General features: G+C 62.6%; 47 protein-coding genes and 2 pseudogenes (2 of these 49 only partly in view). 23 read left to right on the top strand and 26 right to left on the bottom strand.

Annotated elements, in window-relative coordinates; translation table 11 throughout:
• Positions 1-16 carry the beginning of a LysR substrate-binding domain-containing protein gene (locus REH34_RS17940; protein WP_311968649.1) on the bottom strand. It extends 872 nt beyond the left edge of the window, so 16 of the gene's 888 nt are visible here — the first part of the coding sequence; its start codon is at positions 14-16; its stop codon lies off the left edge, out of view.
• 120 nt (positions 17-136) lie between these two features.
• Between REH34_RS17940 and REH34_RS17935 the strand changes: the two genes are divergently transcribed.
• Positions 137-1,414, top strand: coding sequence for an MFS transporter (locus REH34_RS17935; protein WP_311968648.1), 1,278 nt, complete (start codon positions 137-139; stop codon positions 1,412-1,414).
• A gap of 99 nt (positions 1,415-1,513) precedes the next feature.
• Here REH34_RS17935 and hemE read toward each other — a convergent pair whose 3' ends face one another.
• The 11 genes from hemE to REH34_RS17880 form a co-directional block, all read right to left on the bottom strand.
• Complete coding sequence (hemE, locus tag REH34_RS17930) at positions 1,514-2,578, bottom strand: uroporphyrinogen decarboxylase (protein ID WP_311968647.1); 1,065 nt, start codon at positions 2,576-2,578, stop codon at positions 1,514-1,516.
• A 189-nt stretch (positions 2,579-2,767) separates the two neighbouring features.
• A complete protein-coding gene (locus REH34_RS17925; protein ID WP_311968646.1) occupies positions 2,768-4,186 on the bottom strand; it encodes an FAD-dependent oxidoreductase in 1,419 nt (472 codons plus the stop codon).
• Between the two features lie 134 nt (positions 4,187-4,320).
• Positions 4,321-8,769, bottom strand: coding sequence for a glutamate synthase large subunit (gltB, locus tag REH34_RS17920; RefSeq protein WP_311968645.1), 4,449 nt, complete (start codon positions 8,767-8,769; stop codon positions 4,321-4,323).
• Positions 8,770-9,142: 373 nt separating this feature from the next.
• Positions 9,143-10,768 carry an AAA family ATPase gene (locus tag REH34_RS17915; protein WP_311968644.1) on the bottom strand — a complete coding sequence of 542 codons (1,626 nt, stop codon included), beginning with the start codon at positions 10,766-10,768 and terminating at the stop codon, positions 9,143-9,145.
• A gap of 16 nt (positions 10,769-10,784) precedes the next feature.
• Positions 10,785-11,882, bottom strand: coding sequence for a 3-dehydroquinate synthase (gene aroB, locus REH34_RS17910; RefSeq protein WP_311968643.1), 1,098 nt, complete (start codon positions 11,880-11,882; stop codon positions 10,785-10,787).
• 60 nt (positions 11,883-11,942) lie between these two features.
• A complete protein-coding gene (gene aroK, locus REH34_RS17905) occupies positions 11,943-12,461 on the bottom strand; it encodes a shikimate kinase AroK (RefSeq protein ID WP_311968642.1) in 519 nt (172 codons plus the stop codon).
• A gap of 4 nt (positions 12,462-12,465) precedes the next feature.
• Positions 12,466-14,565, bottom strand: a complete 2,100-nt coding sequence (locus tag REH34_RS17900) for a type IV pilus secretin PilQ family protein (protein ID WP_311968641.1) — start codon at positions 14,563-14,565, stop codon at positions 12,466-12,468.
• A 36-nt stretch (positions 14,566-14,601) separates the two neighbouring features.
• The gene (gene pilP, locus REH34_RS17895) at positions 14,602-15,129 is read right to left on the bottom strand and encodes a type 4a pilus biogenesis lipoprotein PilP (RefSeq protein WP_226504200.1); all 528 of its coding nucleotides are present in this window, start codon (positions 15,127-15,129) and stop codon (positions 14,602-14,604) included.
• The gene (gene pilO, locus REH34_RS17890; RefSeq protein ID WP_226504199.1) at positions 15,126-15,749 is read right to left on the bottom strand and encodes a type 4a pilus biogenesis protein PilO; all 624 of its coding nucleotides are present in this window, start codon (positions 15,747-15,749) and stop codon (positions 15,126-15,128) included. Before pilO ends, pilP begins: the two co-directional genes overlap by 4 nt.
• Positions 15,746-16,315: a PilN domain-containing protein gene (locus tag REH34_RS17885; protein ID WP_226504198.1), complete on the bottom strand. Its 570-nt coding sequence runs from the start codon at positions 16,313-16,315 to the stop codon at positions 15,746-15,748. The genes pilO and REH34_RS17885 overlap by 4 nt, the downstream gene beginning before the upstream one ends.
• A complete protein-coding gene (locus REH34_RS17880; protein WP_226504197.1) occupies positions 16,315-17,382 on the bottom strand; it encodes a pilus assembly protein PilM in 1,068 nt (355 codons plus the stop codon). The genes REH34_RS17885 and REH34_RS17880 overlap by 1 nt, the downstream gene beginning before the upstream one ends.
• 185 nt (positions 17,383-17,567) lie before the next feature.
• Between REH34_RS17880 and REH34_RS17875 the strand changes: the two genes are divergently transcribed.
• Positions 17,568-20,042: a penicillin-binding protein 1A gene (locus REH34_RS17875; protein WP_409373334.1), complete on the top strand. Its 2,475-nt coding sequence runs from the start codon at positions 17,568-17,570 to the stop codon at positions 20,040-20,042.
• A gap of 471 nt (positions 20,043-20,513) precedes the next feature.
• Here the strand turns inward: REH34_RS17875 and REH34_RS17870 are convergent, their stop codons facing one another.
• On the bottom strand, positions 20,514-21,782 hold the full coding sequence (locus REH34_RS17870) for a malic enzyme-like NAD(P)-binding protein (RefSeq protein ID WP_226504195.1): 1,269 nt from the start codon (positions 21,780-21,782) through the stop codon (positions 20,514-20,516).
• A gap of 314 nt (positions 21,783-22,096) precedes the next feature.
• On the bottom strand, positions 22,097-22,318 hold the full coding sequence (gene rpmE / locus REH34_RS17865) for a 50S ribosomal protein L31 (protein ID WP_226504194.1): 222 nt from the start codon (positions 22,316-22,318) through the stop codon (positions 22,097-22,099).
• A gap of 285 nt (positions 22,319-22,603) precedes the next feature.
• On the opposite strand from rpmE, the gene REH34_RS17860 reads away from it, so the two are divergent.
• The 10 genes from REH34_RS17860 (at position 22,604) to REH34_RS17815 (ending at position 35,827) form a co-directional block, all read left to right on the top strand.
• The gene (locus tag REH34_RS17860; RefSeq protein WP_226504193.1) at positions 22,604-24,823 is read left to right on the top strand and encodes a primosomal protein N'; all 2,220 of its coding nucleotides are present in this window, start codon (positions 22,604-22,606) and stop codon (positions 24,821-24,823) included.
• Positions 24,824-25,096: 273 nt separating this feature from the next.
• On the top strand, positions 25,097-26,833 hold the full coding sequence (gene argS, locus REH34_RS17855) for an arginine--tRNA ligase (RefSeq protein WP_311968639.1): 1,737 nt from the start codon (positions 25,097-25,099) through the stop codon (positions 26,831-26,833).
• 1 nt (position 26,834) lies between these two features.
• Complete coding sequence (locus tag REH34_RS17850; protein WP_226504191.1) at positions 26,835-27,521, top strand: SPOR domain-containing protein; 687 nt, start codon at positions 26,835-26,837, stop codon at positions 27,519-27,521.
• Positions 27,522-27,733: 212 nt separating this feature from the next.
• Positions 27,734-28,264: an ATP-dependent protease subunit HslV gene (gene hslV / locus REH34_RS17845; protein ID WP_226504190.1), complete on the top strand. Its 531-nt coding sequence runs from the start codon at positions 27,734-27,736 to the stop codon at positions 28,262-28,264.
• Between the two features lie 62 nt (positions 28,265-28,326).
• On the top strand, positions 28,327-29,661 hold the full coding sequence (hslU, locus tag REH34_RS17840) for an ATP-dependent protease ATPase subunit HslU (protein ID WP_311968638.1): 1,335 nt from the start codon (positions 28,327-28,329) through the stop codon (positions 29,659-29,661).
• A 74-nt stretch (positions 29,662-29,735) separates the two neighbouring features.
• Positions 29,736-30,113, top strand: a complete 378-nt coding sequence (locus REH34_RS17835) for a gamma-butyrobetaine hydroxylase-like domain-containing protein (RefSeq protein ID WP_226504188.1) — start codon at positions 29,736-29,738, stop codon at positions 30,111-30,113.
• Positions 30,114-30,348: 235 nt separating this feature from the next.
• The gene (gene phaC, locus REH34_RS17830; RefSeq protein ID WP_226504187.1) at positions 30,349-32,028 is read left to right on the top strand and encodes a class II poly(R)-hydroxyalkanoic acid synthase; all 1,680 of its coding nucleotides are present in this window, start codon (positions 30,349-30,351) and stop codon (positions 32,026-32,028) included.
• Positions 32,029-32,080: 52 nt separating this feature from the next.
• Positions 32,081-32,926 carry a poly(3-hydroxyalkanoate) depolymerase gene (gene phaZ / locus REH34_RS17825; protein ID WP_226504186.1) on the top strand — a complete coding sequence of 282 codons (846 nt, stop codon included), beginning with the start codon at positions 32,081-32,083 and terminating at the stop codon, positions 32,924-32,926.
• A 60-nt stretch (positions 32,927-32,986) separates the two neighbouring features.
• Positions 32,987-34,669, top strand: a complete 1,683-nt coding sequence (phaC, locus tag REH34_RS17820; protein WP_311968637.1) for a class II poly(R)-hydroxyalkanoic acid synthase — start codon at positions 32,987-32,989, stop codon at positions 34,667-34,669.
• 546 nt (positions 34,670-35,215) lie between these two features.
• Entirely contained in the window at positions 35,216-35,827 is a 612-nt protein-coding gene (locus tag REH34_RS17815; RefSeq protein ID WP_226504184.1) for a TetR/AcrR family transcriptional regulator, read from the top strand.
• Positions 35,828-36,016: 189 nt separating this feature from the next.
• Here REH34_RS17815 and REH34_RS17810 read toward each other — a convergent pair whose 3' ends face one another.
• From REH34_RS17810 to REH34_RS17800, 3 genes are all read right to left on the bottom strand, one after another.
• Positions 36,017-36,994: a phasin family protein gene (locus tag REH34_RS17810; RefSeq protein ID WP_311968636.1), complete on the bottom strand. Its 978-nt coding sequence runs from the start codon at positions 36,992-36,994 to the stop codon at positions 36,017-36,019.
• An 11-nt stretch (positions 36,995-37,005) separates the two neighbouring features.
• Complete coding sequence (locus REH34_RS17805; protein WP_311972112.1) at positions 37,006-37,452, bottom strand: phasin family protein; 447 nt, start codon at positions 37,450-37,452, stop codon at positions 37,006-37,008.
• A gap of 184 nt (positions 37,453-37,636) precedes the next feature.
• Positions 37,637-37,912: a polyhydroxyalkanoic acid system family protein gene (locus REH34_RS17800; protein WP_311968635.1), complete on the bottom strand. Its 276-nt coding sequence runs from the start codon at positions 37,910-37,912 to the stop codon at positions 37,637-37,639.
• Between the two features lie 137 nt (positions 37,913-38,049).
• Between REH34_RS17800 and ubiE the strand changes: the two genes are divergently transcribed.
• The 11 genes and pseudogenes from ubiE (at position 38,050) to REH34_RS30240 (ending at position 46,166) form a co-directional block, all read left to right on the top strand.
• On the top strand, positions 38,050-38,820 hold the full coding sequence (gene ubiE, locus REH34_RS17795; protein WP_226504181.1) for a bifunctional demethylmenaquinone methyltransferase/2-methoxy-6-polyprenyl-1,4-benzoquinol methylase UbiE: 771 nt from the start codon (positions 38,050-38,052) through the stop codon (positions 38,818-38,820).
• A complete protein-coding gene (locus REH34_RS17790) occupies positions 38,820-39,443 on the top strand; it encodes an SCP2 domain-containing protein (protein WP_226504180.1) in 624 nt (207 codons plus the stop codon). Before ubiE ends, REH34_RS17790 begins: the two co-directional genes overlap by 1 nt.
• A complete protein-coding gene (gene ubiB, locus REH34_RS17785) occupies positions 39,440-41,047 on the top strand; it encodes a ubiquinone biosynthesis regulatory protein kinase UbiB (protein WP_226504179.1) in 1,608 nt (535 codons plus the stop codon). Before REH34_RS17790 ends, ubiB begins: the two co-directional genes overlap by 4 nt.
• Before the next feature lie 51 nt (positions 41,048-41,098).
• Entirely contained in the window at positions 41,099-41,500 is a 402-nt protein-coding gene (gene hisI / locus REH34_RS17780) for a phosphoribosyl-AMP cyclohydrolase (protein ID WP_226504178.1), read from the top strand.
• Positions 41,493-41,828 (top strand): phosphoribosyl-ATP diphosphatase, encoded by a 336-nt coding sequence (locus tag REH34_RS17775; protein WP_226504177.1) that lies wholly within the window; start codon positions 41,493-41,495, stop codon positions 41,826-41,828. The genes hisI and REH34_RS17775 overlap by 8 nt, the downstream gene beginning before the upstream one ends.
• Before the next feature lie 24 nt (positions 41,829-41,852).
• A complete protein-coding gene (locus REH34_RS17770) occupies positions 41,853-42,119 on the top strand; it encodes a twin-arginine translocase TatA/TatE family subunit (protein WP_226504176.1) in 267 nt (88 codons plus the stop codon).
• A gap of 3 nt (positions 42,120-42,122) precedes the next feature.
• Positions 42,123-42,512, top strand: a pseudogene (tatB, locus tag REH34_RS17765) (Sec-independent protein translocase protein TatB); the annotation flags it as partial.
• 134 nt (positions 42,513-42,646) lie between these two features.
• The gene (gene tatC / locus REH34_RS17760; protein WP_226504174.1) at positions 42,647-43,438 is read left to right on the top strand and encodes a twin-arginine translocase subunit TatC; all 792 of its coding nucleotides are present in this window, start codon (positions 42,647-42,649) and stop codon (positions 43,436-43,438) included.
• Entirely contained in the window at positions 43,435-44,142 is a 708-nt protein-coding gene (locus REH34_RS17755) for a 16S rRNA (uracil(1498)-N(3))-methyltransferase (protein ID WP_311968633.1), read from the top strand. Before tatC ends, REH34_RS17755 begins: the two co-directional genes overlap by 4 nt.
• 107 nt (positions 44,143-44,249) lie before the next feature.
• Positions 44,250-45,308, top strand: a pseudogene (locus tag REH34_RS30245) (methyl-accepting chemotaxis protein); the annotation flags it as partial.
• A complete protein-coding gene (locus tag REH34_RS30240) occupies positions 45,294-46,166 on the top strand; it encodes a methyl-accepting chemotaxis protein (RefSeq protein WP_409373333.1) in 873 nt (290 codons plus the stop codon). The pseudogene REH34_RS30245 and the gene REH34_RS30240, both read left to right, overlap by 15 nt.
• 104 nt (positions 46,167-46,270) lie before the next feature.
• Here the strand turns inward: REH34_RS30240 and mdoH are convergent, their stop codons facing one another.
• From mdoH to hutU, 9 genes are all read right to left on the bottom strand, one after another.
• Complete coding sequence (gene mdoH / locus REH34_RS17745; RefSeq protein ID WP_226504171.1) at positions 46,271-48,841, bottom strand: glucans biosynthesis glucosyltransferase MdoH; 2,571 nt, start codon at positions 48,839-48,841, stop codon at positions 46,271-46,273.
• On the bottom strand, positions 48,834-50,753 hold the full coding sequence (locus tag REH34_RS17740) for a glucan biosynthesis protein G (RefSeq protein WP_311968631.1): 1,920 nt from the start codon (positions 50,751-50,753) through the stop codon (positions 48,834-48,836). The genes mdoH and REH34_RS17740 overlap by 8 nt, the downstream gene beginning before the upstream one ends.
• A 264-nt stretch (positions 50,754-51,017) precedes the next feature.
• Complete coding sequence (gene dtd / locus REH34_RS17735; RefSeq protein WP_311968630.1) at positions 51,018-51,455, bottom strand: D-aminoacyl-tRNA deacylase; 438 nt, start codon at positions 51,453-51,455, stop codon at positions 51,018-51,020.
• The gene (gene pip / locus REH34_RS17730; RefSeq protein WP_226504169.1) at positions 51,452-52,423 is read right to left on the bottom strand and encodes a prolyl aminopeptidase; all 972 of its coding nucleotides are present in this window, start codon (positions 52,421-52,423) and stop codon (positions 51,452-51,454) included. The genes dtd and pip overlap by 4 nt, the downstream gene beginning before the upstream one ends.
• 112 nt (positions 52,424-52,535) lie before the next feature.
• Positions 52,536-53,336 (bottom strand): N-formylglutamate deformylase, encoded by an 801-nt coding sequence (gene hutG / locus REH34_RS17725; RefSeq protein WP_311968629.1) that lies wholly within the window; start codon positions 53,334-53,336, stop codon positions 52,536-52,538.
• Positions 53,337-53,349: 13 nt separating this feature from the next.
• Positions 53,350-54,558, bottom strand: a complete 1,209-nt coding sequence (hutI, locus tag REH34_RS17720) for an imidazolonepropionase (protein WP_311968628.1) — start codon at positions 54,556-54,558, stop codon at positions 53,350-53,352.
• A 12-nt stretch (positions 54,559-54,570) separates the two neighbouring features.
• Positions 54,571-55,392, bottom strand: coding sequence for a glycine betaine/L-proline ABC transporter ATP-binding protein (locus REH34_RS17715; protein ID WP_311968627.1), 822 nt, complete (start codon positions 55,390-55,392; stop codon positions 54,571-54,573).
• Positions 55,389-56,240 (bottom strand): proline/glycine betaine ABC transporter permease, encoded by an 852-nt coding sequence (locus REH34_RS17710; RefSeq protein WP_226504165.1) that lies wholly within the window; start codon positions 56,238-56,240, stop codon positions 55,389-55,391. Before REH34_RS17710 ends, REH34_RS17715 begins: the two co-directional genes overlap by 4 nt.
• Before the next feature lie 176 nt (positions 56,241-56,416).
• Positions 56,417-57,671, bottom strand: the 3' portion of a protein-coding gene (hutU, locus tag REH34_RS17705) for a urocanate hydratase (RefSeq protein ID WP_311968626.1). Its footprint extends 428 nt past the window's final position; the window shows 1,255 of its 1,683 coding nt (coding positions 429-1,683); the start codon falls outside the window, past its right edge — the gene reads right to left on this strand; its stop codon occupies positions 56,417-56,419.

The raw sequence follows: 57,671 nt of genomic DNA, 5'->3' as shown, positions 1-57,671 counted from the left end.
GATGACGTAATTCCATGACAGCCCTATTGAGTCGTTAAACCTATCAAACAGGTCGAACAATATATTGGAAAGAATCATTAGCAGCCTATATGATTTTTTCAAACGCCGGCCCAGGCTACCCCTCCCAGAGGTACACGTGAAAACTGCTGTCGCTGCATCCCTCCACGAAATCCCCTCCAGTCCCCTCGAAAATATTGCCGAACAGCTGGCCGAGACCTATATCGAAAAAGGCACGCCGCTGTTCCTGCGCACCGTATTGGCTTTGTTCGCGGGCGGCTTCGCGACCTTTGCCCTGCTGTATTGCGTGCAGCCGATGATGCCGATCCTGTCCCGCGAGTATTCGATCAACGCCGCGCAAAGCAGCCTGGTGCTGTCCATTTCCACCGGCATGCTAGCGATCGGCTTGTTGGTCACGGGGCCGATTTCCGACAGCATCGGCCGCAAGCCGGTGATGGTCGCGGCGCTGTTCAGCGCCGCCCTGTGCACCATTGCCAGCGCCTTCATGCCTAGCTGGGAGGGCGTGCTGGTAATGCGCGCGCTGATCGGCTTGTCCCTGAGCGGGCTGGCGGCGGTGGGCATGACCTACCTGAGCGAAGAGATCCACCCGGAACACATCGGCCTGGCCATGGGCCTTTATATCGGCGGCAACGCTATCGGCGGCATGAGCGGGCGGTTGATTACCGGGGTATTGATCGATTATGTGAGCTGGCACACGGCGATGATGGTGGTGGGCGTGCTGGCGCTGGGCGCCGCGACCCTGTTCGTCAAGTTCCTGCCCCCGTCGCGCAACTTTCGCTCGCGCAAGCTCAACCCGCGCGGCCTGCTTGATGGTTTCACGATGCATTTTCGCGATGCCGGCCTGCCGCTGTTGTTCATTGAAGGGTTCCTGTTGATGGGCGCCTTCGTGACCCTGTTCAACTACATCGGCTACCGCTTGCTAGCGGCGCCCTACCTCATGAGCCAGGCGCTGGTGGGCATGCTCTCGGTGGTGTACCTGTCCGGCATCTACAGCTCGGCGAAGATCGGCGCACTGGCCGACCGCCATGGCCGGCGCAAGGTGTTCTGGATGTCACTGGTGCTGATGTTCGCGGGCCTGCTGCTGACCTTGTTCACGCCGATCGCGCTGATCATTGTCGGCATGCTGATGTTCTGCTTCGGCTTCTTCGGCGCCCACTCGGTCGCCAGCAGCTGGATCGGCCGCCGGGCGATCAAGGCCAAGGGCCAGGCGTCGTCGCTGTATCTGTTCTGCTATTACGTGGGGTCGAGTGTGGCCGGCACCTTGGGTGGCGTGGCCTGGCACTATGCGGGCTGGAACGGCATCGGCGCGTTTATCGGGGCGTTGCTGGTGATTGCGTTGGCGGTGGCGGCGAAACTGGCGAAGTTGCAGCCGTTGGCGGGGAATGTGAAGACTTAGCTCACCCTGTAGCGAAGAGGCTTGCACCCGAAAATTTCCGCCTCCCTCACATCTGGGGGGAGGTCGAAAGTTTTCAGGGGCAAGCCCCCTCGCTATATTTTACTGGTGGTACTGCGCCGAGAACTCGTGCACCGCGCGAATAAACGCGCCGGCGTGCTCGGGATCGACTTCGGGAGTGATGCCGTGGCCCAGGTTGAACACATGCCCGGTGCCATGGCCGTAGCTGCCCAGGATACGGGCCACCTCGGCACGGATCGCTTCGGGCTTGGCGTACAACACGGTCGGGTCCATGTTGCCTTGCAGGGCCACCTTGCTGCCGACGCGTCGGCGGGCTTCACCGATATCGCAGGTCCAGTCCAGGCCCAGCGCGTCCGCGCCGGCATCGGCAATGCTCTCGAGCCACAGGCCGCCGTTCTTGGTGAACAGAATCACCGGCACCTTGCGACCATCGTGCTCGCGGATTAGGCCGCTGACGATCTTTTTCATGTAGGCCAGTGAAAACTCCTGGTAGGCCGCAGCCGACAGGTTGCCGCCCCAGGTGTCGAAGATCTGCACCGCCTGGGCACCGGCCTGGATCTGGCCGTTGAGATAGGCCGTGACCGACTGCGCGAGCTTGTCGAGCAGCAGGTGCATGGCCTGGGGGTTGTCGTAGAGCATGGCCTTGGTCTTGCGAAAGTCCTTGGACGAGCCGCCCTCGACCATGTAGGTGGCCAGCGTCCAAGGGCTGCCGGAAAAGCCGATCAGCGGCACGCGGCCGTTGAGTTCGCGGCGGATGGTGCTCACGGCGTCCATCACATAGCCCAGGTCCTTGTGCGGATCAGGGATCGGCAGTGCCTCGATGTCGGCCATCGTGCTGACCACTTTCTTGAAGCGCGGGCCTTCACCGGTCTCGAAATACAGGCCTTGGCCCATGGCATCGGGGATGGTGAGGATGTCAGAAAACAGGATGGCGGCGTCCAGCGGGTAGCGTTCGAGCGGCTGCATCGTGACTTCGCAGGCGAATTCAGGATTCATGCACAGGCTCATGAAATCCCCGGCCTTGGCCCGGCTGGCACGGTACTCGGGCAGATAACGGCCCGCCTGGCGCATCATCCACACAGGGGTGACATCGACCGGCTGCTTGAGCAGGGCGCGCAGGAAACGGTCATTCTTCAGGGCAGTCATGGCAACATCCGGCAGAAAAGTGCGGGCATTTTCTCAGACCGGGACGCAAAAGGCACGGCGAGAGCCGTGCCTTTTATCTATCGGGGCGATTATGTGCAGTCAGTACCGGCCTCTTCGCGGGCAGGCCTTGCTCCTACAGGCGTACACCTGTGGGAGCAAGGCTTGCCCGCGAAAGGATCGACGCGGGCTTCAGACCTCGAGGTAATCCAGGATCCCTTCGGCGGCATTGCGGCCTTCGAAGATCGCCGTCACCACCAGGTCGGAGCCGCGCACCATGTCGCCGCCCGCGAAGATCTTCGGGTTGCTGGTCTGGTGCTTGAACTTGGACTGCTCGGGCGCGATCACTCGGCCCTGGCTGTCGGTCTGGATGCTGTGCTGCTCGAACCACGAAGCCGGGCTCGGGCGGAAACCGAAGGCGATGACCACGGCGTCGGCCGGAATGATCTCTTCAGAGCCCGGGATTGGCTCGGGGCTGCGGCGGCCACGGGCATCCGGCTCGCCGAGACGGGTCTCGACCACCTTCACGCCTTCGACCTTGTCTTCACCGACAATGGCGATCGGCTGGCGGTTATAGAGGAACTTCACGCCTTCTTCCTTGGCGTTCTTCACCTCTTTGCGCGAGCCGGGCATGTTCGCTTCGTCGCGACGATAGGCGCAAGTCACCGCCTTCGCGCCTTGGCGAATGGAGGTGCGGTTGCAGTCCATCGCCGTGTCACCGCCGCCGAGTACCACGACCTTTTTGCCTTTCATGTCGACGAAATCTTCCGGCGACTTTTCAAAGCCCAGGTTGCGATTGACGTTGGCGATCAGAAAGTCGAGCGCATCGTGCACGCCCGGCAGGTCTTCGCCCGGGAAACCACCCTTCATGTAGGTGTAGGTGCCCATGCCCATGAACACGGCATCGTACTCTTCGAGCAGTTGCTCGACGGTGATGTCCTTGCCCACTTCGATGTTCAGGCGGAACTCGATGCCCATGCCGGTGAAGACTTCGCGACGATGGCTCAGCACGCTCTTTTCCAGCTTGAACTCGGGGATGCCGAAGGTCAGCAGACCGCCGATCTCAGGGTTCTTGTCGAACACCACCGGGGTCACTCCGCCGCGCACCAGCACATCGGCGCAGCCCAGGCCCGCAGGCCCGGCGCCGATGATGGCGACGCGCTTGCCGGTCGGTTTGACCTTGGACATGTCCGGGCGCCAGCCCATGGCGAACGCCGTGTCAGTGATGTACTTCTCGACCGAACCAATGGTCACCGCACCAAAACCGTCGTTGAGGGTGCAAGCGCCCTCGCACAGACGATCCTGCGGGCACACCCGGCCGCAGACTTCCGGCAGGGTGTTGGTCTGGTGCGACAGCTCGGCGGCGGCGAGGATGTTGCCCTCGGCCACCAGCTTGAGCCAGTTGGGAATGAAGTTGTGCACAGGGCACTTCCACTCGCAATACGGGTTACCGCAGCCCAGGCAGCGGTGGGCCTGGTCAGCGGACTGCTGGGGTTTGAAGGGTTCGTAGATCTCCACGAACTCCTTCTTGCGTTGACGCAACAGTTTCTTCTTCGGATCTTTGCGCCCGACCTCGATGAACTGGAAGTCATTACTCAGACGTTCAGCCATGTTTCAAACCTCTAGAAGCAGCTGCGAGCTGCAAGCCTCAAGCTGCAAGCCTGAAGCGATCAAATTTATCCCCGACACCGCGTACCGCCGTGGCTTGCAGCTTGAAGCTTGACGCTTGAAGCTGCCGCCAGGCATCACTGCGGATTCGCGCGGGTACTCGACAGCAAGGATTTGAGATTGGCGGCCTTGGGCTTGACCAGCCAGAAGCGGCGCAGGTAATCGTCGAGGTTCTCCCAGACGTTGCGGCCCCACTCGCTATCGGTTTCTTCAACGTATTCGGCCAGCACTTTCTCAAGGTGAGTGCGATAGGCTTCCATCGCTTCGCCGCTGATGCGCTGGATTTCCACCAGCTCGTGGTTGACCTTGTCGACGAAGGTGTTGTCCAGGTCGAGCACGTAGGCGAAACCGCCGGTCATGCCCGAACCGAAGTTGTACCCGGTCTTGCCGAGCACACAGACGAAGCCGCCGGTCATGTATTCGCAGCAGTGGTCGCCAGTGCCTTCGACGATGGTGTGCGCACCAGAGTTGCGTACCGCAAAGCGCTCACCTGCGGTGCCGGCGGCGAACAGCTTGCCGCCCGTGGCGCCGTACAGGCAGGTGTTGCCGATGATGGCGCTGTCCTGGGTCTTGAACGGGCTGCCCTTGGGCGGCACGATCACCAGCTTGCCGGCCGTCATGCCCTTGCCGACGTAGTCGTTGGCGTCGCCTTCGAGGTACATGTTCAGGCCGCCGGCGTTCCACACCCCGAAGCTCTGCCCGGCAGTGCCCTTGAAGCGGAAGGTGATCGGCGCCTTGTTCATGCCCTGGTTGCCGTGCAGCTTGGCGATTTCGCCGGAAATCCGCGCGCCGATCGAACGGTCGCAGTTGCAGATGTCCAGTTCGTACTCGCCACCCGTGGAGTTGGTGATCGCACTGATCGCCATGCCGACCATCTTCTCGGCCAGCAGGCCCTTGTCGAACGGCGGGTTGCGATCGACCTGGCTGAACTGCGGTTTGTCGGCAGGGATGAGATCGCTGCCCAGCAGTGGCGTCAGGTCGAGATGCCGCTGCTTGGACGATTCGCCCGGCAGGATGTCGAGCAGATCGGTACGGCCGATCAACTCTTCGAGCGAGCGCACGCCCAGGCGCGCCAGCCACTCACGGGTTTCTTCGGCGACGTAGGTGAAGAAGTTGATGACCATGTCGACGGTGCCGATGTAGTGGTCTTTGCGCAGCTTCTCGTTCTGGGTCGCAACGCCCGTGGCGCAGTTGTTCAGGTGGCAGATACGCAGGTATTTGCACCCCAGGGCGATCATCGGCGCGGTACCGAAGCCGAAGCTTTCGGCGCCGAGGATCGCCGCCTTGATGACGTCGAGGCCGGTTTTCAGGCCACCGTCGGTCTGCACCCGGACCTTGCCGCGCAGGTCGTTGCCGCGCAGGGTCTGGTGAGTTTCGGCAAGACCCAGCTCCCACGGCGAACCGGCGTACTTGATCGAGCTCAGTGGCGATGCACCGGTACCGCCGTCGTAGCCGGAGATGGTGATCAGGTCGGCATAGGCCTTGGCCACACCGGCGGCGATGGTGCCGACGCCCGCTTCCGCAACCAGCTTGACCGAGACCAGCGCTGCCGGGTTGACCTGCTTGAGGTCGAAAATCAGCTGCGACAAGTCTTCGATCGAATAGATGTCGTGGTGTGGCGGCGGGGAAATCAGCGTCACGCCGGGCACGGCATAGCGCAGCTTGGCGATCAGGCCGTTGACCTTGCCGCCTGGCAGTTGCCCGCCCTCGCCTGGCTTGGCGCCTTGGGCGACCTTGATCTGCAGCACTTCGGCGTTGACCAGGTATTCCGGGGTCACACCAAAGCGGCCGGTGGCCACCTGCTTGATCTTGGAGCTGCGGATAGTCCCGTAGCGGGCCGGGTCTTCCCCGCCCTCGCCAGAGTTGGAACGCGCGCCCATGCGGTTCATGGCTTCAGCCAGGGCTTCGTGAGCCTCCGGCGACAGCGCGCCCAGCGAGATACCGGCCGAGTCGAAGCGCTTGAGGATGGCCTCCAGCGGTTCGATCTGATCCATGGCCAACGGCTGGTCGAGTTCGCGCACCTTGAGCAAGTCACGGATCATCGACACCGGGCGGTTGTCCACCAGCGCGGTGTATTCCTTGAACTTGGCGTAGTCGCCCTGCTGCACGGCGGCTTGCAGGGTGCTGACCACATCCGGGTTGTAGGCGTGGTATTCACCGCCGTAGACGAACTTCAACAGGCCACCTTGCTGGATCGGCTTGCGCACGCTCCAGGCTTCGGCGGCCAGGGCTTTCTGCTCGGCTTCGAGATCGACGAAACGCGCGCCCTTGATGCGGCTCGGCACGCCACGGAAGCTCAGGTCGCAGACTTCCTCGGACAGGCCGATGGCTTCGAAGAGCTGCGCACCGCGGTACGAAGCGATGGTCGAGATACCCATCTTCGAGAGGATCTTGAGCAGGCCCTTGGTGATGCCTTTGCGGTAATTCTTGAAGACTTCGTACAGATCGCCCAGCACTTCGCCGGTGCGGATCAGGTCGCCCAGCACCTCGTAGGCCAGGAACGGATAGACCGCCGAAGCGCCGAAACCGATCAGCACGGCAAAGTGGTGCGGATCACGCGCGGTGGCGGTCTCGACCAGGATGTTGCTGTCGCAGCGCAGGCCTTTTTCGGTCAGGCGATGGTGCACGGCGCCAGTGGCCAGCGCGGCGTGGATCGGCAGCCTGCCCGGGCCGATATGGCGGTCGGTCAGCACCAGCTGGGTGATCCCGGAGCGCGCGGCTTCTTCAGCCTGATCGGCGACGTTGCGGATGGCCGCTTCGAGCCCCATGGACTCGTCGTAGTTGAGATCGATGATCTGCCGGGCGAAGCCTGGGCGATCGAGGTTCATCAACGAGCGCCACTTGGCCGGGGAAATGACCGGCGAGCTGAGGATCACGCGCGAAGCGTGCTCTGGCGATTCCTGGAAGATGTTGCGCTCGGCACCGAGGCAGATCTCCAGCGACATGACGATGGCTTCACGCAGCGGGTCGATCGGCGGGTTGGTGACCTGCGCGAACTGCTGGCGAAAGTAATCGTAAGGCGTGCGAACGCGCTGGGACAGCACCGCCATTGGCGTGTCGTCGCCCATCGAGCCCACCGCCTCGTAGCCCTGCTCACCCAGCGGGCGCAAGATCTGATCGCGCTCCTCGAAGGTGACCTGGTACATCTTCATGTACTGCTTGAGCTGGTCGCTGTTATAGAAAGCCGAACCGTGGTCGTTGTCTTCCATGGTCGACTGGATGCGCAGGGCGTTCTTGCGCAGCCAGTGCTTGTACGGATGACGCGACTTGAGGCGGTTGTCGATGGCGTCGGTATCGAGGATCTGGCCGGTTTCGGTATCCACGGCGAAGATCTGCCCAGGGCCGACGCGGCCTTTGGCGATGACGTCTTCCGGCTTGTAGTTCCACACGCCGATTTCCGACGCGAGGGTGATGTAGCCGTTCTTGGTGGTGACCCAGCGCGCCGGGCGCAGGCCGTTACGGTCGAGCAGGCAGACCGCGTGACGACCTTCGGTCATCACCACGCCTGCCGGACCGTCCCACGGCTCCATGTGCATGGAGTTGTATTCGTAGAAGGCGCGCAGGTCCGAGTCCATGGTCTCGACGTTCTGCCACGCAGGCGGGATGATCATCCGCACGCCGCGGAACAGGTCGATGCCGCCGGTGACCATCAGTTCGAGCATGTTGTCCATGCTCGAGGAATCCGAGCCCACGCGGTTGACCAGCGGGCCGAGTTCTTCGAGGTCGGGCATCAGTTCGTTGGCGAACTTGGTACGACGCGCCAGCGCCCAGTTGCGGTTGCCGGTGATGGTGTTGATCTCGCCGTTGTGGGCGAGGAAGCGGAACGGCTGAGCCAGCGGCCATTTCGGCAGGGTGTTGGTGGAGAAGCGCTGGTGGAACACGCAGATTGCGGTGCGCAGGCGCTCGTCACCCAGGTCCGGGAAGAAGGCTTCCAGGTCCGCGGGCATCATCAGGCCTTTATAGATGATGGTCTTGTGCGAAAAGCTGCAGATGTAGTGGTCGCTGTCGGCGGCGTTGGCCACCGAGGAACGACGACGGGCGCCGAACAGCTTGAGGGCCATTTCCTGGTCGCTCAGGCCTTCGCCACCGATGAACACCTGCTCGATCTTCGGCAGGCGCTCCAGAGCCAGGCGGCCGAGCACGCTGGTGTCGATCGGCACCTGACGCCAACCGATCAGTTGCAGGCCGGCCTTGAGGATCTCGCGGTTCATGTTCTCGCGAGCGGCCTCGGCCTTGGCGTCATCCTGGTTGAGGAACACCATGCCCACGGCATATTGCTTGGGCAAGTCGACGCCAAAGTGCTCCTGGGCCTTGGTGCGCAGGAACAGATCAGGCTTCTGGATCAACAGACCACAACCGTCGCCGGTCTTGCCGTCGGCGTTGATACCGCCACGGTGGGTCATGCAGGTCAGCGCTTCAATGGCTGTCTGCAACAGGTGATGACTGGGCTCGCCCGTCATGTGGGCGATCAGGCCAAAACCACAGTTATCCTTGAATTCATCGGGACGGTACAGACCTGTTTTCATAGACACTTTCTCACCAGGCTGCCTCTCACCGAGGCAATTTTCTTTTCAATTCAATCAGTTACCGTCCACGCCCGACGTTCGCAGGCTTTGTAGAGGCAAAAGGGAGGTCATTGTACACAGCGATACGGTCTCTCACAAATTTGCGACGAAACCGTGAATATCAATGTCGTGTTTCTGAACGTTTTTTATAGATTTGTGTGTTACGAGCTTTTTGCGAGTCTGCCGGTAATTGCCGGCAGACGCAATGCCCTCAGCGGCGACCCAGAGCCTTGGAACGCTGCGGACAGAAAAGCCCACCGCGCGAACGCGGCAGGCTTTTCAGTAAGCTATGGATACGTCAGGCGGGTGGCAGGGATGGCGCCACCGCGAGCCTTTAGTGGGTGCTTGCGAGGTCCTGTTGGACGCTGGCAACGGTACGAGGCCAAGGTTTACCAGCCTGGACCTTCTCTGGCAAGTTCTTGATCGCACTCAGCGCGGCGGCGCGGTTGGCGAAACTGCCATAGGTGATCACGTAGAGGGGCTTGCCCTGCAAGGTTTTCTTGAAGTAGCGATACTCGCCGCCTTGCTCGCGAATGTAGCTCTGAGCAGCGGCTTCGTTGCTGGTTCCGAGGATCTGCACCACATAATTACCGGGTGCCTGGCTGCCATACCAGCCACTGGCAGCGCCAGCCTTGGCAACTGCGGGTTTTTCGACAGCCTTGGGCTCCGGCTTGTGTTCCAGCTTGGGCTCAGGCTTGGCGGCACTGGCCACCTGCACGGGCGGCTTGGCCGCAGGTGCTGGCTTGGCAGGGGCGGGCTTGGCCTGGGCAGGTACCGGCACCTGGGTAGCGGCCGGGCCAGCCGGAATGCCGACAGGCGGCGCGGTGGTGGTCACGGTCGGTGGCGTGAAGCTGCTGGTCGGCCCAGTCGGTGCGGTTGCGGGTGCGGGAGCCCCATCTTCACCATCGGCATCGCCCGAACCGGTCGCCTCGGACAGCGGACCACGGACCACTGGCTGGCCATTCATCGGCAACGGCATTGGCTGGGAATTACCGGCAAACTCGACCGCCGGGCTGCCGTCCTGGTTGGATTTGGCGGTACCTGGCTGACCCTGACCCAGCGGCAATTGCGCCTGCTGTGCCGGAGCGGTGCCGTCGGTAGACGCCTTGTGACCTGGAAGCAGGACTGCCGCCGCGACTGCGGCCACAACGACCCCAGCGAACGCCAGTACGTGTTTTTTCGACATCTTGAACCCCATGGATGGACGCTTGACCGCCGAGCGGCTGGCTATCATCGCCTCGATCATCGAGTCGCGGGCGACCTGATTGATCAACCCCGGCCAGCCTTCGGACTGCTCGTGAATATCGGCGATCTGATCATTGGTGAACAGCGCGATCCCCTGCCCGGCCCCTTCGAGGCGCAGGGCGAGATACTCGCGCGTTTCCTCTTCGGTGTACGGTTCCAGCTCGATGACGTGGAAGCGTTCCTGCTCATGACCCAGGCCATCAAGGCGCGCCAGCAGTGACGGCTCGCCGAACAGGAACACGTGCGGACGCCCCTCGGGGTTGCCCGCCGCCAGCGCCAGCAGGGCTTCGAGTGCGGATTCGTCGAGTTGTTCCGCGTCGTCCACCAGCAGGTAGACTTCCTGCCCGGTCAGCGCCAGTTGCACGATCTGACTCAGGAGCAGGGTGACATCGGCCTGCTGCACGTTGAGCGCTTCGGCGACTTGACTGAGGACACTGGCTGCATCGCCGGCGCCGCGAGCGGAAACCACCACGCTTTGCACCGACTGCTTGTTGGTGCTGGCCACCAGCGCCTGGCGCAGCAAGGTCTTGCCGCTGCCGTGCGGCCCGGTGACGACCAACAGCAACTGGCTGTAGCGCGCCAGGTGATGCAACTGCCCCAGTACCGGTTTGCGCTGGGCCGGAAAGAATTTGAAGCCGGGGACGCGGGCGGCAAAGGGATCGTGGTCCAATTGGTAGTGGCCGAGAAAGGCCTCATCGGCATGCAGACTTGTCATCGAACTCTCATTGACCTCAAAGCGGGGCGACGATGGCGCGGTAATCCGCAGCCAGGGTTGCCTGAAGAACTTCTTTTGGATAGTCGTCGGTCACTACGGCTTCGCCGATGCGACGCAACAACACCAGACGTAAACGGCCATCGATCACTTTCTTGTCGATTGCCATGTGCTCGATGAAGTGCTCGGGCGTCATTTCAGCTGGCGGCACCACCGGCAAGCCGGCGCGCTGCATCAAGCGAATACCGCGATCGCGATCCTGCTGGCTGATCCAGCCAAGGCGCATGGACATTTCCAGAGCCATCACCGTACCTGCCGCCACGGCCTCGCCATGCAGCCACACACCATACCCCATCTGCGTCTCGATGGCGTGACCAAAGGTGTGGCCAAGATTGAGCGTGGCGCGCACGCCGGATTCGCGCTCGTCGGCGTTGACCACCAGCGCCTTGGCCTCGCAGGAGCGCCTGATGGCGGCGGTGACCGCCTCAGCATCGATATCGCGCAGCGCATCAACATTGGCTTCGAGCCAGGTCAGGAACGGCTCGTCGCAGATCAGCCCGTACTTGATCACTTCCGCCAGCCCGGCCGACAGCTCGCGCGGTGGCAGGCTGCGCAGCGTACCGGTGTCGATCAGCACGGCCTGGGGCTGATAGAAAGCACCGACCATGTTCTTGCCCAGCGGGTGGTTGATGCCAGTCTTGCCACCCACCGAAGAGTCGACCTGGGACAACAGTGTGGTGGGCACCTGGATGAAATCCACGCCACGCTGATAGCAGGCCGCCGCGAAGCCAGCCATGTCACCGACCACACCGCCGCCCAGGGCGATGATGGTGGTACGGCGGTCATGGCGCGCGGTCAGCAGTGCGTCGAAGATGGTTTGCAGGGTTTCCCAGTTCTTGAACGCCTCGCCATCCGGCAAGACGATAGGCAACACGTTGTAGGCGGCCAGCGAACGGGTCAGGCGCTCGATGTAAAGGGGCGCGACGGTGGCATTGGAGACAATGGCCACCGACCGGCCCGCGATATAGGGCGCCAACAGCTCAGGTTGGTCGAGCAGCCCCTCGCCAATATGGATCGGGTAACTGCGATCGCCGAGTTCAACCTTAAGTGTCTGCATGTGACCCCATGATGCCGGGCGCTCGCGCCCTCTCTCGAATTATTGGAACCCGCTGACAGGCTAGCGGGGAGGCAAACGTTGTAGCCGCTCAAGAATGTCCAGGACCACCATGCGTGGCGGTCGCTCGTCGGTTTCGACTACCAGGTCGGCTATTTCGCGATACAGCGGGTCGCGAATCTCGAGCAAGGCACGCAGTGTACCGGCGGGATCGGCCGTGCGCAGCAGTGGCCGATTGCGATCACGGGCAGTGCGGCCGACCTGCTGCTCTACCGAGGCGTGCAGGTAGACCACACGACCGCCGCTATGCAGCGATTGACGGTTTTCCGGACGCAATACTGCGCCGCCGCCAGTCGCGAGGACCACGCCGTCAAAATCGCAAAGCTCGGCCAGCATCGCCTGCTCGCGGTCGCGAAACCCCGCCTCGCCTTCCTTGTCGAAGATCCACGGGATATTGGCGCCGCACCGCAGCTCGATTTCCTTGTCGGAATCCTTGAATGGCAGCCTGAGTTCTTTGGCCAATAAACGGCCGATGGTGCTTTTACCTGCCCCCATCGGCCCAACAAGTATCAAATTTCGCACAGAATCAATGACTCACGGCAATCGCCTGGTTATTCATGATACGCGGAGTCAAGAATACCAGCAGCTCCGATTTAGCTTCCGACACGGTATCCGAGCGGAAAAAACGGCCAAGATACGGCACATCGCCCAAAAATGGCACCTTCGCTGTGGTTTTACTTTGCGTATTGGAGAACACCCCACCGATCACGATGGTCTCGCCATCGTTGACCAGCACCTTGGCGTTGACGGCGTTTTTCTTGATCGGCGGTACACCCAGGACCTCGTTGAGGTAATCGGGCTCGTCCTTGGTGACCTTGACGTCCATGATGATGCGGTTGTCCGGAGTGATCTGCGGCGTGACCTCCAGCGACAGCGAAGCCTCCTTGAACGACACCGTGGTGGCACCGCTGGAACTGGCCTCTTGATAAGGCACCTCGGTGCCTTTGAGGATTTTCGCGGTCTCTTTATCAGAGGTCACGACCTTGGGCTGGGAGACGATTTCACCGTTGCCGGTGGCTTCCATTGCGCTCAGCTCCAGGTCGAGCAGGGTGTTGTTGGTCAAGAAGCCGATGCCGATACCGGAGGTCGCATTGCTCGCGCCCAGGTCGACGAACGGCGTGGAGGTACCGGCCGTCGTGGTCGACGAGGTCGCCGACTGGCCGCCATAAATAGTGGCCTTGCCTTTGGTCGATTGACCACCCCAGGTCACGCCCAGGGACTTGTCGTAGTTGACCGTGGCTTCGACGATACGCGCCTCGATCATCACCTGACGCACCGGAATATCCAACTGGGCGACGATGCGGCGCAGCTCGTCCAGGCTCTCCTGGGTCTGATAGGCAATGATGCTGTTGGTCCGATCATCCACGGTGATCGAGCCACGGGCCGTCTCGGACTTGTCCTTGCTGCCGGTCACCGACTGGAACAGCTTGGCGATGTCGGAGGCCTTGGCGTAGTTGACCTGGATCAGGTCGCGACGCAGCGGTGCCAGTTCCTGCAATTGACGCTGGGATTCAAGCTCCTGACGCTCGCGTGCGGCGATCTCGTCCGCCGGCGCGACCAGCAGCACGTTGCCCACCTTTCGCTTGTCCAGGCCCTTGGTCTTGAGCACCAGGTCCAGCGCCTGATCCCACGGCACGTTCTGCAGGCGCAGGGTGATACCGCCCTGCACCGTGTCGCTGGCGACCAGATTGAGATCAGTGAAGTCGGCGATCAGCTGCAGCACCGAGCGCACATCGATGTCCTGGAAATTCAACGACAGCTTCTTGCCGCTGTAGACGAAACGCTCGGCGTTACGGCGCTGCTGATCGTCATTGGTCAACGGCCGCACACTGACGGTCAGACGGTTGTCGGTCTGGTAGGTGGAATATTCGTAGGCACCGCTCGGCTCGATGGCGATCTGCGCCTTGTCGCCTGCCACCGAGGAGTTGACGAACTGCACCGGCGTGGCGAAGTCCTTCACGTCCAGGCGTACACGCAGCGGATCAGGCAGGGCGGTCTTGGCGAAGCTGACGACGATCTTGCCGCCCTGCTCCTGGATGTCGGGGCTGATGGTCGGGTCGCTGAGGTCGATGACCACATTGCCTTCACCCAGCTCGCCGCGCTGGAAATCGACATTGCGAATCGCTCTGCCAGCAACGGCCGGCACGAAGGGCCGCGACGGGGCCGCAGCAGTGACGGCGGCATTGCGGCTCACCGGGGGTGGAGCGAGGGGCGCGGAACCTCCCTGCTTGCCCTGCAGCGCGGCGGCGCCCTGGCCGATCAGCACGTACAGGTTGTTGCCTTCGACCCGCGTACTGTAAGGGGCCAGCGTGGTGAGGTTGACGATGATACGGGTGCGGTCCTTGGTCTCGACCACCACCAGGCTGCGAGCGTTACCCACACCCAGGTCACGGCTGCGGCTGGCCACCTGGTTGGTCACACCAGGCAGATCCAGGGCGATGCGCGCCGGCTGGTCGGTGGTGTAGCCACGGGGCGCAGGCACAGGGGCATCGAAACCCAGCTTGAGCTCGATGCGATCGCCTGGCAACGCCGCGACATCGAGAGTCTTCAGGGTCGCCGCCATCAGCGCGGGCGCGCACACTGCCATCCATAGCGAAACGCCCAGCGCGGAAAAAAACCTATTCATTATCGAGTTCCACTGTGCTTGCTTGACCAGGCCCATTTACGAGCGTTCTTTAAGGGAAATGCTACGTGGCCGCTCGAGCCACCCTCCCTCTCCATCAGGCACGATCTCGACCACGTCGATCTGTGAATCGCTGATGGAAACAATCTTTCCGTCGTTACGGCCCAGGTAGTCGCCGACCTTGACCCGATGCACCCCGCCGGCACCGGAAATCAGTGCGAAAGACCCGCTGTCGTTGGACAGCGTACCCACCATCTCGAACTGCTCGATATTGAAGCCTTCGAGAAACTGCTTGACCCGGTTAGGGTCCGGCTTGAGCAGTTTGGAGCCCTTTTCTCGATGCACCAGATCGACCTTGACCGGTGGCTGGAACGGACTGCGCAACGCCGACGCCTCATAGGCAAACGCCTGATACGGGGCAAACCGCGGGATTGGCTCGATATTGCCCTGAGGCTTGGCCTTGACCTGGGCCATGAAGGCCTTCAGGTCGGCAAAGTCGCCAGAGTCACCGCATCCCGCCAACAGCAACGTGAAGAGCACCAGGCACAGCCCGGACAACACCCTCATTTGTCCAGCCCCCGGTCGTTGTAGCGGTAAGTCTTGGCCAGGATACTCATGCGCAATTGCGAGGTATCGCCTTCGGTAGCGGGTTTGACGTCGAAGTCATGCAGGGTGACGATCCGCGGCAGGCTGGCCACGCCACTGACGAAGGTCGCCAGGTCGTGGTAGTTGCCGGTAACCGTAATCTGTATCGGCAACTCGATGTAAAACTGCTGGGTGACTTCCGGCAGCAATTTGATTTCTTCGAATTCCAACCCCGCCCCCAGGCCGGTTCGGGTGATGTCTTCGAGCAAGCCGGGCACTTCGGTGTCGCTGGGCAGCTGGCGCAGCATGGCGCCGAAGGAGGTTTCCATTTCCTTCATCTGCTCGATGTAGGCCTCGAGATTGGCCGCCTTGAATGCCTTGGCGCTGTACTGCTGCTTGAGGGTTTCTTCCTCTGCCACCTTGGCTTCGAGCTGGTTCTCCATGTCGAGGATATAGAAGTTGTAACCCAGCCCCAGCAACAGAATCATCAGCACGGAGGCGATGATGGTCTTGATCGCCACCGGCCAGGAGCCGATGTTGTTGATATCGAGCTCGCTGAGCTCGACCTTGCGCAGATTGACGATCCACTGAGGAGTATTCATTTGATGTTGTCCCCCTCGGTAGCGGGATGGATCTGCTGCACCGTCAACTGGAAGACGTTGTTCTGATCAGGATCACCAGCGGCCTTGGCCTTGACCTCAGTCAGCGCCGCGCTGCCGAGCCACGGCGAACCGTCCAGATTGCGCATCAGCTCGGAAACCTTGTTGTTCGATTCCGCAGAACCGGTAATGGCGATGGTCTGTCCACCCATTTTCACTTCGGTGAAATACACGCCATCGGGCAAGGTACGGGCCAGTTGATCGAACACCCGACCGATGATCGGCCGATTGCCCTGCAGGTCCTGGATGGTCTTCATCCGCGCGATCAGCTGCTTGCGACGATTCTGCAGCTCGCTGATCTGCGAGATGCGGGCGTCGAGCACGGCGATTTCTTTCTTCAGATAGTCATCGCGGGCAGTCTGGGCACTGATGGCACCGCTGTAGTACTGGGCCGCGAGCAGGATGATGCCGATCCCGGCTACCACGACCACGGCCAGAATGGTCAGGAAACGCTTTTTACGCTCTTCGCGAAGTTGCTCGCGCCACGGCAGGAGGTTGATCTGCGCCATCAGTCAAAGCTCCTCAACGCCAACCCGCAGGCGATCATCAGCGCCGGCGCATCACTGGCCAGTGCACCGGCATTGACCTTGCTGCTCAGGGCCATGTCGGCGAACGGATTGGCAACCAGCGTCGGTGTGCCCAGACGCTGTTGAATCAGTTGATCGAGGCCGGCGATCGAAGAAGTACCCCCGGCCAGCATGATGTAGTCGACATCATTGAACTGACCAGCAGCAAAGAAGAACTGCAGTGAACGCGATACCTGCTGCACCACGGCGTCCTTGAACGGCTGCAACACTTCGGCGACGTAGTCGTCCGGCAGGCCGCCCTGCTTCTTGGCCAGCCCCGCCTCTTCGACGGTCAGGCCATAGCGGCGCTGGATCTCCTCGGTCAACTGGCGGCCGCCGAACAGCTGCTCGCGGGTATAGATGATGCGGCCGTTGTGCAGCACGCTGAGGGTGGTCATGGTGGCGCCGATATCCATCACCGCCACGGTCAGCGAGGTATCGTCGCCCTGGCCGAGTTGCGCGGCCAGCAGGCCATAGGCGCGCTCCAGCGCGTAGGCTTCGACGTCGATCACCTTGGCGCTCAAGCCCGCCAGCGCCAGGGCCGCTTCACGCACCTCGACGTTCTCTTTGCGGCAGGCGGCCAGCAGCACTTCGACGCGCTCGGGATTGCGCACCGAATAGCCCTGCACTTCGAAATCGATGGCTACTTCTTCAAGGGGATAGGGAATGTACTGGTCGGCCTCGACCTTGAGCTGGTTTTCCATCTCGTCGTCGGACAGCCCGGCATCCATCTCGATGGTCTTGGTGATGACCGCCGAACCGGCCACGGCCACGGCGACGCCTTTGGTGCCCGTGCGCGCCTTTACCAGCACCCGTGACAAGGCCTGCCCGACCCCTTCGAGCTCGGCGATGTTTTTTTCCACCACAGCGTTCGCTGGCAAGGGTTCAACGGCATACGCCTCGACCCGGTACCGACCGCCCGAACGGCTCAGTTCCAGAAGCTTGACCGAGGTGGAGCTGATATCGATCCCCAGAAGCGAACTAGCTTTCTTGCTGAAGAGTCCTAGCACAACCGTTTCCCTAGTACTATCCGTGACTTACGGACCATTGTGGATTCGATGCATTTAATAGCAGTCTTGACAGAAGCGCAAATGACGCTTGGTGTCGAAAAATGCTTATAATGCGCAGCGCTTTTTGCCCGTTTTTACCCGTTTGCGCTTAACTCATTCTTTTATCTGGAAATCCAAAAGCCTTGATACGCCTGCTGAAGTTTTTATGCTGGTCTTTCCTCGGTGTGTTCTGCGGGCTTGCGCTCGGTCTGAGCGGCGCCTACCTCTATCTTAGCCCGGGCCTGCCGTCCGTCGAGATGCTGAAAAGTGTCCAATTGCAAATACCCCTGCGTATCTATAGCAGCGACGGCAAACTGATCGCTGAATTCGGCGAAATGCGCCGTTCTCCCATCAAGTTCTCGGACATTCCGCCCCACTTCATCCAGGCCCTGCTGTCTGCCGAAGACGACAACTTCGAAAACCACTACGGGGTCGATCCCAGCGGCCTGGTTCGTGCCGCGGGACAACTGGTGCGCACCGGTCACATTCAGACCGGCGGCAGTACGATCACCATGCAGGTGGCAAAAAACTACTTCCTCAGCAGCGAGCGTAGCTTCTCGCGCAAAAGCAACGAGATTCTTCTCGCCTTGCAAATTGAGCGCCAACTGAGCAAAGACGAAATTCTCGAGCTCTACGTCAACAAAATCTACCTCGGCAACCGCGCCTACGGCATCGAAGCCGCCGCGCAGGTGTATTACGGCAAATCGATCCGCGACGTAAGTCTGGCGCAGATGGCGATGATCGCCGGTTTGCCAAAGGCGCCATCGCGCTTCAATCCGCTGGCCAACCCGGTGCGCGCCAAGGAGCGCCGCGACTGGATTCTGGGGCGCATGTACAAGCTGGGCAAGATCGACGAAGCCAGCTACCAGAGCGCCCTGGCCGAGCCGATCAACGCCAGCTATCACGTGCCGACGCCAGAAGTGAACGCCCCCTACATCGCCGAAATGGCCCGCGCCGAAATGGTCGGTCGCTACGGCGCAGACGCCTACACCGAGGGTTTCAGGGTCACCACCACGGTGCCCAGCGACCTCCAGGACTCGGCCAACAACGCAGTACGCGACGGCCTGATCGAATACGACAAGCGCCACGGCTACCGCGGCCCGGAATCGCGCCTGCCCGGCAAGACCCGTGACGCCTGGCTGACCGAACTGGGCAAGCAGCGCACCCTCAACTCGCTGGACCCGGCGATCGTCACCCAGGTCGACAAGACCGGCATCACCGTTCTGACACGCGAAGGCAAGGACGAACAGGTGAGCTGGGACACCATGAAGTGGGCCCGACCGTTCCTGAATACCAACAGTGTCGGGCGCGTGCCGAGCCAACCTTCGGATGTCGCACAGGTCGGCGACCTGATCCGCGTGCTGCGTCAAGAAAACGGCAGCCTTGCCTTCTCGCAAGTCCCCACCATCCAGAGCGCGCTGGTCTCGCTGGATCCGCACAACGGCGCCATCCGCGCGTTGGTGGGCGGCTTCGCCTTCGAGCAGAGCAACTACAACCGCGCGATGCAGGCCAAGCGTCAGCCGGGTTCGAGCTTCAAGCCGTTCATCTATAGCGCGGCGCTCGACAGCGGCTATACACCAGCGACCCTGGTCAACGATGCGCCGATCGTGTTCGTCGATGAATCGGTAGACAAGGTCTGGCGCCCGAAGAACGACACCAACACTTTCCTCGGCCCGATCCGCCTGCGCGAAGCCCTGTACAAGTCCCGCAACCTGGTGTCGATCCGCGTGCTGCAGAGCCTCGGCGTCGAGAACGCGATCAACTACATTTCCCGCTTCGGCTTCAACAAGCAGGACCTGCCGCGCAACCTGTCGCTGGCTCTGGGCACCGCCACCTTGACGCCGATGGAGATCGCCACTGGCTGGAGCAGCTTCGCCAACGGTGGCTTCAAGGTGTCGCCGTATCTGATCCAGCAGATCGAAAGCCGCACCGGCGACGTATTGTTCACCGCCAATCCGGCCACCGTACCGCCAGACGAAGGCCAGGCCGACCCGGAACTGGCTGACGCCAACGCTATCCCGGCTCCGGACCCAGCCGCCACCAAGCTGATCACCAGTGATACCAGCCCGGCGAACGTGGCACCTGCGGTACCTGCTGCGCCTACGGCACCGATCATCGCACCGCGGATCGTCGATGGACGCACCACGTACATCCTCACCAGCATGCTCGAAGACGTGATCAAGCGTGGCACCGGTCGCCGCGCCTTGTCGATGAACCGTCCGGACATCGCCGGCAAGACGGGCACCACCAACGACTCCAAGGACGCCTGGTTCTCCGGCTACAACGGCGATTACATGACCACCGTGTGGACTGGCTTCGACCAACCGGAAACCCTGGGCCGCCGGGAATTCGGCGGCACCGTGGCGCTGCCGATCTGGATGGACTACATGGGCGCGGCGCTCAAGGGCAAGCCGGCGCACACCCAACCGGAACCGGAAGGCATCGTCAGCCTGCGGGTCGACCCGGTCAGCGGTCGCGCCGCCAGCCCGGGCACCCCGGATGCGTACTTCGAACTGTTCAAGAGCGAGGACAGCCCGCCGTCGAACAGCGAGCTGGGCAACGGCCAGGCGCCAGGCAGCCCACTGCCGGCCGACGAGTCTGCGCCGATCGATCTGTTTTAAGATCCGTGCAAGGCATGCCGGCCTCTTCGCGGGCAAGCCTTGCTCCCACAGCTGTACGACTCTGGACCTGTGGCAGACAGCCCGCTGCCGGCCGATCTGTTTCAAGATCCGAGCAAGGCATGCCGGGCTCTTCGCGGGCAAGCCTTGCTCCCACAGCTGTACGACTCTGGACCTGTGGAAGACAGCCCGCTGCCGGCCAATCTGTTTCAAGATCCGTGCAAGGCATGCCGGCCTCTTCGCGGGCAAGCCTTGCTCCCACAGCTGCACGACTCTAGACCTGTGGGAGACAGCCCGCTGCCGGCCGATCTGTTTCAAGATCCGTGCAAGGCATGCCGGCTTCTTCGCGGGCAAGCCTTGCTCCTACCTGCGGGAGCAGAGCTTGCTCGCGAAGAGACCCGAAAGCACACCGCCAGACAACAAAAAGCCCCGACTCTCACGAGCCGGGGCTTTTTGTTGTAGCGCTACAACGGCTTAGCCGTTGAACACGTCATCCACGCTTTTGAGCGGGTAGTTTTTCGGGTACGGCAGGGTGGCCACACCGGTCTCGATCGCGGCTTTGGCCACAGCGTCGGAGATCAGGGTGATCAGGCGCGCATCCATTGGCTTCGGAATGATGTAGTCACGACCGAATTCCAGCTTGATGCCGCCGTAGGCGTCGCACACTTCCTGAGGCACCGGCAGCTTGGCCAGTTCGCGCAGGGCGTTGGCGGCGGCGACTTTCATTTCCTCGTTGATGCGCTTGGCGCGCACGTCCAGCGCACCACGGAAGATGAACGGGAAGCCCAGCACGTTGTTGACCTGGTTCGGGTAGTCCGAACGACCAGTGGCCATGATCACGTCATCACGGGTGGCATGCGCCAGCTCTGGCGAGATTTCCGGATCGGGGTTCGAGCAGGCGAACACGATCGGGTTGGCAGCCATGGTCTTCAGGCCTTCAGCGCTCAACAGGTTCGGACCGGACAGGCCGACGAACACGTCAGCACCTTGCAGAGCATCAGCCAGGGTGCGCTTGTCGGTGGCGTGAGCGAACACAGCCTTGTACTGGTTCAGGTCGTCACGGCCGGAGTGGATCACGCCGCTGCGATCGATCATGAAGATGTTTTCGATGCGCGCGCCCATGCTCACCAGCAGCTTCATGCAGGAGATGGCAGCTGCACCAGCACCCAGGCAGACGATTTTCGCGTCTTCGAGGGTCTTGCCGGCGATTTCCAGGGCATTGATCATGCCGGCCGCGGTAACGATCGCGGTGCCGTGCTGGTCATCGTGGAAAACCGGGATGTCGCACTGTTCGATCAGGGCGCGCTCGATCTCGAAGCACTCTGGTGCCTTGATGTCTTCGAGGTTGATGCCACCGAAGGTGATGGAGATACGCTTGACGGTGTCGATGAAGGCTTGCGGGCTTTCGGAATCCACTTCAATGTCGAAAACGTCGATGCCAGCGAAACGCTTGAACAGCACACCCTTGCCTTCCATGACCGGCTTGGACGCCAGGGGGCCGAGGTTGCCCAGGCCGAGGATAGCGGTGCCATCGGAAATCACCGCGACCAGGTTGCCCTTGCCGGTGTATTTGTAGGCCAGCTCTGGGTCACGCGCGATTTCACGGACAGGCTCAGCTACACCAGGGCTGTACGCCAGCGACAGGTCGCGAGCGGTGGCAGTGGCTTTGGTGATTTCGACGCTCAGCTTACCTGGACGTGGAGTGGCGTGGTATTCGAGAGCGGCAGTTTTCAAATCTGACATGGTGGCGTTCCGCTTTTGCTGTTGATCTTGACGGACCGCCGAGGATACGCGCGAAGGAAAGGCCCGACAAGACTGGCCGGTCACTTAGTGTCAAGGACTGCGAGCTAAGACCTTAGGCTTAATTGGCCAGGCTTGTGGTGCGGCCACTGGCCCCATTGCGGGCAAGCTTTGCCCCCAATGGGCTGTGGGCGCAAGGCTTGCCGGCGAAGGCGTCGACCCTGCCAACACCTGAATCCCAGGCATAAAAAAGGCGCCCCGAAGGACGCCTTTTTTTCAGCCTGGCACACCTCGAGGGCTTGCCAGTGCCAAAAGCCTTATTTGGCTTTTGGAGCGCCGAAACCAGCAAAACGCTGCTTGAAGCGATCGACGCGGCCGCCGATGTCCAGAGTCTTCTGCTTACCGGTGTAGAACGGGTGGCATTCGGAGCAGACGTCCAGGCTCAGTGGCTTGCACAGAGTGGAGCGGGTCTTGATGACGTTACCGCAGGAGCAGGTGGCGTCAATGGCTTCGTACGCTGGATGAATATCAGCTTTCATGGCTACTTCCTCGGGCTAGGCATGCCGCCACTCAACACTATTGTTGAATACCGCACGCAATTAGGCCGCGCATATTACCAGACATTGCGATGGACGCAAGTTATCGCGCTTACCGATGGTCGTCTGCTAGCATCTGCCTCCACCGCATTCAATGGGGGAGCGGGCGCTGCCCGCGAAGAGGCCTGACAGCCACTGTGCATTCGGCCAAACACCGGGTACACAGCTTCGCAGGCAAAGCCCGCTCCCACAAAAGCCCTGCAGCATCGCTTACCGAGAACCTACCGCGTGCCCGACGTCATCCTGCGCCTCGCCCTGCCCTCGCCGCTGCGACGCCTTTTCGACTATCGCGCGCCGGCCGGGGTCGATGCGACCCAGCTGCAAGCCGGCATGCGCCTGCGGGTGCCGTTCGGGCGCAGGGAGATGATCGGCGTGCTGATCGAGGTCACCGACCACACCGACGTGCCGCTGGACAAATTGCGCCCCGCCAGCGCCCTGCTCGACCCGGTCAGCCCTATCCCCGAGTCCATGTTCAAACTGTGCTTATGGACCGCGCAGTACTATCAGCACGGCCTGGGCGACACCCTCAGTTGGGCGCTGCCCGTGCTGCTGCGCCAGGGCGAGCCCGCCGAAACCCGCCAGGAGCGCTTCTGGCAGATCGCCCCCGGCGCGAGCCTCGATGACCCGCGCATCGCCCGTGCGCCCCGGCAGCGTGAAGCCCTGACCACCCTGGCCCAGCATCCCCACGGCGTCGCCCATCAACTATTGAGCAAGCTGCAACTGAGCAAGGACAGCCTTGACCTGCTGCTGGCCAAGGCGCTGGTTACCGTCGAAGTGCGCCGCCACGCGCCGGGCGAGCGCCATGACCGCTGGCTGGCGCAGCCGGAGCTGCCCCTCAACAGCGAACAACGCGCCGCCTTCGAAGCGGTGCGCGCCGGCTTCGACAGTTTCCACGCCTTCCTCCTGGCCGGGGTCACCGGCAGCGGCAAGACCGAGGTCTACCTGCAACTGATCCGCGAGACCCTGGAGGCCGGCAAGCAAGCGCTGGTGCTGATCCCGGAAATCAACCTCGGGCCACAGACCCTCGCGCGTTTCGAACAACGCTTCAATGCCCGCATCGCCTTGCTGCACTCGGCCGTCAACGATCGCGAGCGTCTGGACGCATGGCTGGCCGCCCGCGATGGCGAGGCCGATATCATCATCGGTACCCGCTCGGCGCTGTTCACGCCGATGAAGAATCCGGGCCTGATCATCATCGATGAAGAACACGACGGCTCCTATAAACAGCAGGAAGGCCTGCGCTACCACGCCCGCGACCTGGCCCTGGTGCGCGCCCGCCAGGAAAACATCCCGATCCTCCTGGGATCGGCCACGCCGTCGCTCGAAAGCCTGCACAACGCCTACACCGGCCGCTATGGCCTGCTGCGCCTGGAACACCGCGCCGGCGGCGCCCAGCAACCGAAATTCATGCGCCTGGACGTCAAGAGCCGCCCGCTGGACAGCGGCATCAGCGGCCCCATGCAGCAGGCCATTGGCCAGACACTGGAGCGCGGCCAGCAGGTGCTGGTGTTCCTCAACCGCCGCGGCTTCGCACCGACCCTGCTGTGCCACGATTGCGGCTGGCTGTCCGAATGCCCGCGCTGCGACGCCCGCACCACGGTGCACCAGCGCTCCGGCGAGCTGCGCTGCCACCACTGCGGCCATGTCGAGCGCGTGCCGCGCCAGTGTCCGAAATGCGGCACCAAGGACCTGCGCCCGGTCGGTGCCGGTACCGAGCGGGCCGAAGAGCGCCTGACCACGCTGTTTCCCGACTACCCGGTGTTGCGTGTCGACCGTGACAGCACCTCGCGCAAGGACGCGATGAACCAGCTGTTCGCCACCATCCAGCGCGGCCAGCCGTGCATCCTCGTCGGCACGCAGATGCTTGCCAAGGGCCATCACTTTCCGCGGGTAACGCTGGTGTCGATCCTGGATGCCGATGGCGGCCTGTTTTCCGGGGATTTTCGCGCCAGCGAGCGCATGGCCCAGTTGATCGTGCAGGTCGCCGGGCGTGCCGGGCGCGCCGAAGAGCCGGGCAAGGTGATCATTCAGACCCACCTGGCGGAGCATCCGTTATTGGTGCAATTGACCGAGCAGGGCTATTTCGCTTTTGCCGAACAGGCCATCAGCGAGCGGCGCGCTGCCGGCCTGCCACCCTTCTCGCACCTGGCGCTGTTGCGGGCCGAGGCACACAAGCCGGGCCAAGCCGAAGGCTTCCTCGATGAAGCTTGCAGCGCCGCCGAACAACTGCTGGCGCAGATGGGCCCGAACAGCATCGAGCTGCTGGGCCCGGTGCCGGCACCCATGGAACGCCGCGCCGGGCGCTATCGCGCGCAATTGCTGGTTCAGGCCAGCGCCCGCGCGCAACTGCACCGCCTGCTCAACGCCTGGATGCTGCAACTGGAGCAGATGCCCAGCGGCCGTCAGGTGCGCTGGTCGCTGGATGTGGACCCTGTCGATCTCTATTGATCCGGCCGGCCTCTACACGAGCAAGCTTTGCTCCCACAGAGTCGGCAGATCTCAGTCGTCCTGTAGGAGCAAGGCTTGCCCGCGAGGGGCCATCAGCGCCACCGCCCGTATAAAGCCCTGCCATAAATCTCGCCGCCCAACACCCAAGCTCTCACAGGGATTAACCTCTCGCTAAAACCCAAGGTTGGCAAGCTCGCCCCGGCAACGGATAATGGCCGATTTTTCCACCTGCGCTCTTTGGGCGCGACCGTGCCGCGGTCGATTGAGAGAACCATGAAAGACACCATCCGCCAGCTGATCCAACAAGCCCTGACCCATCTCGTCAAAGAAGGTGTCTTGCCTGAAGGGCTGACGCCGGCGATCCAGGTGGAGAACGCGCGCGACAAGACCCACGGCGACTTCGCCAGCAACATCGCCATGATGCTGGCCAAACCCGCCGGCATGAAGCCCCGCGACCTGGCAGAAAAGATCATCCAGGCGTTGCCCGCCGATCCGCAGATCAGCAAGGCTGAAATCGCTGGCCCGGGCTTTCTCAACTTCTTTCAGAACACCCAGGCGCTGGCTGGCCGCCTTGACGCCGCGCTGGCCGACCCCAAGCTGGGCGTCAGCAAGCCAGGTGCCGCGCAACGTGTAGTGGTCGACCTCTCCGCCCCCAACCTGGCCAAAGAGATGCACGTCGGCCACCTGCGCTCCACCATCATCGGTGACGGCGTGGCACGGGTCCTGGAGTTCCTCGGCGACACGGTGATTCGCCAGAACCACGTGGGCGACTGGGGCACTCAGTTCGGCATGTTGATGGCGTACCTGCAGGAAAATCCGATCACCAGCAATGAGCTGTCGGACCTTGAAAACTTCTACCGCGCCGCCAAGAAGCGCTTCGACGAATCCCCAGAGTTCGCCGATCGCGCCCGCAGCCTGGTGGTCAAGCTGCAGGCTGGCGATGCCGAATGCCTGGAACTGTGGGGGCGCTTTCGCCAGATATCCCTGTCTCACTGTCAGGAGATCTACGAACTGCTCAATGTCAAATTGACCATGGCGGACGTAATGGGCGAAAGCGCCTACAACGACGACCTGATCAACGTGGTCAACGACCTCAAGGCCAAGGGCCTGCTGGTCGAGAGCAATGGTGCCCAGTGCGTGTTCCTCGAAGAATTCAAGACCGCCGACGACGAGCCGCTGCCGGTGATCATTGTCAAGGCCGACGGTGGCTATCTCTACGCCACCACGGACCTGGCAGCCGTGCGCTATCGCAGCAACGTCCTCAAGGCCGATCGCGCTCTGTATTTCGTCGACCAGCGCCAGGCCCTGCACTTCCAGCAAGTGTTCGAGGTCGCCCGCCGCGCTGACTTCATCAGCAACGGCATGCAGACCGAACACATGGGCTTCGGCACCATGAACGGCGCCGACGGCCGCCCGTTCAAGACCCGTGACGGCGGCACCGTGAAGCTGGTCGACCTGCTGACCGAAGCCCAGGAGCGTGCCTACAGCCTAGTCAAGGAAAAGAACCCCGAGGCCGCCGAAGCCGACCTGCGCGCCATCGCCAAGGTGGTGGGCATCGGCGCCGTCAAATACGCCGACCTGTCCAAGCACCGCACCAGCGACTACAGCTTCAACTTCGACCAGATGCTCAACTTCGAAGGCAACACCGCGCCCTACCTGCTGTATGCCTATACGCGCGTGGCCGGGGTGTTCCGCAAGCTGGGCAAGGATTTCGACGAAGTCGGCGGGCAGATCAACCTCGATGCCCCGCACGAGCAGGAACTGGCCGCGCGGCTGGCACAGTTCGGCGAGGTGCTGAACAACGTCGGCGAAAAAGGCACGCCACACGTGCTGTGCGCCTACCTGTATGACATTGCCCAGCTGTTCTCGAGCTTCTACGAAAACTGCCCGATCCTGACCGCCGACAGCCCGGAACAACAAAACAGCCGTCTGCTGCTGGCCGCTCTGGCCGGTCGTACCCTGAAACAAGGCCTGCAACTGCTGGGCCTGGATACACTGGAGCGAATGTAAGTTGGCCGCCAAGAAAAAACCTGCTCCCAAGCGTGGCGCCAGCCGCAATTCCGCTCCAGCGAAGAAGCCCATCCCCGGATGGCTGTGGATGGCCATCGGCCTCACGGTGGGTGCGTTCGTCGTCTTCCTGATGAAGCTCGAACCAGGCAAGGAAGACGTCAAGCGCAGCCGCGAAGAAGCCAAGGCGGCGAAAATCCTCGAAGCCAACAAGACGCCTCCCAGCCCGCAGGTGCCGGTCAAGCCCAAGTACGACTTCTACACGCTGCTGCCTGAATCGGAGGTCATCGTGCCGCCTGATGCCGTGCCGGAGAAAACTCCGCCGGTGCCAGCACAACCGCCGGTCACTCCGGCTGAAGCGGCGAAGATCGACACCGCCCGCGCCCAGGCGGCGCTGAGTGGGCAAACGCCGCCGCCAGCACCTGCGATCGTCAAGCCGGCTGCGACCACGCAGTTCTTCCTGCAGGCTGGCTCGTTCCGCAACAAGACCGACGCCGACAAAGTGCGGGCGCAGATTCTGTTGCTGGGTCAGGGCGTGAACGTCGAGTCCGGCACCGTCAAGGACGATACCTGGTACCGCGTGCTGGTCGGGCCGTTCAGCAACCGCGAGCAGCTCACCACCGCGCAGAAGCAACTGGCGGGCAGCGGCTTCAACAATCTGCTGCTGCAACAGCGTCAGACGCGGCAGTAGTCAGCGCTTCGAACGGCCCCTTCGCGGGCAAGCCTCGCTCCCACAGAATCGAGTGGTACACCTGTGGGAGCAAGGCTTGCCCGCGAAGAGGCCTGTGAGAACGCCACACATCCCGGATGAAACCCGTCACCGCCAAAGCTTGAAATCCCCCCTCACACCCCCATATGAGTTTCCATCAGGGCATTTTCGCCCCGCTGCGTGGAGACTCTCCCTTGACCACCATCGTTTCAGTCCGCCGTCACGGCAAAGTCGTCATGGGCGGCGACGGCCAGGTTTCCCTCGGTAATACCGTGATGAAAGGCAACGCCAAAAAGGTCCGTCGCCTGTACCACGGTCAAGTCATCGCCGGTTTCGCTGGCGCCACCGCCGACGCCTTCACCCTCTTCGAGCGCTTCGAAAGCCAGCTCGAAAAACACCAGGGCCATCTCGTGCGCGCCGCTGTCGAACTGGCCAAGGAATGGCGCACCGACCGCTCCCTGAGCCGCCTCGAAGCCATGCTCGCCGTGGCCAACAAGGATGCCTCGCTGATCATTACCGGTAACGGCGATGTCGTCGAACCTGAAGACGGCCTGATCGCCATGGGCTCCGGCGGCGCCTACGCCCAGGCGGCTGCTCGCGCCCTGCTGATGAAAACCGACCTGGGTGCACGGGAAATCGCCGAAACCGCCCTCGGTATCGCCGGCGACATCTGCGTGTTCACCAACCACAACCTGACCATCGAGGAGCAGGATCTCGCCGAGTGATCAGTCAGGGACGCTCCCTCAGGATCGAACCACACTGAACCTTGCCGAGACCGACACACGCCATGTCCATGACCCCCCGCGAAATCGTCCACGAACTCAACCGCCATATCATCGGCCAGGACGATGCCAAGCGCGCCGTCGCCATCGCCCTGCGCAACCGCTGGCGCCGCATGCAGCTGCCTGAAGAGCTGCGCGTCGAAGTGACGCCCAAGAACATCCTGATGATCGGCCCGACCGGCGTCGGCAAGACCGAAATCGCCCGGCGCCTGGCCAAGCTGGCCAACGCCCCGTTCATCAAGGTCGAAGCGACCAAGTTCACCGAAGTCGGCTACGTCGGCCGTGATGTCGAGTCGATCATCCGCGATCTGGCCGATGCCGCCCTCAAGCTGCTGCGCGAGCAGGAAATCGTCAAGGTCCGCCATCGCGCCGAAGACGCCGCCGAGGAACGCATCCTTGACGCGCTGCTGCCACAGGCCCGCGGCAGCTTTAGCGAAGAAGCCCCGGCGAGCGATTCAAACACGCGCCAGCTGTTCCGCAAGCGCCTGCGCGAAGGCCAGCTGGACGACAAGGAAATCGAGATCGAAGTGGCCGAGATGGCTGGCGTCGATATTTCTGCGCCGCCAGGCATGGAAGAGATGACCAACCAGCTGCAGAGCCTGTTCGCCAACATGGGCAAGGGCAAACGCAAGAGCCGCAAGCTCAAGGTCAAGGAAGCGCTCAAGCTGGTGCGTGAAGAAGAAGCCGGGCGCCTGGTCAACGAAGAGGAGCTCAAGGCCGCAGCCCTCGAAGCGGTGGAACAGCACGGCATCGTGTTCATCGACGAGATCGACAAAGTCGCCAAGCGCGGTAATGTCGGCGGCGCCGATGTGTCCCGCGAAGGCGTGCAGCGCGACTTGCTGCCGTTGATCGAAGGCTGCACGGTGAATACCAAGCTGGGCATGGTCAAGACCGACCACATCCTGTTCATCGCCTCGGGCGCGTTCCACCTGAGCAAGCCGAGCGACCTGGTGCCCGAGCTGCAAGGCCGGCTGCCGATCCGCGTCGAGCTCAAGGCCCTCAGCCCGGAAGATTTCGAGCGTATCCTCAGCGAACCGCACGCGTCGCTGACCGAGCAATATGTGGCACTGCTCAAGACCGAAGGCCTGCATATCGAGTTCGCCCCGGAAGGCATCAAGCGCCTTGCCCAGATCGCCTGGCAGGTCAACGAGAAGACCGAGAATATCGGTGCCCGTCGCTTGCACACGCTGCTGGAGCGCCTGCTGGAGGAAGTCTCGTTCAGTGCCGGCGACCTGGCCAGCGCCCACAGCGAAACGCCGATCCGCATTGATGCCGACTACGTCAACAGCCACTTGGGCGAGCTGGCGGAAAACGAAGATCTGTCGCGCTACATACTGTAGAGCAGCGGCAAGCGGCAAGCTATAAGCTGAATACTTGTAGCTTGCAGCTTGCAGCTGCCCAAGAGCCCCTGGCCATGACTAACCTCCCCACCGCCATCAACCTGCACAAAGCCTCGAAAACCCTCACCCTGCAATACGGCACGGGGGAGTCCTACACCCTGCCCGCCGAATTCCTGCGGGTGCACTCGCCTTCGGCTGAAGTGCAGGGCCACGGCAAGCCGATCCTGCAGTTCGGCAAACTCGGAGTCGGCCTGACCAAGATCGAACCTGCCGGGCAATACGCACTCAAATTGACCTTCGACGATGGCCACGACAGCGGTCTGTTCACCTGGGAATACCTCTACCAGCTCGCCGTTCGTCAGGAAGATCTGTGGAACGACTATCTGGACGAACTGCGCGCCGCCGGCAAAACCCGCGACCCCGCGCAATCCGTGGTCAAGCTGATGCTCTGAGCCCCAGCAGGGCTTTCCAGCATCCGTTTTCCAAATCTATTTGCTTGAATACCTTGCCAACTGGCGGGGATAGGCTTTCTTGCGCATTGGCTCGAACTCGCGTAACCACTGGTAACTGGCAGGCTCCGTGCTTCACTTTGGGGGCAATAGCGATCACTGGTTACCCGAGCGCGGTGCGCGGCAGGCCCGTCAGAGCAGCCGCCGCCGCACGCCTCTGGACAATGGAGCGTCGTGGATGAGCAGCAAGAACACCGATGACATCAAGCAGCAAGCCTCACATAACACCCTCGGCCTGAACCCGGTGATCGGCCTGCGCCGCAAGGACCTGCTGACCTCTGCACGGATGGTCCTGCGTCTGGCCTTGCGCCAACCGCTGTTGAGTGCTCGCCACGTGGCACACTTCGGCCTGGAACTGAAAAACGTCCTGCTGGGCTCGTCCACCCTGCAACCGGAAAGCGACGACCGCCGCTTCGTCGACCCGGCCTGGAGTCAGAACCCCCTTTACCGCCGTTACCTGCAGACCTACCTGGCCTGGCGCAAGGAACTGCACAGCTGGCTCGACGGCAGCGAGCTCTCGGCTCAGGACATCAGCCGCGGCCACTTCGTCATCAACCTGATGACCGAAGCCATGGCGCCGACCAACGGCGCTGCCAACCCGGCAGCGGTCAAACGCTTCTTCGAGACCGGCGGCAAGAGCCTCCTCGACGGCCTCTCGCACCTGGCCAAGGACCTGGTCAAGAATGGCGGCATGCCCAGCCAGGTCAATATGGACGCCTTCGAGGTCGGCAAGAACCTCGCCACCAGCGAAGGCGCGGTGGTGTTTCGCAACGACGTGCTGGAGCTGATCCAGTACGCCCCCATCACCGAGCAGAACCACGAGCGGCCGATGCTCATCGTGCCGCCGCAGATCAACAAGTTCTACGTGTTCGACCTGAGCCCCGACAAGAGCCTGGTGCGCTTCTGCCTGCGCAACAATGTGCCGACCTTCATCATCAGTTGGCGCAACCCCACCAAGGCCCAGCGCGAATGGGGGCTGTCGACCTACATCGATGCCCTCAAGGAAGCAGTCGAGGTGGTCACGGCGATTTCCGGCAGCAAGGACATCAACATCCTCGGCGCCTGCTCCGGGGGGATCACCTGCACCGCGCTGGTGGGCCATTACGCTGCGCTCAAACAACCAAAGGTGCATTCCCTGACCCTGCTGGTCAGCGTGCTCGACACTACCCTGGACACCCAAGTGGCGCTGTTCGTCGACGAGCAGACGCTGGAGGCCGCCAAGCGTCATTCCTATCAGTCAGGCGTGCTCGAAGGCCGGGACATGGCCAGGGTATTTGCCTGGATGCGCCCCAACGACCTGATCTGGAATTACTGGGTCAACAATTACCTGCTGGGCAACGAGCCGCCGGTGTTCGACATCCTGTTCTGGAATAACGACACCACGCGCCTGCCCGCAGCCTTCCACGGCGACCTGATCGAGATGTTCAAGAACAACCCGCTGACCCGCGCCGGCGCCCTGGAGGTGTGCGGCACGCCGATCGATCTCAAGCAGGTCAAATGCGACATCTTCAGCGTCGCCGGCACCGCCGACCACATCACCCCTTGGCACTCGTGCTTTCGCTCGGCGCAACTGTTTGGAGGCAAGATCGAGTTCGTGCTGTCGAGCAGCGGCCATATCCAGAGCATCCTCAATCCACCGGGCAACCCCAAGGCCCGCTTCATGACCAACGATGAAACCACCACCTCGCCAAGCGACTGGCAGGACAACGCCGTCAAGCACACTGACTCATGGTGGCTACACTGGGCAGACTGGCTGGGTAAACACTCCGGCAAGCTCAAGAAGGCGCCCTCGGAACTCGGCAGCAAGGCTTTTGCCGCTGGCGAGGCCGCGCCCGGGACCTACGTGCATGAACGCTGACTGATTGCGATCGCCGCTGCCGCCCCACCATTGCTTGCAAAGGATCGAGTGCATGCCGCAACCGTACATATTTCGTACCGTGGACCTCGATGGCCAGGCCATCCGCACGGCGGTACGTCCCGGCAGCCCGCACATGACGCCGCTGCTGATCTTCAATGGCATCGGCGCCAACTTGGAGCTGGTGTTCCCGTTCGTCGCCGCGCTGGACCCGGACCTGGAGGTGATCGCCTTCGACGTGCCCGGGGTCGGCGGCTCGTCCACGCCCAGCCGCCCTTATCGCTTCCCGGGCCTGGCGCAGTTGACCGCACGCATGCTCGACTACCTCGACTATGGCCAGGTCAACGTCATCGGTGTGTCGTGGGGCGGCGCCTTGGCCCAGCAGTTCGCCTACTCTTACCCCGAGCGCTGCAAGAAGCTGGTGCTCGCCGCCACCTCGGCCGGCGCGGTGATGGTGCCCGGCAAGCCGCGCGTGCTGTGGTTGATGGCCAGCCCGCGGCGCTATCTGCAGCCGTCCCATGTGGTGCGCATCGCGCCGGAAATCTACGGCGGCAGTTTTCGACGCGACGCCGGCCTGGCGATGTCCCATGCCAGCAAGGTGCGCTCGTCCGGCAAGCTGGGTTACTACTGGCAACTGTTCGCAGGCCTCGGTTGGACCAGCGTGCACTGGCTGCACAAGATCCATCAGCCGACCCTGGTGCTGGCCGGTGACGACGATCCGCTGATCCCGTTGGTGAACATGCGTCTGCTGGCATGGCGCATCCCCAACGCCCAGTTACATATCATCGATGACGGCCATCTGTTTTTGGTGACCCGCGCCGGCACGGTGGCGCCGATCATCATGAAATTCCTCGAGGAAGAGCGCCAGCGCGCCGTGGTTCATCCGCGAGCAACGAGTTAGGGACCCCGCTCCCACACAAACCCAGGGCAATCAAACGGCTGAACGAAGGAGTGTAGCGCCATGAAGAACAAGACTGCCCCGCCTACGGTGTCCACCACCGCGGCCTTCATCAACGCCCAGAGCGTGATCAGCGGGCTGGGCGGGCGCGACCTGGTTTCGACCTTGCGCAGCGTTGCCCGCCACAGTATCAAGCATCCGATCCATAGCGCCCGCCACGCGCTCAATCTGGGCAGCCAGCTGGGCCGCGTGCTGCTGGGCGAAACCCTGCACGCCCCCAACCCCGGTGACCAGCGCTTCAGCGATCCGACGTGGTCGCTCAACCCCTTCTACCGCCGCGGGCTGCAGGCCTACCTCGCGTGGCAGGCCGAAACCCGACAATGGATCGATAACAGCCAGTTGTCCGACGATGACCGCGCTCGCGCGCATTTTGTCTTTGCCTTGGTCAACGACGCCCTCTCGCCGACCAATTCGCTGCTCAATCCGCTGGCCCTCAAGGAGATTTTCAATTCCGGCGGCACCAGCCTGGTCAAGGGCCTGAACCACCTGCTCGACGACTTGCGGCATAACCACGGCCTGCCCAGCCAGATCGGCAAGCAGGCTTTCGAGGTCGGCAAGACAGTCGCTACCACGCCCGGCGCCGTAGTGTTTCGCAACGAGATGCTGGAGCTGATCCAATACCGCCCGATGAGTGAAAAGCAGTACCGGCGCCCGCTGCTGATCGTGCCGCCGCAGATCAACAAGTTCTATATCTTTGACCTGTCGCCCGCCAACAGCTTCGTGCAGTACGCCCTCAAGCACAATCTGCAGACGTTCGTCGTCAGTTGGCGCAACCCCGACGGCCGCCACCGCGAGTGGGGGCTGTCGAGCTACGTGCAGGCGCTGGAAGAAGCGCTCAACGCTTGCCGCGCGATCACTGGCAGCCGCGAAGTGAATCTGGTCGGCGCCTGCTCGGGGGGCTTGAGCATCGCGGCGTTGCAGGGGCACTTGCAGGCCAAGCGGCAGCTGGCACGGGTGTCCAGCGCGACCTACCTGGTGAGCCTGCTTGACAGCCAGATCGACAGCCCGGCCTCGTTGTTCGTCAACGAGCAGACGCTCGAAGCGGCCAAGCGCCGCTCCTACCAGCAGGGCGTGCTCGAAGGCAGCGAGCTGGCGCGGGTGTTCGCCTGGATGCGGCCCAACGATCTGATCTGGAATTACTGGGTCAACAATTACCTGCTGGGCAAGGAGCCGCCAGCCTTCGACGTGCTGTTCTGGAACAACGACAACACCCGTCTGCCTGCGGCGCTGCATGGTGATCTGCTGGACTTCTTCAAGCACAACCCGTTGACTCGGCCGGGCGGGCTGGAGGTGTGCGGCACGCCGATCGATCTGCAAAAGGTCAACGTCGACAGCTTCAGCGTGGCGGGCAGCAACGATCACATCACCCCGTGGGACTCGGTGTATCGCTCCAGCCTGTTGCTGGGGGGTGAGCGACGCTTCGTGCTGGCCAACAGCGGGCACATCCAGAGCATCCTCAATCCGCCGGGCAACCCTAAGGCCAACCACCTCGAAAACCCCAAGATGAGCAGCGATCCGCGCGCCTGGTATTACGACGCCAAGCCTGTGGATGGCAGCTGGTGGCCGCAGTGGCTGGCCTGGGTGCAGGAGCGCTCCGGGGCATTGCGTGAAACCCAGATGGCCTTGGGCAGCGAACTGCATCCGCCGAAGGATCCGGCGCCGGGTACTTATGTGCTGGCTGACTGAGCCGGTGCTGCCTGTGGGCCATTCAGTGCTGCGGATGGCCCCTTCGCGGGCAAGCCTTGCTCCCACAGAGTGCTCAGTTGCGCAGGCGCACACCTGTGGGAGCAAGGCTTGCCCGCGAAGAGGCCCGCACTGCTTGCCTCGAACCATAGATCCTCCAACAGAACTCGCCAAGCTTGAGTCGCACACCTGTGGGAGCAAGGCTTGCCCGCGAAGAGGCCGGCACTGCTTGCCTCGAACCATAGATCCTCCAACAGAACTCGCCAAACTTGAGTCGCACACCTGTGGGAGCAAGGCTTGCCCGCGAAGAGGCCGGCACTGCTTGCCTCGAACCATAGAGCCTCCAACAGAACTCGCCAAGCTTGAGTCGCACACCTGTGGGAGCAAGGCTTGCCCGCGAAGAGGCCGGCACTGCTTGCCTCGAACCATAGAGCCTCCAACAGAACTCGCCAAACTTGAGTCGCACACCTGTGGGAGCGAGGCTTGCCCGCGAAGAGGCCCGCCGCTCTGGCACAAGACTAGACGACTGGACAGGGGCGCCTTCCTGCGATGAAGACCCGCGAGCGGATACTGGAATGCACCCTGGCGCTGTTCAACCAACTGGGCGAACCCAACGTCACGACCCTGCAGATCGCCAACGAACTGGAAATCAGCCCAGGCAATCTGTACTACCACTTCCATGGCAAGGAGCCTTTGATCCTGGGGCTGTTCGAGCGATTCGAAGAGGAACTGACGCCGCTGCTGAACCCTCCCGATGAGGTGCAGTTGGCGCCCGAGGACTATTGGCTGTTCCTGCACCTGATCGCCGAGCGCATGGCCCGCTATCGGTTTCTGTTCCAGGACCTGTCAAACCTGGCCGGGCGCTTGCCGAAGCTGGCGCGCGGCGTGCGCAGCCTACTGGATGCGATCAAACGCACGCTGGCGTCCTTGCTGGCCAACCTGAAGGCCCAGGGATTATTGGCCAGCGACACCCAGGCACTGGGGCAGTTGGTGGAACAGATCACCTTGACCCTAGTGTTCTCGCTCGATTACCAGCGCATCATCGGCCAGTCAGGCGAGACCGGGGTGGTGGTGTATCAGGTGATGATGCTGGTGGCGCCCCACCTGCATGCGCAATCGCGCCATGCCACGGAGCGGCTGGCGTTGCAGTATCTCAATTGACCAATCCAGTGGCGCCCCCCGCTGTGCGAGAAGGTTATGGACGCAAAAAGGCCCGCCCGGACAACGCTTATCGATTCGTGTCTGCTGGACTGGCCGTAAACCTTGTAGGAACGGGGCGCGACCCCGAAAGAGTGTCAGCCGCGTCAACGCAGCTGATACACCGTAATCGGACAAAGCCCCCTCGCTACACTACGACTGAGCCGCCGGCGTCGCTGGCGCCGAGCCCGTTGCTGGCGGGGTAGAGGGTGATGTCGAGGAGGCCCCTGCGGCCGTGGTTTCAGCCTTGGCGGGCTCGGGCTTTTTGGCAGCGGGCTTGGCCGCTGACCTGGCCTTGGCTGCGGGCTTGGCTGCTACGGTTTTCGGCGCTGCAGCTTTGGCACTTGCCGTGGTTGTGGCCGCAGTGGCCTTGGCTGCCCCAGTGGTTTTCGCCGCTGCCGTTTTGGCCGCGGCTACGGGCTTGGCCGCTGCTGCCTTGGCGGCCGACTTGGCGGCAGCAGTTTTAGCCTTGGCTCCCGCTACCGCTTTAGCCGCAGGCTTGGCCGCGGCGGTTTTCGCCGCAGGTTTGCTCGCCGCCTTGGCCGGGGCTTTTGCCGCGGGCTTGGCGCCGTTGGCAGCCGTCTTGGTCGACGGCTTGCTCGCGCTAGCCGCCTTGGCCGACGGCTTGGCCGCACCCTTGGTTGTCTTGGTCGCTGGCTTGGCCGCATCATTGGCCGCCGCAGCTTTTGTCGCCGGCTTGGCCGCTGGCGCACGTACCGATTCGCCCGTGAGCTTCTCGAGCTGGCGAGTCAGGGTATCCACCTTGCTGTGCAGGGCTTTCACCTCGTTGCGGCTCGGCACGCCCAGGCGCGAAATGGCGCTGTTCAAGCGGGTCTCGAACGCCTCTTCCAACTCGCTCCACTTGCCCAGTGCCTTATCCTTGACGTCGCCGACCCGCGAACGCGCCGACTTGGCCGAACTCTTCACCGTATCAACCTGTTTGTCGACTTCGGTCTTGGCCTGCGCCTCGGCCTGCTCGCCATCCTTCACCAGGGTGTCGAACAGCTTGGTGCCGTCGTTGCTGATCTTCGAATAAGCGCCCAAACCGGCGAGCCAGATCTGCCGGGAGTATTTTTCAATACCGCCGATCCAGGAGGTGCCTTCTTTCTCGACCTTCTTCTTACCAGCCATCCCGCTCTCCTTTATGGTTTACGCGCGGCACGTTCGACCAATGCCGTCAATTTATCGAGCTTAGCAGAGAGTGTATCGACGTCATGCCGGGAGGGGATGCCGATGCGATTCAGGGCGCTGGCGACGCGCACATCGAAGAGTTTTTCCAGCTTGTCGAGCTGCACCTCGACCTTGCCCTTGGCCTCGGCGACCTCATCCTTGGCGGCATCGATCTGCGAATTGGCGGCCTTCAACTCCTTGTCGATGACCTTCTTGCCATCCTTCTCGACGCCCTCGCCGGCCTTGATCAGTTCCTTCACGTAATCCAGGCCCTCCTTGCCGGCCTTGGCATAAGCGCCGAGCCCGGCGAGCCAGATCTTGCGGGCATAGGAGCGAACCTCGACGACCGTATCGGTCTTCACCGCCTGGGCTTTGCGCACCAGGGGGGTGACGTCTTTTTTCAGGGCCGTCTTTTTCAGCGCTACGGCTTTTTTCAGCGGGGCGGTTGCCATGGTGCACCTCATGCTTGAAGGGATATCCGTACCCACACACTTCAGGGCGTGCACTCACCATAGCCCGCCAATTTAGAATCCTCACCCTAACTGCACGCCCAGACTCGCGCTTGAGTGGGAGCAGGGTCTGCCCGCGAAACGTCAGTCGATCTCAAGCCAGAGCCTTGTCGAGCACACGTTCGATTTCCGACTCGATGGTGCCGCTCATCATCGACAGCATCATGCCGAGCTTGAGATCCACGCGAATGGTGTCGTCGTCGATGCTGATCACACCATTGGCGCCGCTGCGCTTGACCTCCACGGTATCGCCCTGCCAATGCGCCTTGACGTCGTATTTGCTGACCAGCTTTTCCACCAGCAACTCGGCCTTCTGCTTTGCCACCTCGCGCCCAAGGCTGTGTTTGCGCTCCACGCTGATCCGACTCATTCAACCCCCTGGGACGATAATAATAACGGTGCCTATAGTAGCCCGGATCAAGCAATGCGCGATCAGCCTGAGGCTTGCCAAGACAAAGGCGGCTACCGAGGATTAGAATGGCAGTAATTTTTTCCGGTGACAGCGATATGAATGATCAGCGCAAAGGCAGCGATGCCGAACCCACCACGCACTTCGGCTACAAGAATGTGCCCGAAAGCCAGAAGGCCGAAAAGGTCGCCGAGGTGTTTCACTCGGTAGCGGCCAAGTACGACATCATGAACGACGTGCTGTCGGGCGGCATGCATCGCCTGTGGAAACGCTTCGCGATCGAACTGTCCGGCGTGCGCACTGGCAACAAGGTGCTCGACATCGCGGGCGGTACCGGCGACCTCGCTCGCAAGTTCTCGCACCTGGTCGGCCCGACCGGTGAAGTGGTACTGGCCGACATCAACGCCTCCATGCTCAAGGTCGGCCGCGACCGCCTGCTCGACCTCGGCGTGGCTGGCAACGTCCAGTTCGTCCAGGCCGACGCTGAAAAACTGCCCTTCCCGGACAACCACTTCGACTGCGTGACCATCGCCTTCGGCCTGCGCAACGTCACCCACAAGGAAGACGCCATCGCCTCGATGCTGCGCGTGCTCAAGCCGGGCGGCCGCCTGCTGGTGCTGGAGTTCTCCAAGCCGACCAACAAGCTGATGTCCAAGGTCTACGATGCCTATTCGTTCGCCTTCATGCCACTGGCCGGCAAGCTGATCACCAACGACTCCGAGAGCTATCGCTATCTGGCCGAGTCGATCCGCATGCACCCCGACCAGGAAACCCTCAAGGCCATGATGGTGCAGGCCGGTTTCGACCGCGTCACCTACCACAACATGACCTCGGGCATCGTCGCGCTGCACCGCGGTATCAAACCCTGATGTTGCTGCGCGGCCTGATCGCCAGCGTCGAGCACGGCCTCAACCGCGTGCTGCGCATGGACAGCACCGCCCTGCCACGGTTGGCGCGATTGCAGGGCAAGGTGATCGAGATCGATTGCCGCAACCCGGCGCTGCAGCTGTTCATCCTGCCCAGCGACGAGGGCCTGCTGCTGGCCAGCCACTGGGCGGCGCCTGCCGATTGCGTGCTGCGCGCGCCAGCCTCGAGCCTGATCCAGCTGGGCCTGAGCAAGGACAAGACCGCCGTGTTGCACAGCCCGCAGGTCGATCTGAGCGGCGACAGCGCCGTGCTCATCGATCTGGTCAAGGTGCTGCAGGACCTGGAGCTCGACTGGGAATACGAGCTGTCGCAATGGCTCGGCCCGGTGGCCACGCCGCTGCTCAGCGGGCATCTCAACAGCCGCGCACGCTGGGCACGCCAGGGCTTCGACAGCCTGAGCAACAACCTCGGCGAGTACCTGGCCGAAGAATCCCGGACACTGGTGGGCAAGCGCGAAGCCGAAGCCCGCTTCGCCGAGCTCGACCAGCTCAAGATCGACACCGAACGCCTCGAGGCGCGTATTGAGCGCCTCTCCCGATCCCTCGACTCCAGCGATAACGCATGAAGCTGCTTGCCGTCCGCCGTTTGTTGCGCATCCAGCGCGTCGTGATCCGCTACCGTCTCGATGACCTGATTTTCGCCCTGCCCCTGCCCTGGTTCCTGCGCATCACCCGCTTCGCCATGCCCTGGCGCTGGTTCCCGCGCAAAACACTCGAGCTGACCCGTGGTGCCCGCCTGCGCCTGGCGCTACAGGACCTGGGGCCGATCTTCATCAAGTTCGGGCAGATCCTCTCCACCCGCCGCGATCTGCTGCCCGAAGACATCGCCGATGAATTGATGCTGCTGCAGGACCGCGTGCCACCCTTCGATCCGCAACAGGCCATGGCGCTGATCGAGTCGCAACTGGGGCAAAAGATCACCTCGGTATTCAGCCGCTTCGACGTCGAGCCTTTGGCGTCGGCCTCGGTGGCGCAGGTTCACAGCGCCCGTCTGAAAAACGGCGACGAAGTGGTCGTCAAGGTAGTGCGCCCGGGCCTCAAGCCAATCATCGGCCAGGACCTGGCCTGGCTGTTCATCCTCGCCGGCTGGGCCGAACGTCTGTCGGCCGACGCCCGCCTGCTGCATCCGGTGGACGTGGTCAGCGATTACGAAAAAACCATCTACGACGAACTCGACCTGCTGCGCGAGGCCGCCAACTCGAGCCAGCTCAAGCGCAATTTCGAAGGTTCGCCGCTGCTCTACGTGCCGCAGGTCTATTGGGACTGGTGCCGGCCGAAAGTGCTGGTGATGGAGCGCATCTACGGCGTGCAGGTCACCGATATGGCGACCTTGGCCGATCAGCGCACCGACATGAAACTGCTCGCCGAACGCGGCGTGGAGATCTTCTTCACCCAGGTCTTTCGCGACAGTTTCTTCCACGCCGACATGCACCCCGGCAACATTTTCATCAGCACCGTCAGCCCGTGGGACCCGAAGTACATCGCCATCGACTGCGGGATCGTCGGCAGCCTCACCCCCGAAGACCAGGATTACCTGGCACGCAATCTGTTCGCGTTCTTCAAGCGCGATTACCGGCGCGTGGCCCAGCTGCACATCGACTCCGGCTGGGTGCCCGCCGAAACCAAGCTCAATGAATTCGAAGCGGCCATCCGCACCGTGTGCGAGCCGATCTTTGAAAAACCGCTGAAGGATATTTCCTTCGGCCAGGTGCTCATGCGCCTGTTCCAGACGGCGCGGCGCTTCAACATGGAAATCCAGCCGCAACTGGTGCTGCTGCAAAAAACCCTGCTCAACATCGAGGGCCTGGGCCGTCAGCTGTACCCGGAACTCGACCTGTGGAGCACCGCGCAGCCCTTCCTGGAGCGCTGGATGCGCGAACGCGTGAGCCCCAAATCGCTGTTCAACAGCGCGCAGACGCAACTCGAACAGATACCGCACCTGATCGGCATGACCCGCGACCTGCTCGAACGCAACGCTCAACCCCACCGCAAGAACAAACAGCCTGACTGGCGGCACCATACGGATGGCTGGCTGCTGCGCATCGCTGGTGCCTTGCTGCTGGTGGGCGGCGCTACGCTGGCGGCGACCGGGCCGCTCATCGACTCGATACAGGCCTGGCCCTGCTGGCTGATGCTGGGCAGCGGCTTGTATCTGGTCGTTCGCCGATAGCCAGTGGCGCCTAGCACTGGCACACTAGAGGCCTTGTTGCCGGAGTCGAAGATGAAAGATTGGCTGGACGAGATCCGCTGGAATGAAGATGGCCTGGTACCGGCCATCGCCCAGGATCACAAAACCGGGCGCGTGTTGATGATGGCCTGGATGAACCGCGAAGCACTGAGCCTGACGGCCACCGAAAACCGTGCCATCTATTGGTCCCGTTCCCGGGGCAAGCTGTGGCGCAAAGGCGAAGAGTCGGGCCACGTGCAGATCCTTCACGAAATGCGCCTGGACTGCGACGCTGACGTGATCGTCCTGATGGTCGAGCAGATCGGCCATATCGCTTGCCACACCGGCCGTGAAAGCTGCTTCTATCGCGTGTACGCCGACGGCCAGTGGAACACCGTCGACGCTGTCCTCAAGGACCCGCACGCCATCTACCAGGCAGGATCTGCCCATGACTGACACCCTGACGCGCCTGGCCCAGGTGCTCGAAGCGCGCAAAGGCGCCGCTGCCGATTCATCCTATGTCGCCAGCCTGTACCACAAGGGCTTGAACAAGATTCTGGAAAAAGTCGGCGAAGAATCCGTCGAGACCATCATTGCCGCCAAGGATGCCGCTGTCAGTGGCGACTGCAGTGATGTCATCTACGAGACCGCCGATCTGTGGTTTCATAGCCTGGTGATGCTGGCCGCCCTCGGTCAACATCCGCAGGCGGTACTCGACGAGCTGGACCGCCGTTTTGGCCTGTCGGGCCATGACGAGAAGGCCGCTCGCACGCCATCTGCCTAACGAATTTTCTCGAGGAGCTGCACTATGGGTATTTTTGACTGGAAACACTGGATCGTCATTCTGGTGGTCGTCGTGCTGATATTCGGTACCAAGAAACTGAAGAACCTCGGCACCGATGTCGGCGAATCGATCAAGGGCTTCCGCAAGGCCATGAACGATGACGAAAAACCGCACGAGCCGACGGTAGAGCCGGTACAGCCAGTGCATCCACAGGCGACCTCGCCACTGAATCAGCCACACACCATCGACGGCCAACACCAAAAAGTCGAAGAGCCCATCAGGAAAGACTGATCTATGTTTGGCATCAGCTTTACGGAACTACTGCTCGTCGGTCTGGTGGCCCTGCTGGTGCTCGGCCCCGAGCGCCTGCCCGGTGCAGCACGCACGGCGGGCCTGTGGATCGGTCGCCTCAAGCGCAGCTTCAATGCCATCAAGAACGAAGTAGAGCGCGAAATCGGCGCGGACGAAATCCGCCGGCAGCTGCACAACGAGCATATTTTGTCGCTGGAACAAGAAGCGCGCAAAATCCTCAACCCGCAGGCGGCCCAGCCTAAGCCTGCGCAGCCGCCAGCAGCGCAAGCGCCAGCCACCGAGGCTCACCCGCCTGCCGCTGCGCCGCTACCGGTGGCTGCCAGCGAGCCGCACCTGGCCCTCGAGCAACCCGCACCCGCGCCAGTCGAGCCGGTTCACGCCGTCAGCGACCCCCTGCCCGTGCCGCCATTGACCTCGGCCGACGCCGCCAGCAGCGAAACGGTGCCGACGCCCAAGCCTCAGACTGAAAAGCCTGCCACCGAAACCTCATTGCCCCCACGAGCCCCATGAGCGAAATCCCGGAAAACGACCAGCCCATGCCGCTGGTCTCGCACCTGACCGAACTGCGCACGCGCCTGCTGCGCTGCGTTGCAGCGATCTTCCTGGTCTTTGCCGGGCTGTTCTCCTTCGCTCAACAGATCTACACCATCGTCTCGGCCCCGCTGCGCGAGTTCTTGCCCGTGGGCTCGACGATGATCGCCACCGACGTCGCTTCGCCCTTCCTGACGCCGTTCAAGCTGACCATGATGGTGTCGCTGTTCGTGTCGATTCCGGTGATCCTGCATCAGATCTGGGGCTTTATCGCACCCGGCCTGTACAAGCACGAAAAGCGCATCGCCGTTCCCTTGCTGGTATCGAGCATCGTCCTGTTCTATGCCGGCATGGCCTTCGCGTACTTCCTGGTGTTTCCGCTGATCTTCAAGTTCTTCGCCAGCGCTACCCCGGTCGGGGTAATGATGGCCACCGATATCACCAACTACCTCGACTTCGTGATGACGCTGTTCTTCGCCTTTGGCGTGGCGTTCGAAATCCCCGTGGCGGTGGTGTTGCTGGTGTGGATCGGCGTGGTCGACGTCAAGTATCTGAAAAAGGCCCGCCCCTACGTGGTCATCGGCTGCTTCGTGGTCGGCATGCTCCTGACTCCACCGGATATCTTCTCGCAGACCCTGCTGGCGGTGCCGATGTGGATGCTCTTCGAGGTCGGCGTACTGTTTGCCGGCATGATCAAGAAGCGCAGCGATCATGAAGACGCCGAACAAGCCGACAGCAACGACCAGCCGCCCGCGACGCGCCCATGAACCTGCTGTTGCTCGAAGAGGCCGACTTCAGCGCGGCGGACCGAGTTGTGCTGCGCGATCGCCGGCTGACCCACATGCAGCAAGTGCAGCGGGTGGCGGTCGGTGACAGCCTGCGCGTCGGCCGTATCGGCGGCCTGATGGGCCGCGCGGAGGTGCTGAGGTTATCGGCTGGCGAAGCCGAACTGCAGATCAGCCTGGACCAGCCCGCGCCGGCCAAGCTGCCGCTAACCATGGTGCTGGCCCTGCCCCGGCCGAAGATGCTGCGCCGGGTGTTCCAGACCATCGCCGCCATGGGCGTGCCGCGCTTGATACTGGTCAACAGCTATCGGGTCGAGAAGAGCTTCTGGCAGACCCCTTTTCTAGAGCCCGAGGCCATCCGCGAGCAGTTGATCCTCGGCCTCGAGCAATCCCGCGACACCGTCCTGCCCGACGTGGTAATCGAAAAGCGCTTCAAGCCCTTCGTCGAGGACAGGCTGCCGGCCATTACTGATGGCACCTTGGGTCTGGTCGGCCATCCAGGCGACTACCCTCCCTGCCCCCGCGCCGTCGACACCGCAGTGACCCTGGCCATTGGTCCCGAAGGCGGCTGGATCCCCTACGAGGTCGAGTTGCTGGCCAAGGCCGGCCTGCAGCCGGTGCAGCTGGGTGAGCGCATCTTGCGCGTTGAAACTGCAGTCACGGCGCTTCTCGCCCGCTTGTACTAAGCTCATTCGATTCTCAGCAGCTCTGTTGGTCAAGGATTGCTGCCCCAGGCCGATACGCTTGGGGTTATCCGTCCCTCTCGCGTCTGCCACGCAATGGAGTGCTTCATATGTCAAGTTGGGCTGCCCGCTCTCTCGCCAACACCCCCGTCAAAACCAAACTCGCCTTGGGCTTCGGCCTGGTGCTGGTGCTTACCGTGATAATCGCTGCCACTGGCTGGACCGGGCTCGACAGCCTGATCTCGCGCGGCGACAAGCTCGCCTCCATCAGCGAGGTCAGCAATGCCACGCGCGATCTGCGTATCGCGCGCATCAGCTACGAGTTCAACAAAGGCCTCAAAGGCGCCCCAGAGGTGACCGCTGCACTGGCACGGGTGGACGCCGCCGTGCGCAAGGCCCAAGGGCTGATGGCCGTGCGCAGCGATCAGGTTTTGCTTGAAAAGCAGACCACTGCCACCAACGAATATCGCAGCGCGTTCGCCGCCATGGATCAGGCCGTGCAAGCCCGCGAGGCGGCGCGCGCGCAACTGGGGGCGACTGCCGATCGCGCCGTTGCCAGCATCAATGCGGTGGAGCAGTCGTTGCTGCAGTCCGCGGATCTGGCGCTGTACACCGCCATCGTTGACCTCAGCAAACAGCTGCAGCAGGCGCGCTTCCAGGTACGCGGATACACCTACAGCGCGGCGCCGGAGGCCGAGCAGCCCGCTCAAGATGCCATCACCAAAGCGCTTGGCACTATCGACGTCCTCTCCAAACAACTCCCGGAACAGTTCGCGGGAGACTTCAAGGAAGCCACCACCGGGTTCCTTGGCTATCGGGCCGCCGTTGACCAATTTCATACCGCGCAAGTCAGTCAGCTGACCGCCCTCAATCGCATGCAAACGGCAGGCAACCAACTGCTGGAATACAGCACCGAACTGGAGAAATCGCAGGCCGAAAAACGCGATGCCGACACCCGACAAGGCAAGGTGCTGCTCAGCACCGCCGCCGTGCTGGCCCTGCTGTTCGGGATACTCGCGGCGTGGCTCATCACTCGGCAAATCACCGTGCCGCTGCAGCAGACCCTCTTGGCAGTAGACCGCGTCGCCAACGGCGACCTGACCCACAACCTTGATGTGCAGCGCCGCGACGAGCTGGGCCAGTTGCAGCAGAGCATGCAGCGCATGACCTTGGCCTTGCGCGGCCTCGTCAGCGGTATCAGCGACGGTGTCACGCAGATCGCCAGCGCCGCCGAAGAGCTGTCGGCAGTTACCGAGCAGACCAGCGCCGGGGTGACCAGTCAGAAGGTCGAGACCGATCAACTGGCCACGGCGATGAACGAAATGGCGGCCACAGTGCAAGAGGTCGCCCGCAATGCCGAGCAGGCCTCTGAAGCCGCTGTAGCGGCCGATCAGCAAGCCCGCGAGGGTGACAGGGTGGTCAATCAGGCAATTGCCCAGATCGAGCGCCTGGCCGCCGAAGTGGGGCACTCCAGCGAGGCGGTCAACCACCTCAAGCAAGAGAGCGACAAGATCGGCGGCATCCTCGATGTGATCAAGTCGGTGGCCGCGCAGACCAACCTGCTGGCGCTCAACGCCGCCATCGAGGCAGCCCGAGCCGGCGAAGCCGGGCGCGGCTTCGCCGTGGTGGCGGACGAGGTGCGCAGCCTCGCGCAGCGCACTCACACTTCGACCCAGGAGATCGAAGCGCTGATCACCGCCCTGCAGAATGGCACCCAGGAAGTCACCCGCGCCATGGACAATAGCCTGGAATTGACCGACAGCAGCGTCGAACTGACCCGCAAGGCCGGCGTGTCCCTGGAGAGCATCACCCAGACGGTGTCAGCGATTCAGTCGATGAACCAGCAGATCGCCACGGCCGCTGAGCAGCAAAGCGCGGTGGCGGAAGAGATCAATCGCAGCGTGATCAATGTGCGCGATGTGTCCGAGCAGACCTCTGCAGCCAGTGAGGAGACTGCGGCGTCGAGCGTCGAGCTGGCGCGGCTGGGCACGCATTTGCAGTCGCTGGTGGGGCGGTTCCGGGTCTGATCCGGGCGGCACCTTCGCGGGCAGGCCCGCTTAGAGGCCATCAGCGTCGCCCAATAAAAAAGGCCCGGGAGAATATCCCGGGCCTTTTGCATTACGGCTACAGATCAGGCATTGACCATGTTCTGCGGCACCACTGCGTCCGGCTGCAACGGCAACAACGGCGCATGCGGGTCAGCGGCGACCGACTTGCGCCAGGCGCCCAACCAGGCTTCGTTCTGATCACTCCACACTTGCGAGTGCAGACGCGACAGCGCCACCGGATCGCTGAGCAAGTACAGGCGCGTGGCGCTGTCGAGCTTCTCTGGCCCTACCGTCAACGCAGTGCGCACACGGTCGGCGCGCATCCACTCGATCGGTTCGGCTTGGCCGTGACGTGCCGTGGCCAGTGAACAGGCCAAGGCATTCTGCCGCGGATCGACCACTGCCCGGACGAAACCGTCCTTGAGCGCATGCCAGCGGTTTTCGTGAGTGTAGGCATCGGTGGAAGCCAATTCCTGGGGTACCGAGTATTCCTCGGGGATCAGGAACAGTTTCTCGTCACGGGCCTGCAAGCCGAGGTTGGTACGGCTGGAAATCACCGACACCGGAATCGACAGCATCAGCGAACCGACGATCGGAATCAGCCACCACAGGAAGCTCGGGTTCAACGAGACCACCAGAACGGCCCAGAGGAAGCCCAGCAGCGTCTGCGGACCATGGCGCTTGACCGCCTCGCTCCATGGCGTCGAGTCGTCATCGCGCTGTGGCGAGTTCCAGGTCGCTGCCCAGCCCAGGAAGGCCGCCAGCACGAAACGGGTGTGGAAAATCATCCGCACCGGCGCCAGCAGCATGGAGAACAGCATCTCCATCAGCATCGACAGGGTGACCTTGAAGCGCCCACCGTACTCCTTGGCGCCCTTGGCCCAGATCAGAATGATGCTGAGCAGCTTGGGCAGGAACAGCAGCACGATAGTGGTCGAGAACAACGCAATGGCTTTGTCCGGATGCCACTGCGGCCACAGCGGATACAGCTGCCGCGGCTCGAGGAAGTACGCCGGTTCCATCAGGGTATTGACCGCCAGCAACGCCGTCGACAGCACCAGGAAGAAGAACCACAACGGCGCCGACAGGTAGGACATCACCCCGGTCAGGAACACCGCGCGGTGTACCGGGTGCATGCCCTTGACCAGGAACAGGCGGAAGTTCATCAGGTTGCCGTGGCACCAGCGACGGTCGCGCTTGAGCTCGTCGAGCAAGTTGGGCGGCAGTTCTTCGTAGCTGCCTGGCAGGTCGTAGGCGATCCATACACCCCAACCGGCACGCCGCATCAACGCCGCTTCGACGAAGTCGTGGGACAGGATCGCCCCGGCAAACGCACCCTTGCCCGGCAGCGGCGCCAAGGCGCAGTGCTCGATGAACGGCTTCATGCGAATGATCGCGTTGTGCCCCCAGTAGTGGGATTCACCCAACTGCCAGAAGTGCAAGCCAGCGGTGAACAGCGGGCCGTAGACGCGAGTCGCGAACTGCTGCATGCGCGCATAGAGGGTGTCCATGCCCGACGCCTTCGGCGCGGTCTGGATGATCCCGGCATCCGGTGTGGCTTCCATCAGCCGCACCAGGCCCGAGAGGCATTCGCCACTCATGACGCTGTCGGCGTCGAGCACCACCATGTACCGGTAATCGCCGCCCCAGCGACGGCAGAAGTCGTCGAGGTTGCCGCTCTTGCGTTTGACGCGACGGCGACGGCGGCGATAGAAGATCCGCCCGAAGCCTTTGGTCTCGCGGCAGACGTCGAGCCAGGCCTGCTGCTCGGCAACGGCGATGTCGGTGTCGTAGGTGTCGCTGAGCACGAAGAAGTCGAAGCGATCGAGGTTACCGCTGGCGGCTACCGATTCGAACGTCGCGCGCAAGCCGGCGAACACCCGCGGCACGTCTTCGTTGCAGATCGGCATCACCAGCGCGGTGCGAGCACCGGGCTCGATCGGCTCGTTACCGGCGCTGGCACCCGAAATGCGGTACTTGTCGTGCCCGGTCAGCAACTCGAGGAAGCCCATGAGTGCGGTCCAGAAACCCGCCGACACCCAACAGAACAAGATACCGAACAGCACCAGAATGCTGGTTTGCAACACATAGGGCAGTACCTGCTGCGCTGACGTCAGCCAAGGCTGATGAGCGATTTCCTGCAGGTCGACCATGGCCCAGCCCTGGTAGGGCATGATGCCTTTCATGTAGTAGCCGGCAACGATGGTCTGGCCCAGCATGAGGATCAGCAGGATGTAGCGGCGAGTCGAACCGACCCAGCGCCAGCGTGCCTTGGGCAGGTCACGCTTGTCGCTGGTCGGTTCGGGGCCGATTGGCTTGCCGGTCAGGCGACGCCACATGCGTACCAGCACGTTGGTTTTCCAAGGCTCCGGGACGACCTTGGTACGGTTGATCGGCGGGGTCGCCTTGATCCGCACGCGACCGTTGGCGTCCAACACCAACAGGCCGTGCTCGTCGAGCTCGGCCGCACTGTTGAGCGTCAGGCGATGCCCGGCCGCAGCCTGACCATCGGTGCCGACGCTGGAGGCCGACAGGCGCTCGTGCAGTTCACCGAAGGAAGTGCAGCTCGCCAACTCGGCGCGCTGCTCCTCACTCATGGGCAAGTGGGCCAGGTATTCGTGCAGCGACTCTGGCTGTGCTTGGGAATTACTCATCGGCTGGCAACTGGTAGCTCCAGGTCTCGGTCAGGACTTGTTCGGTCTTGATCGGTTCCGGGGTGGACGGAGTGGCTGCGGCATCAGGCTGGGCGTTTGCATCGCCAGGCTTGCTAGCATCAGCGGTCTTGTCGGTAGCTTTGGCATCTGCTTTGCCATCTGCTTTTGCATCCGCTTTGGCGTCGGCCTTCGCGTCAGCTTTAGCATCGGCCTTGGCATCCGCCGGCTTGTCGGACTTGGCTACGCCTTTGTCCTTGCCAGCTTCACCATTGGCTGCAGGTTCGGTGACCTTGACTGCCTCAGCGTCGGCCTTGGCCTTGGCTTTCGCGCCGCGGGCCAGTTCGGTCTTGGCGGACTCGTCGGTGGCATCACCCGGCAAAGCGTCCTGGACCAGCGCTGCACGCATCTCCACAGACTTGCTGGTGTCCTTGACCTTGACCCGCAGGGTCAGGCGCCAGCCCTGAGTGACCGGGTTGTAGCGCACGCTGTTCTCGAGCAGATCGGCGTTGTCGCCGACGCTGACCTGACTGCGCACCTTGGCGTCGTCGAGCAGCGACTTGAGCACCGGCCCTTCGAAGTCGATCAGGAACGCAACACTGCCGTCCGGCTGACGAACCAGGTTGGATTGCTTGACGTCGCCAGTGGAGCGCAGCGTCTGCTTGACCCAGGCGATGTCCGGCGAGTGCAGCTCGGATTCGTCCATGGTCCAGTGGATGCGGTAGTTGTGGTCCAGCGGCTCGCCCGGCTCCGGCATTTTTTCCGGGTTCCAGAAGGCAACGATGTTGTCGTTGGTTTCGTCGGCAGTCGGGATCTCGACCAGATCGACGGTCCCCTTGCCCCAGTCGCCACGCGGCTCGACCCAGGCGCTCGGGCGCTTGTCGTAGCGGTCGTCAAGATCCTCATAGCGGCTGAAATCGCGGCCACGCTGCAGCAGACCGAAACCACGCGGGTTCTCGACCATGAAGTTGCTCACAGCCAGATGTTTCGGGTTGTTCAGCGGACGCCAGACCCACTCGCCATTGCCAGCATGGATCGACAGGCCGGTAGAGTCGTGCAACTCGTGGCGATAGTTGAGGACCTTGGACGGCTGATTGGAGCCGAACAGGAACATGCTGGTCAGCGGCGCGATGCCCAGACGGCTGACATGGTCACGCAGGTAGACCCGCGATTGCACGTCGAGGACGCTGTCGGTACCCGGGCGCAGCACCATGCGATACGCACCGGTGGAGCGCGGCGAATCCATCAGCGCATAGATGATCAGCTGCTTGTCGTCCGGGTTCGGTTTTTCGACCCAGAACTCGGTGAAGCGCGGAAACTCTTCGCCCGACGGCAGCGCGGTATCGAGCGCCAGGCCGCGGGCCGAGAGGCCATAGACCTGGCCCTTGCCGATCACGCGGAAGTAACTCGCGCCCAGCAGGGTCATGACTTCGTCCTGCTTGTCGCCGCGGTTGATCGGGTAGGTCACGCGGAAACCGGCATAGCCCAGTTGCTCGGTGGCCTTGGGATCGAATTGCAGATCACCGAAATCGAAACGATTGGCGTCGTACTTGATCTCGTTGACCGAAGTGGAGGTCACTTCGTTGATTTTCACCGGTGTATCGAAGTGCATACCCTGGTGATAGAACGACAGGCGGAAAGGCGTCTTGTCGTCGACCCACTCGGCCTTGTCGGCACGGAAGTGGATCTTCTGGTAGTCCGCGAACTTCATGTCGCGGAACACCGCAGGCAGGTTACTTTTTGGCGCTTCGTATTTCTTCGCCGCGAGGTCCTTGGCCTTGTCCGCTACGTCGTCGAGGCTGAAAGCCCAGAGTTGGCTGGCACTGAACAGGCAAAACAGAGCAGAGCCGGCCAGCATGATGCTGCGCAGGCGCTTGCCTGGTGTTCTTGGTGCAGTACAGGAACTAACAATCACGAGCAACCCTCGCCGAAAAACAGATCATAAAACCAACGGCCAGCTATCGATTGCCGGGTTGGCGAGCAATGTTCCGACTACGAATGGGCGTAATGATTCCCCACGCGGCGACGGAGCACCCTCAAGTCAGGTCTAAATGGATCGCTGAAACGGACCCCGATGCGCGCGATTATCTAGCACGCGGTCAGACAACGCATCAGGGCAGATAAGGTTTTTTTACTACAAATGTAGATATTTATTGCCAATTCGCTGATTCCCGCGCTTTCAGACCTGTAACAGGAAGGTCACAGGCCCATCGTTTACCAGGTGGACTTGCATGTCGGCGCCAAATCGGCCGCTCGCCACCTTGCCATGCACAGAGCTTGCCTGGTCCAGCAAATAGGTAAAAAGCTCGGCGGCCAGGGCCGGCGCCGCTGCTGTGGAGAAGCTCGGGCGCAGGCCGCTTTGGGTGTCGGCCGCGAGGGTGAATTGCGAGACCAGCAACAAACCACCTTCTATATCGGTGAGCGAGCGATTCATCTTGCCCTGCTCGTCGCTGAACACCCGATAGTTAAACAGCTTGTGCAGGAGTTTGTCGGCCGCTGCCTGAGTATCACCAGGTTCCACGGCCACCAACACCAGCAATCCCTGATCGATGGCGCCGACGATTTCACCGGCGACCTCGACCCGCGACGAACTGACGCGCTGCAGCAAACCCTTCATGCTTCTTCGAGCGGCAGGTCGAGCAGGCGCCGGGCCATCTGGTCCGCCGCGCGCACCAGTGCATCGGTGATCCCTGGTTCGGAGGCCGCATGGCCAGCATCCCGGATTACTTTCAGCTCGCTGTTGGGCCAGGCCTGATGCAGTTCCCAGGCGTTGTCCAATGGGCAGATCACGTCGTATCGGCCGTGAATGATCACGGCAGGCAGATGGGCGATTTTTGGCACGTCGCGGATAAGCTGGTTGGGCTCGAGAAAGGCTTTGTGGGTGAAGTAGTGGCACTCGATGCGCGCAATCGACAAGGCCCGCTGCGGTTCGGAGAACCGATCGACCACCAGCGGGTTGGGGCGCAGCGTCGCAGTGCGGCCTTCCCAGGTGGACCACGCCTTGGCGGCATGCATCTGAGCGATCTGATCGCTGCCGGTCAGGCGCTTGTGAAAGGCTTGCAGCAGGTCGCCGCGCTCGTCCTGAGGGATCGGCGCCAGGTAGTCCTGCCAGTAATCGGGGAACATGCGGCTGGCGCCAGCCTGGTAGAACCATTCGATTTCCTGCGGGCGGGCGAGGAAAATCCCGCGCAGGATCAGGCCATGGACGCGTTCCGGGTGCTTTTGCGCATAGGCCAGCGCCAGGGTCGAGCCCCAGGAGCCACCGAACAGCACCCATTTGTCGATGCCCAGGTGCTCACGGATGCGCTCCATGTCGGCGATCAGGTCCCAGGTGGTGTTGTTCTCGAGACTGGCATGGGGGGTCGAGCGGCCACAGCCACGCTGATCGAAGGTCACGATCCGGTACATATTCGGATCGAAATAGCAGCGACTGGCGGCATCGCAACCAGACCCCGGCCCACCATGAATGAACACCACCGGCAAACCCTGAGGCGATCCGCTTTCATCGACATACAGCACATGCGGCTCTTCCACGGCCAGATCGTGCCGGGCGTAGGGTTTGATCTGCGGGTACAAGGTCTGCATCACGCGCTCCGTAAAGGGAATAGGCTCCTGGGGCCATCATAAACCTGAAAGGCCATCAGGCGCATGTCCCTTCTGGAGATAGGGGGATATCCGCGTCCCCACCGCGGGCCGGTCAGGCGTAGCGCCTGGCGCCCCAGTCGAGCATCGTCTGCAGCAGCGCCTTGATCTGCTGGCGGGTCGGCTCGGCGAGGTCCTCGCGGTAGTTGAACGGATCGAACTCTTCCATATAGGCCCGTTGCACCAGCTCCAACTGCACCGCATGGATATTGCGGCCTGGATCGCCGTAATGGCGGGTGATATGGCCGCCCTTGAACCGCCCGTTGAGCACGTGGGTAAAGGCTGAATTGCTGGCGCATACCGCTTCCAGTTCAGCACCCAGGCTCGGGTCGCAGCTGGCGCCATTGAAAGTGCCCAGGTTGAAATCTGGCAACTGGCCGTCGAACAGATGGGGGATTTGCGCACGAATGGAATGCGCATCCCACAACAGCGCATAGCCGAATTCGCTGCGCAGGCGCTCAAGCTCCGCTTGCAGGGCGCGGTGGTAAGGGCCCCAGATTTTTTGCAGGTAGGTGGCGCGCTCTTCGTCGCTCGGGGCCTGGCCGTCCTTGAACAGCGGATCGCCCTCGAACAGGATTTCGGGGAACAACCCGGTGGTAGCCCCGGCGTACAGCGGCTTGTTATCAGACGGCCGATTGAGGTCGATGACGAAACGCGAATACTCGGCGCTCAGCAGACTGGCGCCCATGGCTTCGGCAAAGTCGTACAGGCGCGGAATATGCCAATCGGTATCCGGCAGCCCGGCGGCCTCGGGCACCAGCCCGGCCTCTACCGTGGGCGTCAGGCGCAGACCCGCGTGGGGCATGCTGATGAGCAGCGGCACAGTGCCCTGCTTGAAGCTGAATACGTTGTCCACAGTGTTCTCCTGCTCAAAAAGTCACTTCAAGGCCATGTCGCACGACCCGCTTGCTCAGGTCCCCGCCCAGCCAGTAGGCCAGGTCGGCAGGGCGTTCGATGTTCCAGGCGACGAAGTCGGCGACCTTGCCCGCCTCCAGCGAACCATGACTGGCCTGCAAGCCTAAAGCCTTGGCGGCGTGCACGGTGACCCCGGCCAGGGCCTCCTCCGGGGTCATGCGGAACAGCGTGCAGGCCATGTTGAGCATCAGCCGTAACGACAACCCCGGCGAGGTGCCCGGGTTGAGATCGCTGGCGATGGCGATTGCAACGCCGTGCGCGCGCAGGGCATCCATGGGTGGCAGCTGGGTCTCGCGCAAAAAGTAGAAGGCTCCTGGCAACAGCACAGCCACCGTACCACTGGCAGCCATGGCGATGGCGTCGGCTTCGGTCATGAACTCCAGGTGGTCGGCCGACAGCGCCTGATAGCGCGCCGCCAATGTGGAGCCGGCCAGCGACGACAACTGCTCGGCGTGCAACTTGACCGGCAGCCCCAGCGCCTGGGCCTTGATGAACACCCGCTCGACCTGCGCGGGCGAAAACGCCAGGTACTCGCAAAAGGCGTCCACCGCGTCCACCAGCCCTTCGGCGGCCAGCGCGGGCAGCATCTCGTCGCAGATATGAGCGATATAGTCATCGGCGCGCTCAAGGTATTCCGGCGGCAGCGCGTGCGCCGCCAGGCAGGTGGCGCGTACGGTCACCGGCAATTCAGCGCCCAGGCGCCGCGCCACGCGCAGCATCTTTGCTTCGTTGGCCAGATCAAGGCCGTAACCGGATTTGATCTCCACCGTGGTCACGCCGTCGCGGCGTAGCGCATCCAGACGCTGCCGGGCACTGGCGAACAACTGGTCCTCGCTGGCCGCACGGGTGGCCCGAACGGTGCTGGCGATGCCGCCACCTGCCGCAGCGATCTCGGCATAGCTGACCCCTTGCAGGCGCTGCTCGAACTCGCCGCTGCGGTTACCGCCGAACACCGTGTGGGTGTGACAGTCGATCAGCCCCGGAGTGACCCAGGCGCCGCCGAGGTCGATAACCTCGGCGCCCTGCTGGGCCAGGATCTCGTTGCGCGGGCCGATCCAGTCGATACGCTCGCCGACGGTAACGATGGCCGCGTCCTCGATGATCGAATAAGTGCCGCCCACCATGGTGGCGGCATGGCAGTTCCGCCAAATCCTCTTATGCATCTGAGCAAGCCCTCAAAACGTCGCGGTCCGGCGCTGCACGAAGCGATCGACATAGTCGTCGGCAGGCGCCTGCAGAATGTTCCTCGGCGTGCCGACCTGGATCAACCGGCCATCCTTGAGGATGGCAATGCGGTTGCCCAGGCGCACGGCCTCGTCGAGGTCGTGAGTGATGAATACGATGGTCTTGTGCAAGGTGCCTTGCAGGGTCAGCAACTGGTCCTGCATTTCGGCACGGATCAACGGATCGAGGGCGCTGAAGGCCTCGTCCATCAGGATGATGTCGGTATCCGCCGCCAACGCCCGCGCCAGCCCGACGCGCTGGCGCATGCCGCCAGACAACTGCTCGGGCCACTTGTGTTCATAGCCCTGCAGACCGACGGCCGCCACCCAGTGCTGGGCACGCTCGCGGCAATGGGCCTTGCTCTCGCCGCGCACCTTGAGGCCGTAGGCGACGTTCTCGAGCACGGTGCGGTGCGGCAGCAGGCCGAAACTCTGGAACACCATGCTGATGCGTTGGCGGCGCAGATCGCGCAGTTGTGCCATATCGAAGTCGAGCACGTTCTGGCCATCGATGAGGATGGCGCCGCTGCTGGGGTCGATCAGCCGGTTGATATGGCGCACCAGGGTCGACTTGCCGGAACCCGACAGCCCCATGATGACGAAAATCTCCCCGGCGTTGACCGTCAGCGACAAGTCGTTGACCCCCACCACACAGCCCGTGGCGGCCAGCACCTGCTCCTTGCTCTGGCCACTGCGGATCAGCTCCAGAGCCTGACGCTCACGGTTGCCGAAGATCTTGTAGACGTTGCGCAGCTCGATTCTAGGCGTAGTCATACAGTGCCCCCGCGACGCGGACGACCGTAGGCCTGGGTGATACGGTCGATGACCACGGCAAGGATGACGATGGCCAGCCCGGCCTCCAGCCCCCGGCCGATGTTCAACGTCTGAATACCCACCAGCACATCTTCGCCCAAGCCGCGGGCGCCGATCATCGAGGCGATCACCACCATCGACAGGGCCATCATGGTGGTCTGGTTGATGCCGGCCATGATGCTCGGCAGCGCCAGCGGCAACTGCACCCCGAACAACTGTTGCCAGCGATTGGCGCCAAAGGCGTTGGCCGCTTCCATGACCTCGCGATCGACCTGGCGGATGCCCAGGTCGGTCAGGCGGATCAGCGGCGGCACGGCGTAGATCACCGTGGCGAAGATCGCCGGCACCTTGCCCAGGCCGAACAACATCAGCACCGGGATCAGGTACACGAAGCTGGGCAGCGTCTGCATGATGTCGAGCAACGGCATCAACACCGCGCGCAGGCGATTGCTGCGCGCGCACAGAATACCCAGTGGAATGCCGATGATCACCGACATCAGGGTGGCCACCACCATCAGCGCCAGGGTCTGCATGAGTTTGTCCCAAAGCCCCACTGCGCCCACCAGGAACAGCAGCGCGACCATCAGGACGGCAGTGAATACCTTGCGCGTGGCGTGCCAGGTGACCAGGCCGACGATGATCAGCATCAGCCACCAGGGCGTCTGTTGCAGCACGGCTTCAAGCTTGACGATCGCCCACAGCAGGGTGTCGGAGATGTGTCGAAACACATCGCCGTAGCGGCCGACCAGGGCGTCGACTGCGTCATTGACCCAGTCGGCGATGGAGAAGGTGAAGCGGTCCGGGAACATAGGCGGATCTCGATCAGGTTGGCATAGGCTCAGACCTCATGAAACACCGTTGTGCTGACTGTGGGAACTGCGTTGTTGCTGATGGCCGCTTCGCGAGCACGCTTTGCTCCACAGGACGGTGAACCTCTGTGGCGCAAAGCGTGCTCGCAAAGCGGCCGGCATGCCTGGCACAAATCTCAACCGGTGATCATCGGCAGATTCAGCCCCTGCTCCTTGGCACAGTCGATGGCGATCTGGTAACCGGCATCGGCATGGCGCATCACCCCGGTGGCCGGATCGTTGTGCAGCACGCGGGCAATGCGCTCGGCGGCCTCGTCGGTACCGTCGCAGACGATCACCATCCCCGAGTGCTGAGAGAAGCCCATGCCGACACCGCCGCCGTGGTGCAACGACACCCAGGTCGCGCCACTGGCGGTATTGAGCAAGGCGTTGAGCAGCGGCCAGTCGGACACGGCATCGGAGCCATCCTGCATCGATTCGGTTTCCCGATTCGGGCTCGACACCGAGCCGGAATCCAGGTGGTCACGGCCGATCACCACCGGCGCCGACAGCTCGCCGCTGCGCACCATCTCGTTGAACGCCAGGCCGAGCTTGGCGCGCTGGCCCAGGCCAACCCAGCAGATGCGCGCCGGCAAGCCCTGAAAGCTGATGCGCTCGCGGGCCATGTCCAGCCAATGGTGCAGGTGCGCGTCGTCGGCGATCAGCTCCTTGACCTTGGCGTCGGTCTTGTAGATGTCTTCGGCATCGCCCGACAGCGCCGCCCAACGGAACGGGCCGACGCCGCGGCAGAACAGCGGGCGGATGTAGGCCGGCACGAAGCCGGGGAAGTCGAAGGCATTCGTGACGCCCTCGTCCTGCGCCATCTGGCGAATGTTGTTGCCGTAATCGAAGGTCGGCACGCCGGCTTTCTGGAAGGCCAGCATGGCCTCGACATGCTCGGCCATGGACTGCTTGGCGGCCTTGACCACGGCCGCGGGCTCGGTCAGTGCGCGGGCGCGGTATTCGTCCCAGGTCCAGCCCTTGGGCAGGTAGCCATTGAGCGGATCGTGGGCGCTGGTCTGGTCGGTGACCATGTCCGGGCGCACGCCGCGCTTGACCAGCTCCGGGAGGATCTCGGCGGCATTGCCGAGCAGCGCGATGGAAACGGCCTTGCCTTCAGCGGTGTACTTGGCGATACGCGCCAGAGCATCGTCCAGGTCACTGGCTTGCTCGTCGACATAACGGCTGGCCAGGCGGAAGTCGATGCGGCTCTGCTGGCATTCGATATTCAGCGAGCTGGCCCCGGCCATGGCAGCGGCCAGCGGTTGCGCGCCGCCCATGCCGCCCAGGCCGGCGGTCAGCACCCACTTGCCGGTGAGGTCGCCGCCGTAATGCTGGCGACCAGCTTCGACGAAGGTTTCGTAGGTGCCTTGGACGATGCCCTGGCTGCCG

This window comes from Pseudomonas baltica, from assembly GCF_031880315.1.
GTDB lineage: Bacteria > Pseudomonadota > Gammaproteobacteria > Pseudomonadales > Pseudomonadaceae > Aquipseudomonas.
Note: the sequence above shows the minus strand (reverse complement) of the source record. Positions and strands in the feature narration are given on the sequence as shown.

Coding starts and splice junctions, on each gene's coding strand:
- hemE (WP_311968647.1), bottom strand. CDS start 2,578: ATGACTGCCCTGAAGAATGACCGTTTCCTGCGCGCCCTGCTCAAGCAG.
- rpmE (WP_226504194.1), bottom strand. CDS start 22,318: ATGAAAGCTGATATTCATCCAGCGTACGAAGCCATTGACGCCACCTGC.
- tatC (WP_226504174.1), top strand. CDS start 42,647: ATGAGCGAAATCCCGGAAAACGACCAGCCCATGCCGCTGGTCTCGCAC.
- hutI (WP_311968628.1), bottom strand. CDS start 54,558: ATGCATAAGAGGATTTGGCGGAACTGCCATGCCGCCACCATGGTGGGC.
- REH34_RS17810 (WP_311968636.1), bottom strand. CDS start 36,994: ATGGCTGGTAAGAAGAAGGTCGAGAAAGAAGGCACCTCCTGGATCGGC.
- dtd (WP_311968630.1), bottom strand. CDS start 51,455: ATGAAGGGTTTGCTGCAGCGCGTCAGTTCGTCGCGGGTCGAGGTCGCC.
- REH34_RS17885 (WP_226504198.1), bottom strand. CDS start 16,315: ATGGCGCAGATCAACCTCCTGCCGTGGCGCGAGCAACTTCGCGAAGAG.
- argS (WP_311968639.1), top strand. CDS start 25,097: ATGAAAGACACCATCCGCCAGCTGATCCAACAAGCCCTGACCCATCTC.
- REH34_RS17900 (WP_311968641.1), bottom strand. CDS start 14,565: ATGAATAGGTTTTTTTCCGCGCTGGGCGTTTCGCTATGGATGGCAGTG.
- REH34_RS17870 (WP_226504195.1), bottom strand. CDS start 21,782: ATGTCAGATTTGAAAACTGCCGCTCTCGAATACCACGCCACTCCACGT.
- REH34_RS17925 (WP_311968646.1), bottom strand. CDS start 4,186: ATGGCTGAACGTCTGAGTAATGACTTCCAGTTCATCGAGGTCGGGCGC.
- REH34_RS17710 (WP_226504165.1), bottom strand. CDS start 56,240: ATGTTCCCGGACCGCTTCACCTTCTCCATCGCCGACTGGGTCAATGAC.
- REH34_RS17715 (WP_311968627.1), bottom strand. CDS start 55,392: ATGACTACGCCTAGAATCGAGCTGCGCAACGTCTACAAGATCTTCGGC.
- pilP (WP_226504200.1), bottom strand. CDS start 15,129: ATGAGGGTGTTGTCCGGGCTGTGCCTGGTGCTCTTCACGTTGCTGTTG.
- REH34_RS17755 (WP_311968633.1), top strand. CDS start 43,435: ATGAACCTGCTGTTGCTCGAAGAGGCCGACTTCAGCGCGGCGGACCGA.
- REH34_RS17775 (WP_226504177.1), top strand. CDS start 41,493: ATGACTGACACCCTGACGCGCCTGGCCCAGGTGCTCGAAGCGCGCAAA.
- phaC (WP_226504187.1), top strand. CDS start 30,349: ATGAGCAGCAAGAACACCGATGACATCAAGCAGCAAGCCTCACATAAC.
- hisI (WP_226504178.1), top strand. CDS start 41,099: ATGAAAGATTGGCTGGACGAGATCCGCTGGAATGAAGATGGCCTGGTA.
- mdoH (WP_226504171.1), bottom strand. CDS start 48,841: ATGAGTAATTCCCAAGCACAGCCAGAGTCGCTGCACGAATACCTGGCC.
- gltB (WP_311968645.1), bottom strand. CDS start 8,769: ATGAAAACAGGTCTGTACCGTCCCGATGAATTCAAGGATAACTGTGGT.
- REH34_RS17770 (WP_226504176.1), top strand. CDS start 41,853: ATGGGTATTTTTGACTGGAAACACTGGATCGTCATTCTGGTGGTCGTC.
- REH34_RS17835 (WP_226504188.1), top strand. CDS start 29,736: ATGACTAACCTCCCCACCGCCATCAACCTGCACAAAGCCTCGAAAACC.
- REH34_RS17915 (WP_311968644.1), bottom strand. CDS start 10,768: ATGACAAGTCTGCATGCCGATGAGGCCTTTCTCGGCCACTACCAATTG.
- REH34_RS17790 (WP_226504180.1), top strand. CDS start 38,820: ATGTTGCTGCGCGGCCTGATCGCCAGCGTCGAGCACGGCCTCAACCGC.
- aroB (WP_311968643.1), bottom strand. CDS start 11,882: ATGCAGACACTTAAGGTTGAACTCGGCGATCGCAGTTACCCGATCCAT.
- phaC (WP_311968637.1), top strand. CDS start 32,987: ATGAAGAACAAGACTGCCCCGCCTACGGTGTCCACCACCGCGGCCTTC.
- REH34_RS17800 (WP_311968635.1), bottom strand. CDS start 37,912: ATGAGTCGGATCAGCGTGGAGCGCAAACACAGCCTTGGGCGCGAGGTG.
- hslU (WP_311968638.1), top strand. CDS start 28,327: ATGTCCATGACCCCCCGCGAAATCGTCCACGAACTCAACCGCCATATC.
- REH34_RS30240 (WP_409373333.1), top strand. CDS start 45,294: ATGCAGCGCATGACCTTGGCCTTGCGCGGCCTCGTCAGCGGTATCAGC.
- REH34_RS17815 (WP_226504184.1), top strand. CDS start 35,216: ATGAAGACCCGCGAGCGGATACTGGAATGCACCCTGGCGCTGTTCAAC.
- pilO (WP_226504199.1), bottom strand. CDS start 15,749: ATGAATACTCCTCAGTGGATCGTCAATCTGCGCAAGGTCGAGCTCAGC.
- pip (WP_226504169.1), bottom strand. CDS start 52,423: ATGCAGACCTTGTACCCGCAGATCAAACCCTACGCCCGGCACGATCTG.
- ubiB (WP_226504179.1), top strand. CDS start 39,440: ATGAAGCTGCTTGCCGTCCGCCGTTTGTTGCGCATCCAGCGCGTCGTG.
- ubiE (WP_226504181.1), top strand. CDS start 38,050: ATGAATGATCAGCGCAAAGGCAGCGATGCCGAACCCACCACGCACTTC.
- phaZ (WP_226504186.1), top strand. CDS start 32,081: ATGCCGCAACCGTACATATTTCGTACCGTGGACCTCGATGGCCAGGCC.